The sequence below is a fragment of the Janthinobacterium sp. SUN100 genome, from assembly GCF_030397705.1.
Lineage (GTDB): Bacteria > Pseudomonadota > Gammaproteobacteria > Burkholderiales > Burkholderiaceae_D > Janthinobacterium > Janthinobacterium kumbetense.
In genome coordinates, this window is the sequence record NZ_JAPUBU010000001.1 from 2,461,802 (window position 1) to 2,518,723 (window position 56,922).

Here is a 56,922-nt window from a genome sequence, read left to right on the forward strand (position 1 = left end):
CAGCATGCCGGCGTAGGCTTTGGTCGGATTTTTCTTAGCGTCAAAATCGAGTAGTGCCATGATTCAGTCTCCCAGTTTCACATCAGGCACGGTCGGCCACGCGTTCGCCCATGATGCCGGACGGGCGCAGGGTCAGCACGATGATCAGCACGACGAAGGCAAAGATATCCTGGTAGTGGCTGCCCAGGAAGCCGCCCGTGATGTCGCCGATATAGCCGGCGCCCAGGCTCTCGATAATGCCCAGCAAGACACCGCCCAGCATGGCGCCGTAGATATTGCCGATGCCGCCCAGCACGGCCGCGCAGAAGGCTTTCAAGCCGGGGATGGCGCCCATGGAGAACTGGATGGACGCGTAATTGGCGCCCCACATCACGCCCGCCACGGCGGCCAGCGCGGCGCCGATGGCAAAGGTGGCAACGATGACCTTGTCGGAATCGACGCCCATGAGGCCCGACACGCGGGGATTTTCCGCCGTGGCGCGCATGGCGCGGCCCATTTTCGTTTTTTCCACCAGCAACACCAATCCGCCCATCGACAGCGCGGCCAGGGCCAGCAGCAGCACTTGCGTTTGCGAAATCACGGCGCCGCCTATGTTGATGGGGTCCGTCGACAGCAATTGCGGGAAAGGCAAGGGATTGCGCGTCCAGATCATCATGGCGAAGGTTTGCAGCAGGATGGAGACGCCGATGGCGGTAATCAGGGGGGCGAGGCGGGGGGCGTTGCGCAGGCGGCGGTAGGCGACCCGCTCGATGATGATGTTGACCAGAATACAGATGGGAATGGCGCCGAGGATGGCGGTGGCCAGTTTCAGATAGCCGGGCCAGTCCGGTACATAAATGCCCAGCAGCTTGAGAATGCTCAAGCCCACCATGGCGCCGATCATGAGCACGTCGCCGTGGGCGAAGTTGATCAGATTCAAGACGCCATACACCATTGTGTAACCGAGGGCGACTAAGGCATACATGCTGCCCAACACCAAGCCGTTGATGATCTGCTGGATGAATGTATCCATGATTGCCCTATCAAATATGCATTTTTCGGGAACAACTTCCGCCAGAACATGGGTCGCTGATACAAAAACGGCACCGGAGGAAGAATTCCTGCAGTGCCATCCCTGGACCGTTCTCACCAGCATGGTGCACGCACTCAAAAAGGGCGTGACCTTGCTTAGTCATAACGACAACATATTCAAGCTTGAGGCAATCATAACGATCTTTTGCAAAAACTAAACTTGGAATAAATCGATCATTTCCGAATTAAATTCGGTTTTGAGGCAACTATTTCACCGATACTCAATCGCCCTGCAGACTCAGGCGACGTCGCGCTTGAGGCCATCGAGGCCTTTCGGCATCGGGAAGGTGACGGCTTCCTGTACGCCGTCGAGCGGGCGCACACTCTTCACGCCGCACTCTTTCAAACGGTCGATGACGGCTTGCACCAGCACCTCGGGCGCCGAGGCGCCGGCCGTCACACCCACGCGCAGCTTGCCTTCCAGCCAGGCGGGATCGATTTGCGAAGCATTGTCGACCATGTAGGCTGGCGTGCCCATCTTCTCGGCCACTTCGCGCAAGCGGTTCGAATTCGAGCTGTTCGGGCTGCCCACGACGATCACCACTTCCACTTGCGGGGCCATGAATTTCACGGCTTCCTGGCGGTTGGTGGTGGCGTAGCAGATGTCGCCTTTTTTCGGCTCGGCGATATTCGGATATTTCGCTTTCAAGGCCGCAATAATGTCGCTAGTGTCGTCAACTGACAACGTTGTTTGCGAAACATAGGCCAGGCTTTCCGGATTGGCAACTTGCAATTTCGCCACATCCTCGAGCGTTTCCACCAGATGCATGCCCATATCGGCCTGGCCCATCGTGCCTTCCACCTCGGGATGGCCATCGTGGCCGATCATGATGATCTCGCGGCCTTCGCGGCGCATCTTGCTCACTTCCATGTGCACCTTGGTGACCAGCGGGCAAGTGGCGTCAAAAATGCTCAGGCCACGCGATTCCGCCTCGGCGCGCACGGCTTTCGACACGCCATGCGCGGAAAACACGAGCGTATTGCCTGCAGGCACGTCATCGAGGTCATCGATGAAGATGGCGCCCTTGTTGCGCAAGTCGGCCACCACATAGGCGTTGTGGACGATTTCATGGCGCACGTAGATCGGTGCGCCAAATTGCTGCAAGGCGCGCTCGACGATTTCGATCGCGCGGTCGACGCCAGCGCAAAAGCCGCGGGGCTGGGCCAGTAACAGTTCCTTATCCATCGCTACTCCTTACAGGACCGAGATGAGCTTGACTTCAAAACGCAGCGGCTGGCCAGCCAGCGGATGGTTGAAGTCGAACAGGGCCGAGTCCTCGCGCATTTCGCGCAGCACGCCGGCAAAGCGGCCGCCGCCCGGCGCGGCGAAATCGACCAGGTCGCCGATCTTGTAGTCGGCGCCCGGCACGGAGTTCTCGTCCAGCGTGGCGCGCGAGACGGACTGCACCAGCTCGGGATTGCGCTCGCCGAAGCCTTCGCCGGCCGCCAGCTCGAACGTCTGGTGCGTGCCTTCAGGCAAGCCCAGCAAGCGCTGCTCGAGGAACGGCGCCAGCTGGCCCTGTCCCAGCATCAAGGTCGCGGGATTGCCGCTGAAGGTCGTGACAATGTCAGTACCGTCAACAGTGGCAAGACGATAATGCAGGGTGAGGTAAGCCGCTTCGGTGACGACTGCTGGTTGCTCGTTGGACATAGTAGTTTTCAAGTAACTGGTGCAAAACGATATTGTAAGCCACCCTGAGCCAGCGCGCCCCATGCCATCTCGGCGCGGCCATGCTTTTGTCAAAAAACATGGCCGCGCAACACATCCGACGTCGATCCAGCGAATCAGACGTTGACGTACGTCAACCCGCCCGCCGTGCTGGCGTGATTGCCGAAGCCGGAGCTGTCTTCCAGGTTGCCGTCGAGCTTCCAGCGTCCCACGGGGCGGTGCACGATGCCATACTGGCCATAGTCATACACTTCCTTCGGCGTCAGCACGCGGTCGTACAGGATGACGTCCGACAACTGCCAGGCTGGCGCGCCCTGCTCCTGCGCATCCACGGTGCGGCCGATCACCAGGGGCGCGCCGATGGCCTGCACGAATGGCGTCACCATCTTGCTGCCCTGCGACATCAGGAAATCGTCGACGTACAGGCTGATAGAACCATCATGCTTGACGGTGCAGGTGCAGCGAAACCAGCGGTTGGCGCCATCCACGTTCACGCCGTGACCATTGTTATTGAAGCCCGCACCAGCACTGTTGCGCAGGAACAGGAACGTCTGGATATCCTGCGTCAGCAGCGTCCATCCTTTCAGGTTCGCCTGACGCGCGACAAAAGCCCCGCCCCGGCCCACCATCGTGGAAAATGCCTGCTGCCGGATGCAATACGACAGCGAAAAATCGGCGCTCTCGTAGCGCGCGGATGACGGCACGGTGAGCAGGAGGCCAGGCTGGAATTGCAAGGTTTTCTTGACGCCGAAGCAAGGCGTGGGCGGCGCCTGACGGACGGCGTCGTCGCCGCGCAAGGCGTCCCAGACGGCCTTGCGTCCGTTGCTGTAGGCGGGTGTTTCCACCAGGTTCAGACCGTCGTCTTGCATGGACTTGCCGCCGTTCCAGTCCCAATAGCATGCCAGTTGCACGCCCGTACGGCGTATGGCGCTCAGCAAGGCGTGCAGATTGTCTTGCCGTTCGGTATCTTGCAACGCCTGCTCCTGCTTTTCCGACAGGCAAAAGCTGCCAAGGTAATACGGCTTGCCCAAGGCCTTGGCCGCGCGCTGCATCACTTGCAGGTAAGCGAGCGAAGACGAGACGAAGTCGGCCGGCAAATCCGCGCTGTTGTCCAGGGCGCTGCTCACATATTCATTACCCAGAAACAGGTTTTCACAAAGGCAGTCGATCGGGTCCGGATTCATCAATGGCAGGGTTTCCGTGACGTATTGCTGCAAAGAGCCTTGCCGGGGCGAAGTATGGGCAATGCCCGCGTTACCGGAAGAAATCATGCGCGCCAGGCCATCGTTGTCACGCAGCAATTGCGCCGTTTCCTGGATGATTTCCCGGCAAACGCTCAAGCTCATATCCGTCACGCCCTTCAGTTCCTGCGCAGCCATCCAGGCGGCGATGCCGGCGTGGTTGCTGTAGTGCTGCGCAAAAGCCTGCGCAAAGGCACGCATGTAGCGGCGTGTTTTCGACTGCGGATTGGCCAGTGCGACGCGCGCGGCGGCGGCCTGCTCGTCTTTTGTAGCGCCCGCAGGGCCCGCCTCGCCCACCAATTGCGGCACGGCGTAGGGATTCCAGAATGGGCAGGCGATGATGCCGATGCCATTGGCCAGCGCGCAATCGAGCAGCGCCTGGATCGCGGCCCAGTATGCGGGCTTGATATTGAGTGCGGTCAGCGTGTTGTCGGTTGCGAAATCGGGCTTGCCAACGACCTCGCCCCAGTTCCAACCGCCCTCCTTGCCGTTGAAAGGCGCCAGCATCACCTGGAGGTACTTGAAGCCGTTGGCCGCAAGATACGGCAAATCGGTGCTGTAATCAGGATTCTTCACGTCCGGCGTCAGCGGTGCGGTAACGCTCCAGTTGCGGTGTTCCAGATACGCGTGCGCATTGAGGCCGATGCCGCTGACCTTGCCCGTGTTGACGCCAGCGGCGTTGAACTCTTGCATGACTCCATTGATAACTTTGATGTACGGCATGACGACTCCTGTCAAACAAGTGGAAGACATTGAGTTCAGGGCCCTGACTCCCCGCCGCTGCAACTTGCATGGAATGCAACGACAGGCAAATCATAGCGCTTGAAAATGGCCGGGCCGGGCATCTTGGTTTTTGTTTTTTTCATATGATTCGCCATGAAGACGAGCTAGCGCAGCATGGCCGCCCGGGGAAGGCGCGACAATCATCGGTAGGCGCCACGACCAGCCGGGCGCGAACGGGAGGCAAGATGGGCATCAAGGATTGGCCGGCCGGCGAACGGCCGCGCGAACGCCTGATCGAGGATGGTGCGCAATCGCTGTCGGACGCGGAATTGCTGGCCGTCTTCCTGCGCACGGGCGTGCGCGGCAAGAGCGCCGTGGAACTGGCGCGCGACACGGTCGAGCACTTCGGTTCGCTGCGGGGCTTGTTTGGCGCCAGCCTCGTGAGCTTTTCCGCCGTGCATGGCATGGGCAGCGCCAAGTTTGCCCAGCTGCAAGCGGTGCTGGAACTGGCGCGGCGCGCCATCATCGAAGACTTGCAGGCGGGCCAGACCCTCAATTCGCCGCACGCCGTCAAAGATTATTTGCGCCTGACCCTGGGCCACCTGGCGCATGAAGCATTCCACGTGTTGTTTTTGGACGTCAAGAACCGCCTGATCACGACCCAGGAAATGTTTCGCGGCACCCTCACCCACACCAGCGTATATCCGCGCGAAGTCGTCAAGCAGGCACTGCTGCACAACGCGGCCAGCGTGATGCTGGCGCACAACCACCCGTCCGGCGCGCCCGAGCCCAGCGAATCGGATCTATTGCTGACGCGCGCGCTGGTGCAAGCGTTGTCGCTGGTGGACGTGCGCATCCTCGACCATTTCGTCGTGGCCGGACGGCACGTGCATTCGTTCGCGGAACACGGCCAGATCTAGGCCGGGGCTGGCCAGGCGACAGTTAACCATGTGTAAACAAGGACATACGTGACTGCAGCGAGACGCTTATCTAACAGTAAACAGCGCTGTTTACCAGTGCCTTCCCCTATGAAGAAGGGGAAAAGTCAAATTGTTAAATTATTTCAATACAACATGACACAATTGTTTTTCGCAAGTCATTGATAAATCGGCTTATTTTGGATATACTCTCGTTTTTCCAATTTGGAATATCTTTAAGGAGTGCGCCATGGCACGTGTTTGCCAAGTCACTGGGAAGAAGCCGATGGTCGGCAACAATGTTTCCCATGCAAACAACAAAACCAAACGTCGTTTTTTGCCTAACTTGCAGAATCGTCGTATTTTTGTTGAATCTGAAAACCGCTGGGTCTCCCTGCGTTTGTCCAACGCCGGTCTGCGCGTCATCGATAAAGTCGGCATCGACGCCGTATTGGTCGATATGCGCGCTCGTGGCGAAAAAGTCTAATTAGCAGAATAAGGGAGCTATCATGGCAAAATCAGGCCGCGACAAAATCAAGTTAGAATCGACCGCCGGTACGGGTCACTTCTACACGACCACCAAAAACAAGCGTACGACGCCTGCGAAAATGGAGATCATGAAATTCGATCCTAAAGCACGCAAGCACGTAACGTACAAAGAAACCAAAATCAAGTAATTGATATTGTGTTCTGTAAAAAGAGCCGCTCCGATGAGCGGTTTTTTTTCGCCCTGATTTTCCTCCCGCCGCTCTCCCCTTGTGCCGGGACGAAAAAAAGGCCCTGGAAACCAGGGCCTTGATATGACGCAACAGCTTACTCAGGCATAGCTGCGCAGGCGCAAGGAAAAGTCTTGCAGCGACTTGATGCCCGACGCTTCGGCGCGCGTGCACCAGTCTTGCAGCTTTTGCAGCAATTGCTCACGCGTAAAGTGCGAACGCTCCCAGATGGCGCCCAGCTCCACGCGCATGTGGTGCATGGTTTCCAGCGCCTTGCTGTGCTGGAACAATTCCGACAGCTGTTCGTGGTGCGCATCGGCCAGCTTGCCCGGCTCGCGCTGCATCAGCTTGCGCGACGATTTCAGGAAGCGCTTTTCCAGTTCCGCCTTGTGCTTCAGGTGTTCCAGCTCTTCCTTCCAGGCATGCTTGATCGATTTCGCATACTTGGCCATCACGTCGTAACGGTTGGCGATGACCGATTGCAAGGTCTCGAAGTCCGCTTCCAGCTTGCCGTGCGAGAACTTCGGCTCCGGCGCCAGCTTTTTCACCTTGGCCAGGCCCAGCATTTCCAGCGCGCGGATATACGCCCAGCCGATATCGATTTCATACCATTTCGACGACAGCTTGGCCGAGGTCGCATAGGTATGGTGATTGTTGTGCAACTCTTCGCCGCCGATCAGGATGCCGAAGGGAATGATGTTGGTGGCCGCATCGGCGCAGTCGTAGTTGCGGTAGCCCCAGTAGTGGCCGATGCCGTTGATGATGCCGGCCGCCGTGATGGGTATCCACATCATTTGCACGGCCCACACGGAAATGCCGATCACGCCGAACAGGATGAAATTGATGACGAACAGCGACACCACGCCCAGCCAGCTGTACTTGGTGTACAGGTTGCGCTCGATCCAGTCCGTCGGCGTGCCGTGGCCATATTTCGCCATGGTTTCCATGTTCTTCGATTCAGCACGGTACAGCTCGGCGCCTTCCCAGAAGACTTTTTTGATGCCGCGCGTCACGGGGCTGTGCGGATCTTCTTCCGTATCGCACTTGGCGTGATGCTTGCGGTGGATGGCCGCCCATTCCTTGGTCACCTGGCCCGTCGTCAGCCACAGCCAGAAACGGAAGAAATGGCTGGGGATCGCATGCAATTCCAGCGCCCGGTGGGCCTGGTGGCGGTGCAGGTAAATCGTGACGCTGGCGATGGTGATATGCGTGACCACCATGGTGTACAGGAAAACTTGCCATGCGGACAGATCGGTAATGCCAGTTGCCATGAACTGCAAAACGTCGTGTAAAACGGAACTCAATGTCATTACTACTACTCCAAGTGGACAGGGCGTGCGCACGGTCGCTCCAGTGACTCTGGAGGTCCGGCAGAGTTAATTTTAGGCGTGATTGTACGCCCTAATGGGTGCGGTCAGGCAAAATCGGAGGCAGGCAGCGAGGTTAAGGCTGGGTGCCGGATGGGGCGGACTCACCCTCTGCCGCGCTGGCGAACGGGGCAGGAGGCGTACCAACAATACGCAATTCGCGTTGCGGAAACGGTACAGTGACCTTATGTTCCTGCAAGGTGCGCCAGATGGCGCGGTTCACATTCGACTTCACGCCGCCGGTGCCATTTTCCGGGTCCGCAATCCAGAAGCCGATCTGCACATCGAGGCCGTCGGCGCCGAAACGCACGAGGGTAGCCGATGGCGGATTGCTTTGCGACACACGCGGCACCTTGGCCGTCGCCGCTTCCAGCAAGGGGAAGATGACATCGAGATCCGTTTCATAGCCCACCGACACGGCCGTCGACAGCCAGACCATGCGGTTGCTCAGCGACATGTTCTGCACGCCGCCGGAAATCAGCATTTCATTCGGCACGATGGATTCAACGCCATCGCCACCCAATAACACAGTATAGCGCGTATTGATTTGCGTGACCTTGCCCGTGAATTGACCCACCGTAATCATGTCGCCGATGGTCAGGCTGCGGTCCAGCAGGATGATGAAACCGGACACGAAGTTCGCGGCGATCTTTTGCAAGCCGAAGCCCAGCGCCACGCCGAAGGCGCCGCCGAACACGGACAGCACCGTCAGGTCGATGCCCACCAGCGACAGGCTGACCAGCACGGAAACGAGGATCAGCACGGCGCGCCCCATACGCGACAGCACCACGCGCAAGGAAGTGTGCAAGCCCTGCATTTTCATCAGGCGCTCGTCGAGCGAGGTACCGGCCCACATGGCCAGCACCAGCAGCACGGCCACGGAAATAGCGGCTTGCAAGATGGCAGCCACGGACACCTTGTTGCGTCCCAGCGGCACGACGATGCTTTCCAGGAAGGTGTGCAATTCCGGCCACAGGCCCGTGATGTACAGGGCCATGCCGGCCCACACCACCACCGTGAAGATCTTTTCCAGCAGCAACATGGTCGGGCTGATGTCGCCGTGGCGGGCAAAAATGCGGCGCAGCACATAAAACCCGAAGCGCACCAGCGCCATCGAGGTGCACAGGGGAATGGCAATACTGAGCAGGTTCACGGACTGGAGCTTGGCCAGGAAATGCTGCGCAATGCCCAGCAGCATGGCCGCCAGCACGGGCGTCAGGATGCGGATGAAACTGTCCGTGCGCTGCAAGGTTTCCGGCGTAGCCGGCACGGTGGCCGCTTCCGCCCGCTGATGCAGGAATACGCGCAACTGCCGCACCAGCAGCCAGCTCAGCGCCAGGCAGGCGACGATGACCAGCGCCTGCCACAGGATGGCCGGTTGACGGAAATCATCGACAAAGTCAGTGATCAGATTCAGCAGTGGGGTTTCATTCATGGCGGATGCGGTCCGGAAGGTGAGACGGGTGGGACGGAGGTGATACGGAGGGGCTAGGCCCATGCCGCCAGGCGGGCCGGCGGCATTGAAAGCCGCCACTGCCAGGTGCAGCGGCGGCCCGTGACAGGCTTACTCGGCTTGTTCAGCGTCAGCGTCGTCGGCCGGTTTTTCATCGGCGTAGACTTTTTTCGGCATGACCTTGCGCTCGAACACGGCAGCAAAGAAGCCGTCGGTCTGGTGCAAGTGCGGCAACAATTTCAGGTAGTCGCCCATTTCCAGCTCGATCTTCTGTTCGGCCAGCACCTTGCTCATCGGTACCAGGGTGAAGTCCGGATGGGCGGCCAGGAATTGTTCGGCGATAAAGTCGTTTTCTTCGTTCAGGAAGCTGCAGGTGGCGTACACCAGGCGGCCGCCGCCCTTGACCAGGCGCGCCGCGCCGGCCAGGATGGCTGCCTGCTTGGCTTGCAATTCCACGATCGAGTTCGGCTGCTGGCGCCATTTCACGTCCGGATTGCGGCGCAGGGTGCCCAGGCCGCTGCATGGGGCGTCGACCAGCACGCGGTCGATCTTGCCGGCCAGGCGCTTGATCTTGGCATCGCGCTCATGCGCGATCTGCACCGGATGCACGTTCGACAGGCCGCTGCGGGCCATGCGCGGCTTCAGCTTGGCCAAACGCTTTTCCGACACGTCGAACGCGTACAAACGGCCCGTGTTGCGCATCAGCGCGCCCAATGCGAGGGTCTTGCCGCCCGCGCCGGCACAGAAATCGACGACCATCTCGCCGCGCTTGGCGCCGACGATCTGCGACAGGATCTGGCTGCCTTCATCTTGCACTTCGATGGCGCCGCTCTGGAACAATGGCAGATTTTGCAACGATGGCTTCTTGATCACGCGCAAGCCCAGCGGGGCATACGGCGTCGGCGTGCTGAGGATAGGCGCTTCGGCCAGGGCCAGCATCACGTCGTCGCGCGTGGCCTTGAGCGAGTTGACGCGCAAGTCCAGCGGCGCCGGCGCGTTCAGCGCATCGGCCAGCTTCATGGTTTCCGCTTCGCCGAACTGGGCGATCAGCTTGTCGAACAGCCAGGTCGGCATGTTGGCGCGCATGTTCGACGGCATCAGGCTGCGGTCGATCTGCGTGATGCGTTCCAGCCATTCCACTTCTTCTTCCGTCAAGCCGCCCAAGGAGTCGGCACCGACGGCTTCGGCCAGGCCGAGGATGGTCAAACGGCGCATGGTCGGGCCACTGCCCGCTTCGGCGAAGTCCGTGAAGAACGATTTGTTGCGCAGGACGGCATAAATGCCTTCGGCGATGGCGCCGCGTTCGCGCGAACCGAGGCGCGGATGGTCGCGGAAATAGCGCGACAGGGTGGTGTCGGCCGGGGCCGTGAAACGTAAAATTTCGCGCAATACTTCTTCAGCATTGGCAAGTATCGCTGGTGGCAATCTCATTGTTATTCTTCCTGTAATATTTTATTGAGGGTCCACGCGGACCTGGCCATGCTCGACTGACAGTTTATCGTCAATGAACAGGCGGATGGCGCGCGGGTAAAGCAGATGTTCCTGTACCAGCACGCGCGCCGATAAGCTGTCTTCTGTGTCGCCTGGCAAGACTGGCACCACCGCGCTCGCCACGGCCGGGCCATGGTCAAGCTCGGCAGTCACGAAATGCACGGTCGCGCCGTGTTCCGTCACGCCCGCCTCGAGCGCCTGGCGGTGCGTCGCCATGCCCGGGAACAGCGGCAGCAGCGACGGGTGGATATTGAGCATGCGCCCCGCGTAATGTTCGACGAAGGGCGGCGTCAGGATGCGCATGAAACCGGCCAGCACGACCAGGTCGGGGGCGAAGCCGTCGATCACGGCTTGCAGCGCCGCATCGAACTGTTCGCGGCTGGCATAATCCTTGTTGGCAACGACTGCCGTCGCTATCCCATGTTCCGCGGCAAACACCAGTCCCTGGGCATCGGCCCGGTTACTGATGACGGCGGCAATACGGGCTGGCCATTGCTCGGCTTGCGCCGCGCGGACGACCGCTTCCATGTTGCTGCCGCGTCCGGAAATGAGGATAACGATATTTTTCATAGCGCGCATTGTACCCGCTATGGCGATGCGAATCTAGAAAGGCCGGTATTATTGTTGCGGCGCAACATGAGCGCCGGCGCGCCGCAGCCGCCCGGCGATGCCGGTTTTCACCTGCGCCGGAGGCCCGCTTGAGGGCGCCGCGGCAAGAGTAAGTATTTACTCGAACGAATAGAAGACGCGGAACGGGACTTTCTTCTCGGCCCAGTAGTCGGCCGCGTCGCGGAACACGTCGAGCAGGATCTCGCGCGCTTCCTTGTCGAATTTTTGCGTATTTGGCAATTGCTCGAGCACCACCAGGAAACCCGTTTGCGTGCCCGCCTTGAACATGGTATCCGTCAGGCACAGGCGCAGGGCGTCGAAATTCTTCGCCAGGTTCTTCGGAAACAGGAATGCTTCTGCAATAATGCCGATGACTTGTTGTTTGGTCTGTCCAGCGTTGCAATGCGCATATAAAAAGTGCTGCCCGAGACGGATCGCCTCGTCTTGTAATTCGGTCACGCGAAAGGCACGGATGGACTGGACAAGGTTGGGCGGCACGGTTAGTAACAAACTCATTTTTCCCTCAAATCGACCTGTTATGTATGGATATCTTCTAGCTGCTCTTCTTATTGCATCCCCGCACGCGGGTCAATGCGCACGCGGTGATTCGATCTGTATCAACTTTTATGCGATTCAGTGCGATTTTATATAAGCCATACGCGTATTAGGGTAACGTGTTGTCCTGCATGAATCAACCCGAATATGATGTCAAACGCAAGATTTGTTACAAACCGCTGGTTTCAAGTCACTTCAACATCTTGTATCGATTGAAAGTGCATGTTACAGACTGTGGGGCAAGGGGCTTGGGCTGTTACATTTTGTTGCCACGCGAAACACTTGTCGCCGCCCGGCGGGATTACTATAGCCCCAAGTTGTAAAAAATACCCTGAAAGATTCTCTAGATAACGAGGTTACAAATGAACTTGCAAGCCAAATTGATGATGTCAGCCCTTTGTATCGGGGCATTGCCACTCGCCCAGGCCGCCGACTTTGAAGATTTCGGCAAGGTCGTGCGCGTCGTGCCGCAAGTGGAACAGATCAATCGTCCACGCCAGGAATGCCGTACGGAATACGTGCAAGTCCAGGCACCGCCGCAACAGCGCAGCGCTGGCGGCTCCATCGTCGGCGGTATCGCCGGCGCCCTGCTCGGCAGCCAGGTCGGCGGCGGCAATGGCCGCACGGCGGCGGCAGCCGCTGGCGCGATTGCCGGCGCCGTCGTCGGCGACCGTGTCGACAACCAGAACAATTACCAGGGCGGCATGCAGGAACAAGCCGTCAAGCAATGCCGTCAGGTCGACCACTGGGAATCGCGCAACAATGGCTACCAGGTCACCTACGACTACCGCGGCCGCAACTACACGAGCATCATGTCCTACGATCCGGGCGAACGCATCCGCTTGCGCGTCTCCATCGAGCCTGCTCAACAGTAACGCCTGACATAAGCTGCTGCGCGTCGGCATAGGTGGCCTGCGATGCTCACCGTACTGGAGTACGGTTGCGCTTCTCGGCCACCTCTGCCTTCCGCTCGCGACGCTTCTGTCAAGCGTTGTTACTCAGTACTAAAATGCCAGCCCCATGTCTTTCTCATGGGGCTGGCATTTTTTATGGCGCCCCGGCACGGGCTATAATGCGGCACACTTTCAGGCCGCCTTATGCTTATCAAACGAAAATCCATCGAACAAGTCGAATCCTCGCGCCCTGCGCGCAAGCCACGCTACGCCCCTGTCACCCTGTCGGAAATGGATGGCGTGCGCTATCTGCATTTCGGCACGGAATGGGTGCAGGGCGCCATGCGCATCCGCAAGCCGGACTGGCCGGAACTCGAATACGCGCAGCAGATGATGGCGTGGATGCTGTGGATCGAGCAGCCGCAGCGCCTCGCCCAGCTGGGCCTGGGCACGGCCGCGCTGACCAAGTTCTGCTACCGCCAGTTCCCCCAGGCACAGGTCGAGGCCATCGAACTGAACCCGTCCGTCATCACCATCTGCGCCTCGATGTTCAAGCTGCCGCCCAACGACGAGCGCCTGCACGTGCGCGAGATGGATGCGCTCGACTACGTCAACGATGAGGCCAACCACGGCACGCTGGACGCCCTGCAAGTGGACTTGTACGACGCCACGGCGCGCGGTCCCGTGCTCGACAGCGCCGAGTTCTATTCCGCCTGCTGCGCCTGCCTGGCGCCGCACGGCATCATGACGGTCAACCTGTTTGGCGACCATCCCAGCTATGCAAAGAACATCAAGGCGATGAAGTTTGCGTTCGAACAGGTGATCTGCCTGCCGGAAGTCCATGATGGGAACGTGGTGGCCATCGCTTTCAAGACGAAAGTGGCACTCGATGCCGAAGCGCAAGCCGCCCTGCTCGAGCGCGCCAAGCAGATCGTCGCCGAGACCAAGCTGCCCGCCAAGTCCTGGGTCAAGGGCATCGTCAGCACCCTGTAACCGCCGGCAAGTCCAGGCAAGGCCGGCAGCCCGGAAAGGCGCCGGCCATGCCCGCATCCCCTCCTTCTCCCGATACGCCGCTGCAACTGCCGCAACTGCTGGCCTGGCTGCAGGAAGACGGCTTGCTCGACGCGGCGCAAGCGGCCGCCATCGGCGCCCAGGCCGCCCTGCTGCCGGCGCCGGCCCTGCATCCGCTGTGCAGCATCGCCCACGGCGCGCTGACGCTCGACACCCTGTGCGCCTGGCTGGCGCAACGCGCAAGCCTGCCGTATGTGCGCATCGATCCCCTGCACATCGATTTCAGCCAGGTGGCCGACGTCATGACGGCCGGCTATGCGGCCCGCTTCAACATCCTGCCCGTGGAAAGCACGCCGGAGCGCATCGTCATCGCCACGGCCCAGCCGTACGCGCTCGCTTGGCAAGCCCAGCTGGGCAAGCTGGCGCCGCGCAAGCTGAGCCTGGTCATCGCCAATCCGCTGCACATCGCCGATGCCATCGCGCAATTTTTCAGCCTGGCCAGTTCCGTCAAGGTGGCCCGGCAAGCCTCCACGCAAGACCTGGCGCTGCGCCAGAATGTCGAACAACTGGTGGAACTGGGCCGCAACAAGGGTAACCTGGACGCCAACGACCAGCACGTGGTGCGCATCGTCGACTGGCTGTGGCAATACGCGTTTGCCCAGCGCGCCTCCGACATCCATCTGGAACCGAAGCGCGACGCGGGCCTCGTGCGCCTGCGCATCGACGGCCGCCTGCACCAGGCCTACCAGCTGCCGCCCGTGGTCTTGCTGGCCATGACGGCGCGCATCAAGTTGCTCGGGCGCATGGACGTGGTGGAAAAGCGCCGTCCCCAGGATGGCCGCATCAAGACGCGCAATGCGCAGGGGCAGGAAATCGAACTGCGTTTGTCGACCTTACCCACGGCCTTCGGCGAAAAGCTCGTCATGCGTATCTTCGACCCGGAAGTGGCCGTCAAGAGCCTCGCCGAGCTGGGCTTCCCACCCGCGGACGCCGAACGCTGGCGCCAGCTGACGACGCGCACGCACGGCATCGTGCTGGTGACGGGCCCGACCGGCTCCGGCAAAACCAGCACCCTGTACAGCACCCTGAAGGCGCTGGCCGGCAGCGAAGTCAATGTGTGCACGGTGGAAGACCCCATCGAAATGGTCGAACCGGCCTTCAACCAGATGCAGGTGCAAACCCAGGCCGGCATCGAACTGTCGTTTGCCGATGGCGTGCGGGCGCTGATGCGGCAGGATCCCGACATCATCATGGTGGGCGAAATCCGCGACCTGGCCACGGCCGAGATGGCCATCCAGGCCGCGCTGACGGGGCACCTGGTGCTGTCGACCCTGCACACCAATGATGCGCCCTCGGCCGTCATGCGCCTGCTGGAACTGGGCTTGCCCGCCTATCTGCTGGAAGCGTGCCTGGCCGGCGTGCTGGCGCAGCGCCTGTTGCGCTGCCTGTGCGCAGCCTGCAAGCAGCTGGACGCCGCCCCCGGCGCCGCTGCCTGGCAGCGCCTGACGGGCGGCCAGCTGGAACGGCCGGCCGCAGCGTACCGCCCCGTCGGCTGCGCCCTGTGCCGGCACAGCGGCTACCTGGGGCGGGCCGGCATCTATGAACTGCTGGGCGTGACGGAAACGTTCGGCCAGCTGGTCAAGGCGGGCGCCGACCTGCACGCGCTGCGCCGCCAGAGCCTGCTGGACGGCATGACGCCGCTGCGCATCGCCGGCGCGCGCAAGATCATCGATGGCACGACCAGTCTCGACGAAGTACTGAAGCTCACGGCGGCCCTGCCTTAGCAGGCCGGCACTTTCTCGCAGGAATGCTTTGCATTCTTTTTCAACTGATATATAATGCGGCCTCTTTCGGGTCGTTAGCTCAGCTGGTAGAGCAGCGGACTTTTAATCCGTTGGTCGCAGGTTCGAATCCCGCACGGCCTACCACGAATACAGCAGTACAGATCAGGGCTACCCGCTTCGCGCGTAGCCCTTTTTTGCATCCTTGTATGAGCAATACCCCCAATGGGGGAATACTCTCTATGGCCTGTTGCTTAAGTTGCCGAAAAGAGTAAGCGCATATGCACACAGATAGCGCTCAACAAAAGCTACACACAAACATCTAAGAACAAGACCAAGCCTTTCCTACGTTGCGGAAGGCTTGCGGCAATGGCCTAGGAAGGGCCTGGGCAGCATTCATGCGCGACACGTCCTTACCTCCTACCTCCTAAGCACATGCAACTCACCTATGGCCGCCACCTCGCGAGAACATATGGTCCACACCACCCAAGAAATGGAAGCTGGTCAAAAGATACGTCTGGAGAGGGCTGTAGGCAGATACAAGTTCATCGTCATGAGGTAAATGAGCGACTGCAAATATGGATCGCATATGCAGCAACATTCAGTGACCTTTTCAATTTGAAGAGTAATATCGAAAATCTCACTGAAAGAAGATCGATCTGATGTCTTGTGGAGCTGATTGCGCTCACCAAATCCAGCAAAGTACGCATGAGTCGCCACTCTTAATTTCCAAGCTAGATTGCGACAATGGTTTTCGATATCGAAAACAATTCTTTTGCTGCCTCCACATCCAATTTTTCGAAGAATTTTTTATCCTCAAGAAATTTTATCAGTTTCCCCATATCTTTTGAACGGAATCCGATTGGCAAATAACTTTCAAGATCTCCTTTCGACAATATAAATACACCTTCATCTTTTTTCAATGAAATAAATTCATCAAGAATGAGTTGTTGATCGGCAGACAAACCGTCTTGTATTTTTATCCGACGACTCTTTATATAACCCCATAGATCCTGCGCATCATCCCAATTCCCAGAAGACATTGCATCTTCAATTCTTAAAAAAAGTTGAGCGCCGTCCAGGCTTTTAATATTATCGACAACATCTCGCTTTATTTCTGCGACGTCGACTTTAAACATCTTCTTTACAACTTCGGTACCGATCTGCTCAACATAATCAAGGTCCGCTATCAAAGCATAAGGGACTTTACACGAATCTAAAAGAGTGCTGTACGATGAAAAGAACCCCTTCCCTCCAACAGAAATAATTTCACATATTATAGAACTAGTTTCGGAATTTTGAATTTTTTTCAACAATGCCTCAAACAACAACTTATCCGAAAGCCCTTCCACAAGTATAACCTTATCGGCAAAGAAAATGCTCTCGTTATTATGACTATTTACAATACCAAATAAATGCCGAGCATCTGGCAAATCGGCATCGTTAATTTTTACAATCTTACTTTGCTGGTTTTCACTGAAGACACGTGACACATATTGTATGGACGCAGGTGAAATAAAGACGGATGAGTGCGTTGCAAGAACGAATTGATTTCCAGTGGAAGACGAAAGCTGCTCGAACAGTGAAAGCAATACTCTTTGCCATCTTGGATGCAAATGAAGCTCCGGCTCATCAACTACGATCAGCGCATCGCGGACATTCAGCGCATAGATACAGAACAAATAATTCAGAAGTTCTTTTTCTCCAGATGATGCAGCATTCACAGAAAATGAAGCCCCTTGCTTAGTGAGTCTTATATCATATTCATTCCTCAGAGCATTTACACAATCAAGTCTCCACGTATAGCCCAACAATTTCAGCATTTCACTCAATGCTTGCATTTGCGGCTGACCGTAAAAATCCGCATCGGTTGTTCCTGACTGCTCCTCTAATAAAAGGCGGAATTTCTGCGCAATTCGCCCAATCGCCAATGTTAGTACATTTCCACCCACACGCGACGTTGCTAGATCACTATTTTGCTTATGATCAAAATAGTTGAATCCAGCAAGAGAAACACTTGACTGAAATCCAGATGCCGCCCTATTTACTGGGAGGTAGAGCAATGGGGTAGATAATGGCAACAACCCGCCATCCTCACGTACTTGCGCAATCCATTCAAAATTTCTCAAATATTGCACAAACGTTTTCTCAACGCCGACAAAGTCATCCTGAAAGGCTCCGTTGACAATCGTGTATGTGATTAATGATTTTTCCTTTAATCCATCAATATCCCAATCCCTGATCTGATCGGTCAATCCATTTAAATAACGATTCTTCATAGTGGCATTTAGTTCATCCACTCCATCCTTGATGGCCTTAATATTATCTATGTCCTGCTGAGTAACCTCAACGATGACGACGATCGACTGTTTAGCATCGTTCTCAGCACGCTCATGCTTTTCCAATGTCATCATATGAAGATTTTGATTTTGCGAAAACTGCAGACGGATCTCGGTACCGCCAGGAGATCTTGCCGACCAAGGTGGCATTATAAACCGCCGAATGACCGTTATTATAGTGTCTAATAGATTGGTTTTCCCTCCTCCGTTCGGACCAACGATAATTGAGATTTCGCCGTCGATATGAAATTCTGTCAGCTCCAGGAAACTACGGACATTTTCAAGAGAAATTTTTCGAATTTTCATTTTTTCAAAAAGGTAAATAAGATTTTTAACAATAACACGCTCGGTGTTTTGCCGAACATTTTTTCTCAAAATAGTCGCCAATTCATCGTCCATCCACTGACAGTATCTAGTGCTATACGCGATGTTTGCAGTGGCCGATTTGGAGCAAGGCGACGGCAACGACATGGCGCGCCTGGCGTCGGTCATCAAAGTGGCGCAACCGAACGCCATCGCCTGCGAATAAATCAGTCGAGTTCGTATTCCTGCAGATAACGGGCGAACAGTTCCCCATCGGCCAGCGGGCACGCAAACCCCGCGCCCCAGTCGGCCAGCAGCAACCGTTCCTTCAAGGGCAGCAGCAACAGCTCAGGCATGCCATCGCTGCACCACAGGTCGCACACGATGCCCTTGTCGTCCAGGCCGGCGAACAGGGTTTCCGTGTGCTCGCCGCCGAAGGCCAGCACGTTCTTGCATTCCACCCGGTAACTGCTGTAGCCCGTGTAGACGGCGTCGTAGGGCGGCAAGGCGTCCGCCAGCGCCAGGCGCAGCTGGTCCGCCGTGAGGCCCAGCGCGCGCAGCGGCGACGGCGGCGCCTCGGGCACATACATGTCCGTCCAGCCGGCGCCGCTGCGGTGCGCGTCGGCGAACGCCTGCTGCTCGCCCATCTGCGTCAGACAGTGCTGTAGATTATCCAGCGGCAACAATTCGATCATGCAAAAATCGTCTTCGTGGTAGTACGCTTCCCGCATGGCTCAATTCCCCAGCAAATCTTGCAGTTGCACATTGCGCCGCGACGTCAGCCGGCCGGCCCAGGTCTCGCTCGTCACGGCTGGATAGCGCACAGCGCCAAAATTCATCCAGGCATCGCGGTACGCCAGCCACAGGCGCTGGGTGGCGCGGATGCCATCCTTGCCCACAGCGCCCGCATGGGTTTCCGCCGGCTTTTTCATGAGCTTGCCGTAGATGGCGTTGAGTTCCTTGTCGAGCGCCGCCGCCTGTTCCTTGGACATGCTTTCTGGCAACTTGCCCGCTTCATACTCGCGCAGATCGTGCGCCAGTTGGTCGAGCTCGGCCGTGCGGGCGGCGATGCTCAGGGCGGCGCGCGCCGTGCCGCTCAAGTCCGTTTCATTCGCCGCGCGCGCATCGGCAAACTTGCTTGCCGCCGCCTGCAGCTTTTGCAGCGACGCTTGCGCCACGGCCGGCATGGCCGCACTGACCTTATCTGTCGCCTGCGCGCGCACGCGCTGCTTTTGCCGCGCATCGATGGCGCTGCACACGCCCATCATGTAGCCGCTGGTGATGTCGTCGCACAGGTCGATCATGCCGCGTCCGCTGGCATTGATCTGCTGCAAGTGTTCGATGCGCCCCCGCATCTCGGCCGGCGCCGCATCGATGCTGCACGCATACTTCAGCGCCAGCAGCGGGTCCTTCTGCACGCCCTGCCCATTCTGGTACAGCATCATCAGCACGGCGCTGTTCTGCGTGGCCATGGCGCAATGACGCGCGGGACGCCAGTCGGCCGGCTTGGGCGAGGACATACTCTTGGTATCGTAATACAGGTCTGTTGCCTGGCATTGCTGCAGCGATGCCGCGGCGGACGGCGCCGGCAAATCGGCGGGCGGCGGCGCCGCATCCTTGACCTTCAGGCAAGCCGCATACCAGGCCGTGCTTTCCGCGTGACCCACGCCCATGGCGCTGGTATTCGGGTACGGTGCGGCGGCGGCGGCAAAAACCGGGGCGGCCAGCAGGCAGTTCGCGCCCAGCAATAGCGTTTTCAATAAGGGTAGACTAATTTTCATGTTGAATCGGCGCCAGCGTGAGTAAAGCGGCAAGTTTAACTGATCGGATACGCCCCACCCGTCCGCCATGCGTGCGCCGGCCTGGTAAGTAACGGTACGCAGCCTTGGCAGTGCAGGAAACGATGGGCAATAATGTTGCCCGCTGTACTTTTTTCACTACTCCGGACCACGCCCATGACCTCACCCCGTCTTCGCCGTTCCCTCGGCTCGCTGCTGATCGCAGCGGCCTGCGCCTCGCTGGCAACGACCGTCCACGCCGCCGATACCAAGGCCACCACCCCAGTTGCCGCCACGCAGGCCAGGCACGCCATCACGCATGAAGACGTGTGGCTGATGAAACGGGTGGGCGCGCCCGTCGCCAGCCCCGATGGGCGATGGGCCGTGTTTTCCGTGGTCGACAGCGCCTACTCTAGCCAAGACCAATCGTCCGACCTGTGGATCAAGTCGCTGCTTGATGACAGCCCCGCGCGCCGCCTGACCTCTTCCAAGGGGGGCGAAAGCGCCGTGGCCTGGTCGCCGGACAGCCGCCAGCTGGTGTTTGTCGCCAAGCGCGACGGCGATGAAGCTGGCCAGATTTACCGCCTCGACGTGGCCGCCGGCGGCGAAGCGCAACGCCTGACCTCGCTCACCCTGGGCGCGCGCATGCCGAAATGGAGTCCGGACGGCAAGCAATTGCTGTTCATCAGCGACATCTATCCAGGCAACAAGACGGAAGCCGACGTCAAGCAAAGCGCGAAAGAGCGCAAGGAACGCAAATACAGCGCCCGTTCGTATGAAACGACGGCGCCCCGCTATTTCGACAAATGGCTGACCGACAAGCAAGTGCGGTTGTTCATCGTCGATGCGCAGCCTGATACGAAAGGTGAAAATACGCCGCGCGACATCCTGTCGGGCACGCAACTGGTCACTCTGCCGGGCTTTGGCGGCGGCCAGGGCGACGAGGGACAATCGCTGGACGCCGTCTGGACGCCGGACGGCAAAGCCGTCGTCTTCAACGCGGCCACCAACCGCGATGCGGCCCAGCGCGAAGCCGTCTACTCGCAACTGTATCTGCTGCCCGTGGCGGGCGGCGAAGCGCAGCGCTTGACGCAGGACAAACATAGCTACGGTTCCCTGAAATTTGCCGCCGACGGCAAGACCCTGTTCGCCCTCAGCGACGCGCAAACGCCCGGTAAAGTGTATGACGTGAAGCGCCTGGCCAGCTTCGCCTGGCCGATGAGCAACCCTGCACCGACCATCCTGACGGCCAAGCTGGACCGTTCGATTTCGCGCTTCGTGCTGCCCGATGGCGGCAAGCGCGTCCTCTTCAGCTATGAACATGCGGGCCTGGAAAAGCTGTACTCGATCGACGCCAGGGGCGGCGACGTGCGCGAAGAGCCATCCTTGCCTACGGGCACCATCAACTCGCTGAGCAGCGGCGGCAAGGCCTTGGTCGGCGTGTGGGAGTCCGCCATCAACCCGCCGGAAATCTATGCCTTCAACGGCAAGCAACCGAAACGCCTGACGGCTTTCAATACGGACAAGGCAGATAAGATCGACTGGCAGGCGCCCGAGCACTTCTGGTTCACGATGGCCGACGGCCGCCAGATCCACAATATGCTCATCAAGCCGGCCAATTTCGACCCGAACAAGAAATATCCGCTGTTTACCGTCATCCACGGCGGCGCGGCCAGCATGTGGCGCGACCAGTTCGTGCTGCGCTGGAACTATCATTTATTGGCCAAGCCCGGCTATGTCGTGCTGCTGACGGACTACAAGGGTTCCACCGGCTATGGCGAGGAATTCTCGCGCTCGATTCAATTCGACCCCTTGAAGGGCCCGGGCGACGAAGTCAACCAGGGTGTCGATGAAGCCATCAAGAAATATCCATTCATCGACGGCACGAAACTGGCCGCCGGCGGCGCCAGCTATGGCGGCCACCTGGCCAACTGGCTGCAAGCGACCACCACGCGCTACAAGGCCATCGTCTCGCACGCGGGCGAAATGGACCTGATCATGCAGTGGGGTACCAGCGACGGCGGTTTCGGCCGTGAAACGAATGCAGGCGGCCCCGTCTGGTCGAACCTGCCCGTGTGGCGCGACCAAAGCCCGGTCATGCAAGCGGGCAACCACGAAAAAGGCACGGGCTTTACCACGCCGATCCTGATCACCGTGGGCGAGCTCGACTATCGCGTGCCGGCCAACAATGCCTTGATGAACTTTGCCGTGCAACAACGCCTGAACGTGCCGGCGAAACTGCTGGTCTTCCCGGACGAAAACCACTGGATTTTGAAGGGCGAGAACAGCCGTTTCTTCTACAGCGAACTGGAAGGCTGGCTGGCCAAGTACCTCAAATAAGTCCTGAAACGTTCTTGAAAAATGAAAAAGCCAGGCTCCGCACACGCGGGCCTGGCTTTTTTCATGCGGGCTGGGCGGCGGCCACGGCCGCCTTCTGCCGCTGGATCGCCAGCACCATCAGCGCGGCCACGAGGCAGGCGGCGCCGGCCGCGAACAGGGCCGGGTTGTAGGTCAGCATCAGGGTGCGGATACGGCCCGCCCCATACGCGGCCACGGCGGCGCCCAGCTGGTGGCCGGCGAAGATCCAGCCGAACACCATGCCCGCCCGCTCCCGGCCAAACGTGGCCCCCACCAATTTGACGGTGGGCGGCACGGTGGCGATCCAGTCCAGGCCGTAGAACATGGCAAACAGCGACAGGCCGTACAAGGTAAATTCCGAATACGGCAACCAGAACAGGGACAAGCCCCGCAAGCCGTAGTACCAGAACAGCAATTTCCGGTTGTCATAGCGGTCCGACAGCCAGCCGGACAGGATGGTGCCGAACAGGTCGAAGGCGCCCATCATGGCCAGCACGGACGCGGCCGGCACGGCGGACAGCCCCGAGTCGCCGCACAGGGAAATGAAATGCGTCTGGATCAAGCCATTGGTGCTGAGGCCGCAGATGAAGAAGGTGCCGAACAGGATCCAGAAGGTGCGATTCGCGGCAACACTGCGCAAGATCAAAAAGGGCGTGGCAAACGTCATCTTCGCTGCTGGCGGTGGCGCCAGCGGCGTGGCCGGATCGGCGCCATACGGACGCAAGGCCACATCCTGCGGACGGTTGCGCATGCACAGGAAGGCCAGCACGGCGACGATGGCGCAGGCGGCAAACACGGGCATGACGGCCGTGCGCCAGCCGTAGTGCTCGATCAGCCAGGCGCCCACGGGCAGGAACAGCAGCTGGCCCGTAGCCGAGCTGGCCGTCAGAACGCCCACCACCAGGCCCCGGTGCGTCTCGAACCAGCGGTTCGCCACCACGGCGCTCAGGACCAGCGCCGTCATGCCCGAACCCAACCCCAGCAAGATGCCCCACAGGGCCACCAGATGCCAGAACTGCGTCATGCGCGTGGCCAGCAGCATGCCGGCGGCGATCAGGCCCAGGGCCACGCAGATGATATTGCGCAAGCCGAAACGCTCCATCAGGATGGCGGCAAACGGGCCCATCAAACCGAACAGCACGAAGCGCACGGCCAGGGCCGAGGAAATCTGCTCCGCATCCCAGCCGAATTCTCGGCTCAACGGTTGCATCAGCGCGCCCGGCAAGCCCAGCGCGGCCGACGAGGTTAATGCCGTGAGAAAAGTGATGGCGACGATGACCCAGGCAAAGTGGATGCCGCGCCGCTCCAGCCATTGCGAAAAAGGATAGGAAAGCATGCAATCCCCATGAGAAAAGAGTTAGCCCAGCACCGCCTGCTGGCGGGTTTCCTCCCATGTTATATTATGATCGTAATTTATACAATCAAAAAAACTGGAGCTGCACTGCTGCGTGCGGCTCCAGCCCTGGCCTTAACATCTGTACAAAATGCGCTTACTTCACTTTCAAGCCATTCTTCACATCCGTCACGCCTTCCACGCCACGGGCCAGGTCGGCCGCTTTTTTCACTTGCGCCTGCGAAGGCACGAAGCCGCTGAGCATGACGACGCCGTTCACCGTTTCCACGTGCACATCGAGCGCTTTCAAGTCATTGTCCTTGACGAGGTCAGCCTTGATCTTGGTGGTGATGACGGAGTCGGCCACGGCCGTCTTCGTGCTGCCGGCCGCGTTGCGCGTCACGCAGGCGGCCTTGGCCGTCGCATCCATGGCGTCGCAATTTTCCTTCGTCGTGGCGGGCGGATTTTGCGCCACATTGGTGCCGGCCCTGGCGCCCGTTTTCGCATCGGCCAGGGCCGCCGTTTTCGCCGCCTTGGCATCGTTCATGCACGTGGTTTTATCCGCGCCAGTGCGGTCGCCGCACTTGGCCCTGGCCAGGTCATACTCGGCATTGGCGACGTCCTTGCGGGCCTTGCCCAGCTCGCGCGGCGTGTTGCGGTACTGGGCCACGGCATCCGAATCGGCCTTGGCGCGCGCCACCCTGGCTTCTTCCACGCAGACTTTTTTCGCGTTGCCGCTATGGCTGTCGCAGGCGGCCTTGGCCTGCTTGTAATCACTGGATGCCTTGTCCGTCAAACTCTTGTATGAGGCATCCTGCGCATACGCGGGCGTGGCGGCAAGCAAGGCGCTGGCACTGGCGGCCAGCATGAGTGCGATCATTTTGTTCATGATGGTTCCTCTCTGGTTAATTGATGCCCAGATTAGACCCCTGCCGGACGCAAAGCTCCGTGCGACAGCACACGCTGACAGGCCATCCGCGGAAAAAATCATGTTTATTTGTCGCCGCTCAAGCCCTTCCGCCACAATACTTGCGCCTGTTCAAATGGTGAAGCGGAGTCATCAAATGCACCCGCGCCATCGGCCAGCGCCAGCCATGCCTGCGTGGCGTGCGAACCATCCACGGCCTCGCCAGCCGCGCGCACGCCGCGCATCCAGGCCAGCACCTGCTGGTACTGGCCGGGGTGGCGCCCATGCATCCAGGCCAGGGCCACCAGATCCGCATAGGCCTCTTCACGGCGCGTCTCGCGCAGCTCCTGCGCCAGCGGTGTGAACTTGCCCCGCTGCCTGCTGAGCGGCTCGACAAAGCCGCGCGGCAAGGCATGCCAGTCGCCCTGCGCATAGCGCTGGCAATGGCCGATTTCATGCGCCGTCATCGCTTCGATCATGAGGCCGTCGCGCGCGGGCGGCACGCCCTGCAGGACAGTATCGGCCATGGCATTGCCGCGCAAGGACAGCACCAGCTTGCAGCGCCCGGCTGCGTAGCCCAGCGCCAGCGGCACGGCGCCGGGGGCCTCCTGCGGCTGGACGATGATATCGATGGGCAAACCTTGCGCCCGCGCAAATGCGATCACGGCTTGGCCCGCCTGCAGCCAGCGCACTTCCAGATCCGTGAGACTGGCGGCAGCCACGGCGGGCAACGGAGACAGGGCGATGAGCAAGCTCATCAGCAAGAGCGGTTTGGGCATGGGGTCGACAGGACAAATGGGGCGGCAACCATTGCAGGGTAAGCGGCGCGGATATTTCCACAAGGAAAAACTGGCAACTTTTCACAAATAAAGACAAAAAAAAACCGGCGCAAAGGCGCCGGCTTTTTATACTGACAAGAATCAAGCTCGGGCTTATTTCTTCGCCGCCTTGTCCAGCGCGCGCGCCGTGACGAATTCCGGACGGATATCGTTGGGCACGGCCTTCATCTTGTCGAGCGCCACCTGCACTTCCGGGCGGATGACCACGTATTTGCTCATCATCGCTTGCGCGCGCGCATAGTCGCCCGTCGCCTCGATGGTCAGAAATTCGCGGTCCAGGTCGATCACGGCCTGCTTGATCTTGCCAAAATCGACGCCGAACTTGCCATCGCCCAGCGACACAAAACCGCCCTTGTCGAGGATGTAATTCATCTGGATGGCCATGCCGCGCGCATGCGAATCCGTCAAGCCGAAATGCAGGGTGCGGAAACCGGAGGCGAGGAAAGTGTTGTACAGCTTGCGCTCGGCCACGTCGCCCTGGCCCAGGGTATCGTTCAGCTGCCCCTTGTCCATCATGTAGCGCAGCGCGAACAGGCCCGTGATGTCGGCCTTGGCTTCTTCGATGGTGGAATACGCTTCTTTCAAGTCCTGGCGCGGCGTCGATGGCTTGCCGTCGACCACGGTGGCGTGCGGGCCCAGGCCGTGCATGATTTCATGCGCGAGGATGTGCGTGAAGAAAGAATTGAAATCCACGTCCTGCTGCGCTTCGGGCGTGAGCACCAGTTTCGAGATCGGCGTCAGGGTGGCCTTGAACTTGGCTTCCTGCACGTTTTTCAGCATGACGCGCTTGGAGCCGCGCGCGCTGATGATGCGCTCGTCGTTCGGCAAGTTGTAGGCGGCCGTCTGCACGGCCATGTTGCCGTCGCCCGCGCCATACACCTGGTTGACCACCACCATCGGCGCCAGCGCGCCCACTTTCGGGTTGCGGTACTGGGCGTCGAGCGGCAGGTTGTCTTCCAGCTCCTGCATGTGCTTGGCGAAGAAGTTCAGTTTTTGCGTTTCCGCCTGGTCACGGATGTTCACGTAGGCTTCGAAGGCAGCCTTGTAGCCGAACAGTTCGTCGTTATACGTTTCGTACGGGCCGATGGTGATGTCGACGGGCGAATCGAGGTCCATCCAGGCGAAGTCGGACGGCAGATAGTCGTTGTCGAGAAAAGCCTTGGCGCGCAGGGTCAGGAATTTCTTCAACGATGCATTGTCCGTGGCGGTGGCCGCCTCGTCGAGCAGCTTGGCCAGTTGCTTCAGTTCCACCTTGTACTCGTCCGAGTATTTGATCGTCTGGTATTTGCCGTCCTTGCCCGCGCGGATGGTCGTGAAAAACCATTGCGCCTGCTGCTTGTCGTCCACCGGCAAGCCGTTCATCCACGTTTCCAGGCTGGCCTTGGTAGCGCCCTGCGGATAGAAATTGCCCGCTTCCGGCTTGTGCGCGGGAATGGCGATGCCGGCATAGCTGGCCGGCATGAACGAGGCGTGGGCGTCGAGCACCGACCAGGGACCCTTGTTGATCCAGAAATAGTTCAGACGGGCTTGGCCCAGGGCCGACTTGTCCTTCTTCAAGGCCGCCCACAGCGCTTCATTGCCGGACCAGCGCTGGCGCAGCTGCAGCACGTCGACCAGCTTGGCCGCCTCGACCAGCTTGGCGATGGCCAGGCGGTCGCCCGCGGACAGGTGCGTGACATCGGCCGTCAGCGCGACGGGCGCATAGCGGGCACTCATGCTGGTCAGCTGTTGCGCGGTGGCCGGGGTGGCTGGTGCGGCGGCTGGCGTCGCGGCGCAGGCGCTGCCGACGGCAGCGGCCATCAGCAGGGGAATCAGGATGTTTTTCATGGGGCCTCGGTGTATGGTTCACAGCAAGCAAGCGCCCCGCACCATCACGGCGCGGCCGCTTTCTTGTTCAGCCTGCGATTGTCCCACCTGCCCCATGGCATGGCAAGCGGCTTACCAGACCTTGTACACCTGCCCCGTCTGCGCCCCTTCCACGCTGCGGCTGTAAGCCAGGGCCACGCGGCTGGCGGCGACCGGTTCGAAGCCGTAGAAGAAGGGGCCATACGACTCCAGCGACTCTTCCAGCACCGTGGGGCTGACGACATTGATGCGCACGCCGCGCTGCAACTCGATGGCGGCGCCCCGCACGAAACCTTCCACGGCCGCGTTGGTCATGGTGGCGGCCGTGCCGAAGCGGATGGGCTGGTCGGCCACGATACCGCTCGTGAGCGTGATCGAGCCGCCGTCGTTCAGGTATTCCTGCGCCACCAGCGCCACGTTGACCTGGCCCATCAGCTTGCTGTCCAGGCCCAGCTGGAATTGCTCGGGCGTAAATTCGGCCAAGGGGCCGAAATGCAGCTTGCCGGCCGTGACGACGACGGCGTCGACCTTGCCGATGCGCTTGAACAGGGCGCGCACTTGCGCGATGTCGCCCATGTCGGCCTGGTGCGTGCCGCTGCGGCTGCCCACCTCGATGATTTCATGGCGTTGCGCCAGTTGGGCGGCGACAGCCGTGCCGATGGTGCCGCTGGCGCCGATGATAACGATTTTCATGATGCTTCCTTGTCTGGTTGAACGATGGAGCCAGTATGCGCCGCTTACAAAAAGGAATAAATACGCTAGAATTTACAAGATTACTAATCCACAGTTTGCAATCAAGACGCCATGGATAAATTGCGCAGCATGGAAATTTTTGTCGCCGTCGTCGATGCGGGCAGTTTCACGGCCGCCGCCGAGGCATTCCAGATTTCGCCCGTGATGGTGGGCAAGCACATCAAATACCTGGAAGAGCGGCTGGGCGCGCGGCTGCTGGCGCGCACGACGCGGCGGCAAAGCCTGACGGAAATCGGCCAGCAATATGTGGAGCAGTGCCGCCAGATTTTGGCCAGCATCCATGCGGCCGAACGGGGTGCGGAAGCCATGCGCACGGCGCCGCGCGGCAAGCTGAAGATCACGGCGCCCGTATCGTTCGGCAGCGAGTGCATCGCGCCGCTGCTGGCCGACTACCTCGACGCGTATCCGGAAGTGAGCCTGGAATTGAACCTGAACGACAGGACGGTGGACCTGGTGGAAGAAGGATTCGACGCCGCCATCCGCATCGGCAAGCTGGAAGATTCCGCCATGGTGGCGCGCGCGCTGCGGCCGTATGCGATGGTGATCTGCGCCGCGCCCGCCTACCTGGCCAGACACGGCACGCCGCGCACACCGGCCGACCTGGCGCGCCACGAATGCCTGGACTTCATGCAGTGGACGCGCCATGTGCGCTGGCGCCTGGCCAGGAGCGGCGACGACGACGGCAGCCCCGTGCGCGAGAGCCGCTTCCGTTCGAACAATGGGCAGGCGCTGCGCGTAGCGGCCCTGCACGGCTTCGGCATCGTCATGCAGGCGGAAATCCTGATGGCCGGCGATATCGCCGCCGGCAAGCTGGTGCCGCTGCTGGCCGACTACGTGCCGGCGCCGCGCCCCATGCACCTCGTGTATGCGCGCGACCGCCAGCCCACGCCGAAGCTGACGACTTTCATCGATTTTCTGCTGGAACGCTACGGGCCGGCGGCGACACCGCCGCCGGCCACGCTCACGTAACCGGGAAGCCTAGTTGGCCTTTGCGGCGGGCGCCGACGCCAGCTTGGCCAGTTCGCCGTCCGGCTGCCAGCCGGCGCCCAGAGAGCGGGCCACGGCGACCGTCGCCAGCAGGCGCTGGGTCTTGATCTGCGCGGCGGCGCGGTCCGCCGCCAGCGAGCTGCGTTGCGCATCGGTCACGTCCAGGTAGGTCGAGATGCCGCGCTCGTAGCGCGTGCGCGCCACCAGGTAGGCGCGCGCCGCCGCTGCCTGCGACAGGGCCTGGGCGTCGCCCTGCAACTGGCGCTGCTCCACGTCGGACAGCGCATCTTCCACTTCGCGCAAGGCCGTCAGGAGCTTGGTTTCATGATTCGCCACGGCTTCCGCATAGCGCGCCTTGGACAAATCCAGGTTGGCCTGGTTGCGGCCACCGTCGAAGATGGGCAGGGACAGGGCCAGCGGACCAAAACTGAACTGGCGCGAACCGCCCTGCGCCAGGTCGCGCAGCTTTTCGGACGCATAACCGAAATTGCCCGTCAATTGCAGCGACGGGTAAAACGCGCCTTCGGCCACGCCCACCTGCGCATTCGCCGCGCGCAGGCCCGCCACGCTGGAGACCAGGTCCGGGCGGTGCGCCAGCAGGCTGGCAGGCAAGCCGACAGGGATACCTGGCGGCAGCGGCAAGGACGACGGTTCGGCGGCCACCGGCAGCTGCAGCGCCGATGGCGGCTTGCCCGTCAGGGTAGCCAGGCTGTTTTCCAGCTGGTTGCGCTGGCGTTTGACTTCATGCAGGTCGGCTTGCGCGTTCGACAGTTCCACTTTCGCGCGCGCCAGGTCCAGCTCATTCGTCAGGCCCGCGTTGAAGCGCGCCTCGACCAGCTGGGCCGATTCGCGGCGCGTGTCGAGCGCACCGTTCAAGATCGCCATTTCCGCGTCCAGCCCCCGCAGCTGCCAGTAATTGCTGGCCACTTGCGCCGACAGCATCAGCAGCACGCCGTCGCGGTCCGCCTGCGCCGCCAGCGCCTGCGAATCGGCCGCTTCGACCATGCGTTTGACGCGGCCCAGCAAGTCGACTTCATACGACAGCGTGCCGCCGACGGAAAAATTGTTGCCGCTGATGGAGCGGTTGCCCAGGGCCAGGCCCTGCGAGGTGTTGGCCGAAGTGCGCGAGTTCGAGATGCCCGTGCTGACGTTCACGCTCGGGCCCTGGTTGGCGCGCGCCGTGCCGCTTTGCGCCAGCGCCTGCAGCAGGCGTTCGCCGGCCGCTTTCACGCTCGGGTTGTCGCGCAGCGCGGCTTGTTCCAGCCGGTTCAGGGTGTCGTCGCCGAACACGCTCCACCATTCGGCCGGCAATTGCGCGGCGTCCGCGCTACCCGCGCCGTGGCGGAATGTGGCCGTGTCGATGCCGGCGAGATTGGCGGGCGCCTTGAAATCCTGGCCCACGGTGCCGCAGGCGGCAAGCAGCACGGCCAGCGAGGCGGCTGCGGCGATTTTGGTCATAACTGTGTTCATGATGTGTACCTTCTTGTTCTTGAGGTGCTGCACGTGCGGCCTGTGCGCGGTCAATGACCGCCGCCACCGCCACCGGGGGCTTTGAGTTTGTCGGCCAGCCACAGGGGCACGATACAGGCCAGCAGGATGGCGCCGACGAGGAAGAAGCCGTCGTTGTAAGCCATCACATACGCTTCGCGGCGCACGATGCTGTCGATCGCCTGCAAGGCCTGGTTGCCGGCCGTGACGGCGTCATAGCCCTTGGCCATGAACGAGGACGTCAACTGGTCGATGCGCAGCTGCGTGGCGCTGGAATACGCGTTGATCGCTTCACCCAGGCGCTGCGAGTGAAAGTGCTCGCGGGTGCTCAGGGCGGTGGCCAGCAGGGCGATGCCGATCGAGCCGCCCAGGTTGCGCGTCATATTGAACAGGCTCGAAGCGGACGCCATGTCCTTCGGCGCGATACCCTTCATGGCGAAGTTCGACAGGGTCAGCATGACGAAGGGCTGGCCCAGCGCGCGCACCACCTGCGACCACAGCAACTGGTCGTAGCCGGTGGAAGCGTCCATGTAGGCATTCATCATGCACGAACCGCCGAACAGCAGCAGGCCGAACGAGCACAGGATGCGGTTGTCCACCTTCGACGACAGTTTGGCGACAAACGGCATGATGAACAGCTGCGGCAAGCCCACCCACATGATGACTTCACCGATCTGCATCGGCGAATAGCCGGCGATCTGGCCCAGGAACAGGGGCAGCAAAAAGGCCGAGCCATACAGGCCCATGCCCGTCACGGCCGACAGCACGGTGGCAACGAGAAAATTGCGCTGGCCGTACAGGGCCAGGTTGACGAACGGTTCGGCGCGCGTGGCGCTGGTGACGACCCAGCCCAGGATGCCCGTCAGGGCCAGCGCGGCGAAGGCGATGATGAAACCCGAGTCGAACCAGTCCTTCGAATTACCCTCTTCCAGGAAGATGGTCAGGCAGCCCAGGCCCAGGGCCATGAAGAAGATGCCCAGCCAGTCGGCTTTCCAGAACAGCTTCAGTTGCATCGGCTCCTTGTCCAGGCCATAGATCATGCCGGCGATCAGCAGCACGCCCGGCACCCAGTTGATGTAGAAGATCGAAGGCCAGCCATACAGCTCGGAGAGATACCCGCCCAGGGTCGGGCCCATGGCCGGCGCCAGGGTGGCCGTCAGGCCGAAGATGGCCATGCCGACGGCGCGCTTCGACGCCGGCAGCTTGAGCATCACCAGGGTGAACGCCATCGGTATCAGCGCGCCGCCCGTAAACCCCTGCAGCATGCGGAAGACGATCATGCTTTCCAGGTTCCACGCCGCCCCGCACAGGGTGGAGAACAGCAGGAAGAAGGCGGTGGTGCCGATCATGTAGGTACGCAGTCCGAACACGCGCGCCAGCAGCGCGGTGAGGGGAATGACGATAATTTCGGCGACCAGGTAAGCCGTGGAAATCCACGAGCCCTCTTCCTGGGTGGCCGACAGCGAGCCAAGGATATCCTTGAGCGAGGAGTTCGTGATCTGGATGTCGAGCACCGCCATGAAGGCGCCCAGCATGCCGGCGGCGACCGCCAGCCAGGTGCGCGCGGAGACTTTCTCGTCGATCACGGGAAACGCTGGCGGCTTCGCCAGCGTGGTGGAGGAGCTGCTCATGGAAGCTTAGCGGGCGGTGGTCCGGGCGGCAGGAGCGGCGGCGTGGCGCGCATCCTTTTCCGACACGGGCTGGTTCACTTCCACTTCAGCGATCACCGACATGCCCGGCACCAGGCGGCCATTCATGGCCTTGATGTCTTCCGGCTGGAAGACGATCTTCACCGGCACGCGCTGGACGATCTTGGTGAAGTTACCGGTGGCGTTATCGGCCGGCAGCAGGGCGAACTGCGCGCCCGAGGCAGGGGCGAAACTGTCCACGGTACCCACCAGTTTCTTGCCCGGCATGGCGTCGATCGTCACGTGCACGCTCTGGCCGCGGTGCAGGTCGGCCAGTTGCGTTTCCTTGAAGTTGGCGGTGACCCAGACGTTGTCCTGCACGATGGCCGTCAATTGCTGGCCAGGCTGCACGCGCATGCCCGTTTCCACGTTGCGCTTGCCGATGCGGCCGGCGACGGGCGCCAGGATGCGGTTGTATTGCAGCTGCTGTTCCGCGTCCTTCAATTGCACGCGCAGCACGGCCACTTGTGCCTTGGCCACGTCGCGCGCGGCCTGGGCGGCGCCGATCTGCGCCTTGGCGGCCGAAGCGCTGTCGCGGCGGGCGGCCAGGTCGGCCACGGCGCTCGAGCGGGCCGCATTGGCCGCGTCGAGTTCCGCTTTCGAAACGGCTTTCATCTGGCTCGTGTACAGCTGGCCATAACGCTCCGCATCCTGTTTCGCGCGCAGCAATTGCGCGTCCGCTTGCGCCACTTGCGCCTGGGCGCCGCTGGCTTGCGCCTGCACCTGGGCGATCTGCGCATCCGCTTGCAGCACTTGCTGTTCGGCGCTGGCGATCTGCGCGGCGATCTGCTCGGTTTTCACGCGCTGGTCGAACGGGTCGAGTTCGGCGATCACGTCGCCCTCTTTCACGATTTGATTGTCGTCGATGAAGACCTTGGTGACGACGCCGGAAATACGCGCCGAAACGGGATGCACGTGGCCGGCCACATAGGCGTTTTCCGTTTCCACGAAGTAGTGGCTGCGGTACCACATGCGCGCGCCGGCGCCCAGGGCGACCAGGACGATCAGGCCGGCAATGATTTTCACGCGGTTATTCGGTGCTGCGGAGCTGGCGGAAGCGGCAGGCGCGGAAGGTGCGGCCGGGGCCGCGGGTGGGACGGCGCTCAGCACCTTGTGCTCTGCTTGGCCTGGCTGGTTGGACATACTCGCTCCGGAAATGAAATGATGTAGGTTCATTATTGGGCAAAGAAAAGCCAAAGTCAAGAAATGAAACGATTGCATTTCATTTTAATTTGCACTACAGTGTGAGCCATCACTTACCTTCCCACTTATAAAGAGACCCAGACCATGCCTGATCCCGGCCTCAGCGATACCTTGCCAACCGATAAAGAATCCGACGAAGCTGCCCAGGAGCTTTCCTGCTGCGGCAAGCCAGCCGGCCGCCCGCGCGCGGCCGACATGGAAGCGCGCATGGAAAACCTGCTGCACACGGCCGGTTGCCTGTTTCTGGAAAAGGGGTATGGAAAGGTCAGCCTGGAAATGATCGCCCGCGAAGCCCACGTGGCCGTGCGCACGATTTATGTGAAGTTTGGCGGCAAGTCGGGCTTGTTCAATGCCGTGGTGGAACTGCGCCGCGCCGCCTACTTCTCGACCATGCCGGCGCTGGAAACGGATATGCGGCCCCTGCCCACCATCCTGGGCGAGTTCGGCCTGCTGTTCGTGCAGCTCGTCACCATGCCGGCGGCGATCCGCCTGAATCGCATGGTGGTGGCCGAGGCGGCCACGCACCCGGAACTGGCGGAAACGTTTTACAAGGTGGGGCCTGGACAGACGCGCGAGATGCTGGTCAAGTTTTTCAGCCGGCCCGACATCGCGCCCCTGTTCCGCGCCGAGTTGACGCCGTCCATGCTGGCGCTGCACCTGCTCAATTGCCTGCTGGGCGACCAGATGTCGCGCCTGCTGTTTCCGCCGCAGGCGCAACCGGACGTGGCGCAATTGCGCGCCAAGGTGACGGTCAGTCTCGACCTGTTCCTGCGCGGCACCCTGCGCCAGCCGCTGGCGGGCTGACGCGGGACGGCTGGCCGGCCAGGTCAGCCGGGGCGGCTGCAGTCTTCCGTCACCGCCGCGTCGGCGTGTTCATCGTTCAAGCCCAGCGCGCGCAGGAAAGGCTGGGCCGCCGATGCGCCATCGAGGCTGAGTGAAGACTCACTTCCATCGTAGCGCTCGGGGCCATAGCGCATCAGGTCGAACGACGTTTCAAAGCGCTGCGCCAGGAAATACGTGCGGAAGTAATCGAAGGAAAACGCCACCTGGCCATCGGCCCGCAGCAGCAAGCCATGCGCATACAACGGCGCCAGCCAGTCCCCGGCCGCCATGTTCCAGCCCTTCACGCCACAATAGTCGCCGGCAAAGCGCTCCAGCTCCGCTGCGCTGAGGAAGACGGTCTTCGCTTCGAACATCACGAACGCCAGCTCCATCAGGAATTCGCGCGCATCGGCCGCCGCGCCGGCGTCCACGCGCCGCGGCGCGCCCGCCATGCCCAGCAATCCATCGAGATAGGCGCGCTCGCCCGCCAGCTGCGGCAGCAAGGTGGCAAACACATACTCGGCATCCACCTGCCCCGTTTCCTGCCCATTCGGCGTATACAGCACCGACAGGGCGAAGTTCTTGCTCACGTCATCGAACTCGCGCAGGGACACCGTCCACTGCGTGCCTGCCTTGCCGTCATCGGCCGCGGCCGCATCCGCACCGAACTCGAGTACGGCAAACGCCGCCATCTGGCCATGCGCACCGTACAGGCTGCCGGGATTGCTTTTGAACAAGATGCCCAGCGACTTCATCAGCGAACTGGCATCGCCCGTATGCTGGTGGCCATGGAACACGGCGTGGATATTCTTGTAGTGCGCGCGCTGCTCGGCACTGGCATGCTCATCGGCGGAGAAAAAGCTGAAGCCGGCATTGCCCAGCGCCGCCGCCGCGACACCCTGCGCGCGGCTGCCCGGCACCAGGTAGAACCGCGCGCCGGGCAAGCTGGCCGCCTGCAGCAAGGGGCGCAGGAAATATTCGTAGACATACACGGGCGTCGTGCCGGCACAGGCGTCTGGCGCCACCAGCTGGCCCGTGAAGAAAATCGCATCGATCCTCTTGCCCGCCGCCAAGATAGCGGCCACGTCCTGGTACAAGGCATGCAGCATCACGGCTTGCTCTTGCTCATCGGCCCGGCGCAAACGGACATCGGCAATATGGAGGGCGGTAAATTTTTTCATTGTTGCAAAACTTTCTTGGGGCCTATCCCAGTAGGGAGCGTCTTCTGCTGGCAGTTCATCAGGAGCGCGGACAAGGCGTGAGGAGCACGCGGGGCGAGCCACGCGACGACGGTCACCGCAGTCCCCGCTTCCGAGGGGCGCCAGCAGGGGATGCATTCATCCACCGGGGCAGGCTCTCATCGGTACAGCGGAACTTGACCGAACCCCACGCTGGCAACATTCCTGGAAAAATCACACGCTTCCATTGCAGCAAAAAGAAGAACATGGTGACAGACCTCCATTCTGCCACTTTTTCCATACGGCAATACTCACCAATTTTCACATGGGGCGTATCCGCCACGCCCCATCTGCGATTTACGCTGCCAGGATCAAGGGATATAAAAAAACCCGCAATCGCTTGCGGGTTTTTTTATACTGAAAATTAACTCTTTATCAGCGCTTGCGCGGCGGCGGCAAGTCCGTACACACGCCTTCGTACACTTCGGCGGTTTTTTTCAACCTGCAGATCGATTCACGCAGGGGCGGGTGCAGGTGGTAGCCCGCTCCAATAAAAAAACCCGCAATCGCTTGAGGGTTTTTGAGTGTAACAAGGTACGGCTACAGCATCAGCGCTTGCGCGGCGGCGGCAAGTCCGTGCACACGCCTTCGTACACTTCGGCGGCCATGCCGATCGATTCGCCCAGGGTCGGGTGCGGATGGATGGTCTTGCCGATGTCGGTACCGTCGCAGCCCATTTCGATGGCCAGCGCGATCTCGCCGATCATGTCGCCCGCATGTGTGCCGACGATGGTGCCGCCGATGATGCGGTGCGTTTCCGCGTCGAACAACAGCTTGGTGAAGCCTTCGGCGCGGCCGTTGGCCACGGCGCGGCCGGAAGCTGCCCACGGGAAGTGGCCCTTCTCGACCTTGATGCCCTTGGCTTTCGCTTCGTCTTCCGTGATGCCGGCCCATGCCACTTCCGGATCCGTGTAGGCGACCGATGGAATCACCTTGACGTCGAAGTGCGACTTCTGGCCGGAAGCCGCTTCCGCGGCCACATGGGCTTCATGCACGGCCTTGTGCGCCAGCATCGGCTGGCCCACCAGGTCGCCGATGGCGAAGATGTTCGGCACGTTGGTGCGCATCTGGCTGTCGACGTTGATGAAACCGCGGTCCGTCACTTGCACGCCAGCCTTGTCGGCTGCCAGCTTCTTGCCGTTCGGGCTGCGGCCCACGGCGACGAGCACCAGGTCGTAGATCTGCGGCGCCGGCGCCGTGGCACCCGCTTCAGCCGCTTCGAACGTGACCTTGATGCCTTCCGGCAACGCCTCGACGGCAACCGTCTTGGTCTTGGTCATGATGTTGTCGAAGCGCTTCTCGTTGAACTTCTGCCACACCTTGACGGCGTCGCGGTCCGCGCCCTGCATCAGGCCATCCATCATTTCGACCACGTCGATGCGCGCGCCGAAGGTGGAATAGACGGTCGCCATTTCCAGGCCGATGATGCCGCCGCCGATGACCAGCATGCGTTTCGGGATCTGGCGCAATTCCAGCGCACCCGTCGAATCGACGATGCGCGGGTCTTCCGGCACGAAGGGCAGCTTCACCACGGACGAACCGGCGGCGATGATGGCTTGCTTGAACTGCACGACTTTTTTCGAGCCGTCGGTAGCCGTCACCTCGATGTGGTTCGCGGAGAGGAACTGGCCCACGCCCGTGACGACTTGCGTCTTGCGCGCCTTGGCCATGCCGGCCAGACCGCCCGTCATGTTCGAGATTACGCCTTCCTTGTACTTGCGTACCTGATCGATATCAATGGTCGGCTTGGCAAACGTCACGCCCGTGTTCGACATGTGCGCCGTTTCATCGATGACGGAAGCGACGTGCAGCAGCGCCTTCGACGGGATGCAGCCCACATTCAGGCATACGCCGCCCAGGGTGGCGTAGCGCTCGACGATGACCGTCGACATGCCCAGGTCGGCCGCGCGGAACGCCGCCGAATAGCCGCCAGGACCGCCGCCCAGCACCATCATGTCGACATCGATGTCGACCTGGCCGCTGTAATTGCCGGCCGGGATGGCGGCAACGGCTGCCGGGGCAGCCGCCGGAGCAGCTGCTGCAGGCGCAGGAGCGGCTGCCGGTGCAGCTGCCGCCGCGCCTTCAGATGCTTCCACCACCAGCAGCGCGCTGCCTTCGGCGATCTTGTCGCCGACCTTGACTTTCAATTCCTTGACGACGCCTGCGTGGGTCGATGGAATCTCCATGCTGGCCTTGTCCGATTCAACCGTGATCAGGGACTGGTCCACCTTGATGGTGTCGCCGACCTTGACCATCAGTTCGATGACTTCGACTTCCTTGAAGTCGCCGATATTCGGTACTTTTACCTCTACTGTGCTCATCAATCGCTCCTTACAGCAGAATTTTGCGCATGTCGGCCAGGACTTCGCCGAGGTACACGGAGAATCGCGCGCCCATCGCGCCATCGACCACGCGGTGGTCGTAGGACAGCGAAGTGCCCATCATCAAACGCGGCTGGAAGGCCTTGCCATCCCATACCGGCTTGATCGAGGCTTTCGACAGACCCAGAATAGCCACTTCCGGCGCATTGACGATAGGCGTGAAGTGCGTGCCGCCGATGCCGCCCAGGGACGAAATCGTGAAGCTGGCGCCCTGCATGTCGGCCGGTTTCAGCTTGCCTTCGCGCGCCTGCAGCGACAGTTCCGTCATTTCGCGGGCGATTTGCGAGACCGACTTCTGGTCCGCGCCCTTGATCACGGGCACCACCAGGCCGTTCGGCGTGTCGGCAGCGAAGCCGATGTTGTAGTACTGCTTGAGGATCAGGTTCTCGCCCTTGGCATCCAGGGAAGCGTTAAACGCGGGGAATTTCTTCAGCGCGGCGACGGACGCCTTGATGACGAAGGCCAGCATGGTCAGCTTGGCCGCATCCTTGTTCTTCGCGTTGGCCGCGTTGGTGTCGACGCGGAACGCTTCCAGGTCCGTCACGTCCGCTTCGTCGAACTGCGTGACGTGCGGGATCATGACCCAGTTGCGGTGCAGGTTCGGACCCGAGATTTTCTTGATGCGCGACAGCGGCAGCAATTCGGTCGTGCCGAACTTGCTGAAGTCCAGCGATGGCCAAGGCAGCAGATCCAGGCCCGAACCGCCTTTGGCAGCGACCGGTGCGTTCGGCGCGGCGACAGCGCCCGACATCACGCCCTTGACGAAATTCTGCACGTCTTCCTGGGTGATCCGGCCCTTCGGACCGGAACCGCCCACGCGGGCCAGGTCCACGCCCAGTTCGCGCGCAAACTTGCGGATCGAAGGCGACGCGTGCGCCAGCTTGCCATTCACGGCAGGGGCGGCGGCAACTGGTGCCGGGGCAGCAGCGGCGACCGGCGCCGAAGCGACGGCGGCGGCAGGTGCGGCGGCAGCTTGCGCCGGCGCTGCGGCCGGGGCGGCAGCGGCAGGAGCGGCGCCACCGGTCGTTTCCACGACCAGCACCAGCGAACCCTTGGCCACCTTGTCGCCGACCTTGACTTTCAATTCCTTGACGATACCGGCGTGGCTCGATGGAATTTCCATGCTGGCCTTGTCCGATTCGACCGTCAGCAGCGACTGGTCGACCTTGATGCTGTCGCCCACCTTGACCATCAGTTCGATGACTTCGACTTCCTTGAAGTCGCCGATATCGGGCACGGTCACCTCGACCAGGGCCGGCGCGCCGGAAGCGGCAGGCGCTGGCGCGGGAGCGGCGGCTGGTGCAGCTTCAGCAGCCGGTGCAGGGGCGGCAGCGGCAGGCGCTGGCGCTGGCGCCGAGGCGTCGTCCGCCACTTCCAGCAGCAAGACCAGCGAACCTTCGGCGATCTTGTCGCCCACGTTGACTTTCAATTCCTTGACGACACCGGCGTGGCTCGATGGAATTTCCATGCTGGCCTTGTCCGATTCGACCGTGATCAGGGATTGGTCGACCTTGACCGTATCGCCTGGCTTGACCATCAGTTCAATGATCTCGACTTCCTTGAAATCGCCGATATCCGGGACTTTGACTTCCACAATGCTCATAGCTTGCTCCGTTATTTTATTTGTCAGATGGACCCGCACACACGCCAGGGCGGCACTTTCGCACCGCCCTGGCATCATCGGGTCCGCACAACGATTACTGGGTCACCGGATTCGGTTTGTTCGCGTCGATGCCGTACTTGGCGATCGCCTGCTCCACCACCGACACGTCGATCTTGCCTTCGTCAGCCAGCGATTTGAGCGCGGCCACGGTGACATAATAACGGTTCACTTCGAAGAACTCGCGCAGCTTGGCGCGGCTGTCCGAGCGGCCAAAGCCATCGGTGCCCAGCACTTTATAAGTGCGGCCCTTCGGCATGAAGGCGCGGATCTGTTCTGCAAACGCGCGCATGTAGTCGGTCGTGGCGACGATCGGGCCGTCCGTATCCTGCATCAGCGACGTCACGTAAGGCACGCGCTGCTCTTTCGACGGGTTGACCATGTTCCAGCGTTCCGCATCCTGGCCATCGCGGGCCACCAGGGTCAGCGACGGCGCCGACCACACGTCCGCAGCCACGCCCCAGTCGTTGGCAAGCAATTCGGCGGCGAAGATCGATTCGCGCAGGATGGTGCCGCAACCGATCAGCTGTACGCGCAGCTTGGCGTCAGCCGGGCCTTCCTGCAGCTTGTACATGCCTTTCAGGATACCTTCTTCCTGGCCTGGCTTGATGCCTGGCTGGGCGTAGTTCTCGTTCATGATCGTGATGTAGTAGAACACATCTTCCTGGTTGGCGATCATGCGGCGCAGGCCGTCCTGGATGATGACGGCGACTTCATGGCTGAAGGTCGGGTCGTACGGCATGCAGGTCGGGATGGTCGCGGCAAAGATATGGCTGTGGCCATCTTCGTGCTGCAAGCCTTCGCCGTTCAGGGTCGTGCGGCCGGCCGTGCCGCCCATCAGGAAGCCGCGGGCGCGCATGTCGGCCGAAGCCCATACCTGGTCGCCGATGCGCTGGAAGCCGAACATCGAGTAGAAGGTGTAGAACGGGATCATGATGCGGTCGTTGGTCGAATACGACGTCGCCGCAGCGATCCACGAGCTCATGCCGCCCGCTTCGTTGATGCCCTCTTGCAGGATCTGGCCAGCCTTGTCTTCGCGGTAGTACATGACCTGGTCCTTGTCGACCGGCTCGTACAACTGGCCTTTCGGGTTGTAGATGCCGATCTGGCGGAACAGGCCTTCCATGCCGAAGGTACGCGATTCATCGACCAGGATAGGCACGACGCGCTGGCCCAGGTTCGGGTCTTTCAGCAGGGTCGAGATGACGCGCACGAACGCTTGCGTGGTCGAGATTTCACGGCCTTCAGGCGTGGCTTCCAGCACGTTCTTGAACGCGTCCAGGCCAGGCACGGGCAGGGTTTCTTCCGATTTCTGGCGGCGCTGCGGCAGGTAGCCGCCCAGGGCCTTGCGGCGCTCGTGCAGGTAGACCATTTCCGGCGCATCGTCGGCAGGCTTGAAGAACGGGATGTCGGCCAGCTTGTCGTCCGGGATCGGCAGCGAGAAGCGGTCGCGCATTTCGCGGATGGCTTCGTCGTCCAGTTTTTTCGTCTGGTGCGCCGTGTTGCGCGCTTCGCCGGACTTGCCCATGCCGTAGCCCTTGATGGTTTTCACCAGCAGGACGGTCGGCTGGCCCTTGTGTTCCTGGGCGATCTTGAATGCCGCATAGATCTTGTGCGGATCGTGGCCGCCACGGGTCAGGCGCCAGATGTCGTCGTCCGTCATGTTGGCAACCATTTCCAGCAGCTTCGGATGCTTGCCGAAGAAGTGCTTGCGCACGTAGGCGCCGTCTTTCGCTTTGTAGTTCTGGTATTCGCCGTCGACGGTTTCCATCATCACGCGCTGCAGGATGCCTTCCTTGTCCTGTGCCAGCAGGGCGTCCCAGCCCGGGCCCCAGATGACCTTGACGACGTTCCAGCCGGCGCCGCGGAATTCGCCTTCCAGCTCCTGGATGATCTTGGTGTTGCCGCGCACAGGGCCGTCCAGGCGCTGCAGGTTGCAGTTGACCACGATGACCAGGTTGTCGAGCATGTCGCGTGCGGCCAGGCCGATCGCGCCCAAGGACTCCGGCTCGTCCATCTCGCCATCGCCGCAGAAGGCCCAGATCTTGCGGTTGTCGGTTTTCGCGATGCCGCGTGCGTGCAGGTACTTCAGGAAGCGCGCCTGGTAGATCGCCATGTGCGGGCCCAGGCCCATCGACACGGTCGGGAACTGCCAGAAGTCAGGCATCAGCTTCGGATGCGGGTACGAGGACAGGCCCTTGCCGTCGACTTCCTTGCGGAAGTTCAGCATTTGCTCTTCCGTCAAGCGGCCTTCGAGGAAGGCGCGCGCGTAGACGCCGGGCGAGGAGTGGCCCTGGATGTACAGCAGGTCGCCGCCGTGGTCGGCCGTCGGCGCGTGCCAGAAGTGGTTGAAACCGATGCCCAGCATGTTCGCCAGCGAAGCGAACGAGGACAAGTGGCCGCCCAGGTCGCCGTCGGCGCGGTTGGCTTTGACGACCATGGCCATGGCGTTCCAGCGCATCCACGAGCGCAGGCGCTCTTCGTATTCCAGGTTGCCGGGGCAGTGTGCTTCTTGCTTGGTGGGGATGGTATTGACGTAGGCGGTGGTGCTGGAGAACGGGATCTGCGCGCCGCGGCGGCGGGCCAGGTCAACCATGCGCTCCATCAGGTAATGCGCGCGTTCCGGACCTTCATTTTCCAGCACGGCTTCGAGCGCGTCCAGCCACTCCTTGGTTTCCTGCATATCCGGGTCGGTGCCGATCTGTGTCGTTACCTGGTTCAGTTGAGCTGACATCTGTTGAGTCTCCTTTGTGAACGCCCCACCCCGATTTTCCGGATCGCTGTCGGACGGTATTTCGCTGATTATTTACTATTAAGTCGGTTTAGTGTGGGGATTCTAACAGCGTATTTACTATTTTTCAAATTACGATATAGCATTTCGCATTGTGAAATCACCCTATGAAATTTATGCTGCACTGCCGCAAATTCTGCCCGGAAATTAGGGTGATCAGAGTAGCAAATAGCGCCGAAACCGGAAAACTTACATGCCCTGGCCGGCCCTGCTCTACGAGCACACCAGCAAACCGAATTAAAACCCCAGTCGTCCGCGCAGGCATACCGGGCCAAGCGGGCCTGAAAAATGTCGAGGGCAAGGCGCGGCGACGCAGACAGTACGCCAGTACGGCAAGGAGCTGCAACGCCGCCATCGGCATTTTCTCAGGCTCGCGTCTGTGGCCCGCTTTTATGCCGGGGCAGGCGGGCCTGAAAAATGTCGAGGGCAAGGCGCGGCGACACAGACAGTACGCCAGTACGGCAAGGAGCTGCAACGCCGCCATCGGCATTTTCTCAGGCTCGCGTCTCCGGCCCGCTTTTTAACGTCACGGCATTGGCGCCAAAACCGCCCCTTTGCGCCGCCCGGCTTTATAATCTGTCTTTTCCCTCCCACACAGCCTCCCTACCATGCCAGCACAACTGATCGACGGAATCGCCCTCTCCCAAAAACTGCGCAGCGAGATCGCCACGCGCGCCGCTGCCCTCACGGCCAAGGGCACCCAGCCCGGTCTGGCCGTGATTCTCGTCGGCGAAGACCCGGCCAGCCAGGTGTATGTCCGCAACAAGGTCAAGGCGTGCGGCGACGTGGGTTTCCACTCGGTGCTGGAAAAATATGAAGCGGACCTGTCCGAAGCGGACTTGCTGGCACGCATCGCCAGCCTGAATGCCGACCCGGCCATCCACGGCATCCTCGTGCAAATGCCCTTGCCCAAGCACATCAACCCGCACAAGGTCATCGAAGCGATCGCCACGACGAAAGACGTGGACGGCTATTCCGTCCTGAGCGCCGGCGAACTGATGACGGGCTTGCCCGGCTTCCGCCCGTGCACGCCGTATGGCTGCATGAAACTGATCGAAAGCACGGGTGTGGACTTGCGCGGCAAGCACGCCGTCGTCATCGGCCGCAGCAATACCGTCGGCAAGCCGATGGCCCTGCTGCTCTTGCAAGCGAACGCTACCGTCACCATCTGCCATAGTGCGACCCCGGACCTGGGCCTGTACACGCGCCAGGCGGACGTGGTCGTGGCCGCCGTCGGCCGCCGCAACACCCTGACGGCCGACATGGTCAAGCCGGGCGCCATCGTCATCGACGTAGGCATGAACCGCGACGATGACGGCAAGCTGTGCGGCGACGTGGATTTTGCCGGAGTGAAAAATATCGCTTCCCACATCACCCCGGTACCGGGTGGCGTGGGTCCGATGACGATTACCATGTTGCTGATGAACACGGTCGAAGCCGCCGAGCGCATTTAAGAGGAGCACCTGAGACAATGCTCATGGTGGCGTTGCCTGGCCTTGAACATTTTTCAGGCGCTCCATATATGAAGACAGAATGGACGAACCGACGATGAATACCAATCCCCTGCTTGATTTTTCCGGCCTGCCACGCTTCGACGCGATCACGCACGAGCATGTCACGCCTGCCATCGATACCCTGCTGGCCCAGGCGCGCGCCACGGTGGTGCAGCTGGAAGCGCCCATGGAAGAAGTGAGCTGGGAGAACTTCGTCACGCCACAGGACCAGATCGACGAAACCCTGGGCCGCGCCTGGAGCATCGTCAACCATCTCAACAGCGTGGTCGATACGCCGGAACTGCGCGCCGCCTACAATGCGAACCTGCCCAAGGTGACGGAATTCTGGACCGAACTGGAGCAGAACGACATCCTCTTCGGCAAATACAAGCAACTGCAAGCGAGCCCCGCTTTCGCCAGTATGTCGCCGGCGCGCCGGCGCATCGTCGACAATGCCGTGCGCGACTTCCGCCTGGGCGGCGCCGAGTTGCCCGAGGACAAGAAAGAGCGCTTCGGCGCCATCCAGGAAGAACACGCGGCCGTGTCGACGCGCTTTTCCGAAAACGTGCTCGACGCCACCAATGACTACAAGTTGCTGGTCGAGAACGAAGCTGACCTGGCCGGCTTGCCCGACGACGTGAAGGCTGCCGCGCGCGCCGCCGCCGACAAGGCGGGCAAGCAAGGCTATGAATTCTCGCTGCACTTCCCCTCGTATTACCCGATCCTGCAATTTGCCGACAACCGCGCGCTGCGCGAAACCATCTACCGCGCCAACGCCACCAAGGCATCGGACCAGGGCGACGTCTTCAGCAAGAAGGACGAGTGGGACAACACGCACAACATCGTGACCCTGTTGCGACTGCGCAACGAAGAGGCACAACTGCTCGGCTACGCCAATTTCGCCGAAGTGTCGCTGGTCTCCAAAATGGCCACTTCGCCCGCGCAAGTCATCGCTTTCCTGGAAGACCTGGCCCAACGCGCGCGCCCGTTCGCCGAGAAAGACTTGTTAGAACTGAAACAATTCGCGAAGGAAGAACTGGGGATTGCCGAACTGCAAGCATGGGACGTGCCGTACGCTTCCGAAAAGCTGCAGGAACGCCGCTACGCGTTCTCGGCCCAGGAAGTCAAACAGTATTTCCCTGAACACAAGGTGATCGACGGCCTGTTCCGCCAGATCCAGAACCTGTTCGCCGTCGAGATCAAGCTGGATACGGCGCCCGTCTGGCACAAGGATGTGCGTTTTTACCGCATCGAGCGCGACGGCAAGCTGATCGGCCAGTTCTACCTGGACCTGTATGCGCGCGCGGGCAAGAGCGGCGGCGCCTGGATGGACGACGCGCGCGGCCGCCGCGCCGACGCGCAACACGTGCAAACGCCGATCGCTTATCTCACCTGCAACTTCACGGAACCAGCCGTGGTCGACGGCAAGGTACAGCCAGCCCTGTTCACGCACGATGAAGTCATCACCCTGTTCCACGAATTCGGCCACGGCCTGCACCACATGTTGACGGTGGTCGACGAGCTGGGTGTGTCGGGCATTGCCGGCGTCGAATGGGATGCCGTGGAACTGCCATCGCAATTCATGGAAAATTTCTGCTGGGAATGGGAAGTGCTCGAGCACATGACGGCGCATGCCGTCACGGGCGCGCCGCTACCGCGCGCGCTGTACGACAAGATGCTGGCGGCCAAGAATTTCCAGTCCGGCCTGCAAACCCTGCGCCAGGTGGAATTTTCCTTGCTCGACATGCATTTGCACTATGACTACGATGCCAGCACGGGCCAGAGCGTGCAGCAGCTGATCGACGGCGTGCGCGCCAAGTTTTCGCTGCTGATTCCGCCGCCGTTCAACCGCTTCCAGAATTCCTTTGGGCACATCTTCGCCGGCGGCTACGCGGCTGGCTACTACAGCTACAAGTGGGCCGAGGTGCTGTCCGCCGACGCGTATGCCGCGTTTGAAGAAGCCAAGGTGCTGGGGCCTGCCGCCACCACGGCAGCGGGCAAGCGTTACCTGCAGGAAATTCTGTCCGTCGGCGGCTCGCGCCCCGCGCTGGAATCGTTCACGGCCTTCCGCGGCCGCGAACCATCGATCGACGCCCTGCTGCGCCACAGCGGCATGGCCGCTTGATCGCCATGAGCCGCGTCGATTTTCACAGCAACGTGCCGGACAAGCTGGCCTACGCCTGCCGCCTGGCGCGCAAGGCCTATATGGCCGGCAACAAGGTCGTCGTGCTGGCGCAAGATGGTGCCCAGCTCGACGCTTTGAACAGCGCCATGTGGACCATTTCCGCCACGGATTTCCTGCCCCACGTGCTGGCCGGCGATCCGCTGGCGGCGCAGACACCCATCATCCTGACCGATGATGCAGCGGCGGACTTGCCGCACCACGACATCCTCGTCAACCTGTCGCAGTTGCCGCCCGCTAATTACGCGCAATTCCAGCGCGTCTTCGAGATCGTTTCCATGGATGAGCAAGATGCGCAGGCGGGCCGCCAGCGCTTCCTGCACTACCGCCAGCAAAACGTGCAACCGACCCACTTCGTGGCAGGCAAGTCATGAGTGATCAACCATTCGACCAGGGCATCCCCCTGCTGACGGAAGTACTGCTGGGGCCGGAAGTACCGGAACCTGTCGCTCCAGCTGCGGCTGCGCCTGCCGTCGAGGAAGCGCCGGTGTTGCCCCCGAGCATAGTGCAACCCGACTGGGACGCCATCGAACAGCGCCTGACGCAGCGCATCCTGCACCAGGTGCAAGGCAAGATCGACCACCTGCTGGAAGAGCGCATTGCCCACGTCCTGCAGACGGCCCTGCAAAACGCCCTGATCGGCATGCGCGGCGCCCTGCGCGAGGACTTGCAGCAGTCGCTGGAACAAATCGTGGCGCATGCGGTCAGCCACGAGCTGGGTCACCTGCACCCTCCCGCGCACTAAGACACCTGCAAAAACCTACTGCGCGTCGGTATAGGCGGCCTGCGATGCTCACCGTACCCTAGTACGGTTGCGCTTCTCAGCCACCTCTTCCTTCCGCTCGCTACGGTTTTATCAGGTGCTGTCAGTTTACTAGGCATATTTGGCCTGATTTCTCTACACCTGTATCCCTCCCAACGCCATTCTTTGGTGCGCTCGCGCCTGCGAAATCGGTGCATCGCGCCTCACTTTGGTGATTGTTGCGACAAAATGCAAAAAGCCCAAAAAGCGGCTTTGCGCCGCCTGTTTTTTGTTGTACCTTCTTCAAATGCACCGCCCCTCGAAGCGGTTTTCACGAGACGCCGCCGTATCTTTATCCATTGGAGAATGTTTATGCTGCTCAAGACCAAAGTCCTTCCTCTCGCCCTCGCCCTCGCCTTTGCCGGCCATGCGGGCGCGCAGGAAATCATCAAGATCGGCCACGTCGCCCCGGTCTCTGGCGCCAGCTCCCACCTGGGCAAGGATAACGAGAACGCGGCCAAGATGGCCATAGAGGATTTGAACGCCAAAGGCTTCAAGATCGACGGCAAAGCCGTCAAATTCGTGCTGGTGCCCGAAGATGACGCAGCCGATCCCAAGCAGGGCACGGCCGTGGCGCAAAAGCTGGTCGACGCCAAGGTCAACGGCGTCGTCGGCCACCTGAATTCGGGCACGACGATTCCCGCCTCGCGCATTTACTTCAATGCGGGCATTCCGCAAATTTCCCCTGCCGCCACCAACCCCACGTATACCCAGCAAAAATTCAACACGGCCTTCCGCGTGGTGGCCAATGACAACAAGCTGGGCGGCACCCTGGGCGCGTATGCCGTGGGCAAGCTGCAGGCGAAGAAAATCGCCGTCATCGATGACCGCACGGCCTACGGCCAGGGCGTGGCGGAACAGTTCGTCAAAGGCGCCAAGAAGGCAGCGCCAGGCGTGCAAATCGTCGGCAAGGAATTTACCAATGCCAACGCGACCGATTTCAATGCCATTTTGACCAGCATCAAGTCGAAAAATCCCGACCTGATCTTCTTTGGCGGCATGGATTCCGTGGGCGGCCCCATGCTGCGCCAGATGAAGGCGCTGGGCATCAAGGCCAAGTTCATGGGCGGCGACGGCCTGTGCACGGAACCGCTGGGCAAGCTGGCGGGCGACGCCGTGGGGGAAGACATGGTCACCTGCGCGGAAGCGGGCGGCGTGACGGGCGCGCAGCAAAAAGGCATGGACGATTTCCGCGCCCGCTACAAGCAGAAATACAACATGGAAGTGCAGCTGTACGCGCCCTACGTCTACGATGCCGTGATGACCATGGCCACCGCCATGGCCGACGCCAAGTCGTCGAAACCGTCCGTCTACCTGCCATTCCTGGCCAAGGTGCACTACCAGGGCGTGACGGGGCCGATCTCGTTCGATGCCAACGGCGACATCAAGGATGGCGCGCTGACCTTGTTCACCTATCGAGATGGCAAGAAGACCAAGATGGAAGTGGTCAAATAATAGAACCTACTGCGCGGCGCGATTTGCGGCCTGCGATGCTCACTGTGCATTTGCACAGCTCCGCTTCTCAGCCACAACTCACATCCGCTCGCTACGGTTCTTGCTGTCCGGCCACATAAGCCAATAATCCTTCGGCCAGCGCGTCGAAGGTGGCGCGGCAGCGCAGGCTGCCGCGCAAGTCTTCATGCATGGTGACCCACGTTTCCATCGGCAGCGCAAACGCCTGCGGCAACACGCGCCGCAGGGCCGGATCGCGCGCCGCCAGCCCCGCCTGGCACACGCCGATGCCCGCGCCCGCGCGGATCAGGGCCAGCTGCGCCAGGTCGCTGTCGCTGCGCCAGGCAAAGTTGTCCCGCGAAAATCCCTGGAAGGCGGCGCCCGCGTTGCGCACGAAGGGGCTCACTTCGTCGTAGCCGATGACGGCATGGCGCGCCAGGTCGGCCAATGCCAGTGGGGTGCCGTGCCGCTCCAGGTAATCCGCGTGCGCATGCAGGCCCAATTCAATGTCCCCCACCTTGCGCGCCACCAGCTGCTCCTGGCGGGGGCGCAGCATGCGCACGGCGATGTCCGCTTCCCGGCGCAGCAAATCCTGCACTTTATTGCTCAATACCAATTCAATGGTCAAGTCCGGATGGCGCGCGCGCAGGCGGGCCAGGATAGTCGGCAGCACTTCCACGCCCACCACTTCGCTGGCCGCGATGCGCACGACGCCGGCCACGCCCTGCCCCTGGCTGCTGGCGGCACGCTCCATCAGGGCGGCAGTGTGCTCCATGGTTTCCGCATGGGGCCGCAACGCCAGCGCCACTTCCGTGGGGAGCAAGCCCAGCTGGGAGCGCGTAAACAGGGTCGCGCCCAGCGCCTGTTCCAGCGCGGCGATATGCCGGCCGACGGTGGGTTGCGTGATGCCCAGCGCGCGGGCCGCGCCGGACAGGGAACCGTGCTTCAGCACGGCCAGCAGCGAACGATAGTATTCCCAGGCGATGGCGGTAGTCATACATAAATGTATAGCCTGTGATCGATACTCGTCAATTCCCAATTAACCTTGCGCGGCAGATACTGGCTCCATCAACCACACGGAGGTCAGGATGGAAAACACGAAAAACACGGCATTGGTACTGGGCGCCACGGGCGGCATCGGCGGCGAGATGGTGCGCCAGCTCCTGGCGGCGGGCTGGCAGGTGCGCGCCCTGACGCGGGGAGAAACGCCGTCGCCACGGGGCGATCACGTCGAATGGCTGCGCGGCGATGCGCTGTCGCGCGCAGACGTGCTGGCGGCCGCGAAAGGCTGCGCCGTCATCGTGCACGCCGTCAATCCGCCCGGCTACCGCCACTGGGGCCAGCTGGTGCTGCCCATGCTCGACAACACCATCGCCGCGGCGATTGCCGAAAACGCCACCATCGTGCTGCCTGGCACCGTGTACAACTTCGGCCCCAACGCCTTTCCTGTCTTGACAGAGGACGCGCCGCAGCGCCCGCTCACGCGCAAGGGCGCCATCCGCGTGGAACTGGAAGCGCGCCTGGAACGGGCCGCCACGCAGGGCGCCAGGGTGCTGATCGTGCGCGCGGGCGACTTCTTCGGCCCCCGCGCCGGCAATAACTGGTTTTCGCAGGGGCTGGTGAAACCGGGCCAGAGCGTACGCAGCATCCTGTATCCGGGCGCGCCCGGCGTGGGCCACCAGTGGTCCTACCTGCCCGACGTGGCGCGCACGATGGTGCGATTGCTGGCCATGCGCGCCACCTTGCCCGCCTTTGCGCGCTTTCACATGGCGGGCCACTGGGACCACGACGGCCTGCAAATGACTGGCGCGATTGCCCGCGCGGTGGAGCAGGCGACGGGCGCGCCACCTGTCATCCGGCGTTTTCCGTGGTGGCTGGTGGCGCTGGCGTCGCCGTTCGTGGCGACCCTGCGCGAAATGCGCGAGATGCGCTATCTGTGGCAAACGCCCCTATCCATGGACAATGCGCGGCTGCTGGCCGTGCTGGGCCAGGAAGCGCATACGCCGCTCGACGAGGCGGTGCGGGCGACACTGGAAGGCATGGGCAATCTGAAGGCGGCAGACAAAAAAAATGCGCCGGGATTGCCGGCGCGCTGACTGCAGGTACTGCGGCACAGATTATTTCTGTGCCAGTACCCATTTGACCAGGGTGTGGGCTTCAGCATCGCTCACTTGCGGGTTCGCTGGCATCGGGATCGCGCCCCAGGTGCCGGAACCGCCCTTCATGACTTTCGCCACGAGCTTGGCTTCCGCGTCTTTCTGGCCAGCGTACTTGGCTGCCACGTCCTTGAACGCAGGGCCCACCAGTTTCGTGCTCACCGCGTGGCAAGCCATGCAGTTTTTTGCTTTCGCCAGGTCCGGATTGGCCAACGCTGCTTGCGATGCCAGAGCCGATACGGTCAATACACTCACCAACATAAAACGTTTCATTGTCTTTTCTCCAAAGTTACTTCCTGCGGCATTTTACTGTGTTTCCGCAGATGCACCACGAGCCCAGATCAAGCGTTTCAATGTAGTAACGCAATGTAGACGAGAGGCAGTCATATTCTGCCCCATCTGCGCGCCCATGACCATGTTGTTTGTAAGGCGATGTAACGACAGCCGGCCCCGCGCAGCAGATCGGGGCCGGCTGTCTTACCTGCGCAACAAATCAGCGCTTCTTCAGCTGCGACAGGTCGCGCACGGCGCCCCGGTCGGCCGACGTCGTCAGGGCCGCATACGCCTGCAGCGCCTGCGATACGTAGCGGTCGCGGTTGACGGGCAGCCAGGCCGCATCGCCCTTCGCTTCCATGGCGGCGCGGCGCGCGGCCAGTTCGGCATCCGTCACGCGCAGGTTGATCGTGCGCTCGGGGATGTCGATGTCGATGAAGTCGCCCTCTTCCACCAGGCCGATGGCGCCGCCTTCGGCCGCTTCCGGCGACGCATGGCCGATCACCAGGCCCGAGGAACCGCCCGAGAAGCGCCCGTCCGTGAACAGCGCGCACGCCTTGCCCAGGCCCTTGGATTTGATGTAGGACGTCGGGTACAGCATTTCCTGCATGCCGGGGCCGCCTTTCGGGCCTTCATAGCGGATGATGACGACGTCGCCTTCATGCACGGTGTCTTCCAGGATGGCAGCGACGGCCGCGTCCTGGCTTTCGAACACGCGCGCCTTGCCCGAGAATTTCAGGATGCTTTCATCGACGCCCGCCGTCTTGACGATGCAGCCCTTTTCGGCCAAGTTGCCGTACAAGACGGCCAGGCCGCCATCCTGCGAGTAGGCGTGGGCCTTGTCGCGGATGCAGCCCGTGCTGCGGTCCGTGTCGACGGCGGCGAAGCGCTCCGACTGCGAGAACGCCGTCTGCGTCGGCACGCCGCCCGGCGCGGCGCGGAACAGTTCATGCACGGCCGGATTGTCCGTGCACATGATGTCGTTTTGCGCGATGGCGTCAGCCAGGGTGGGCGCGTGGATCGTCGGCAGGGTCGTGTTGAGCAGGCCGGCGCGCGCCAGTTCGCCCAAGATGCCCACGATGCCGCCCGCGCGGTGCACGTCTTCGATATGGTATTTGTCCGTCATCGGCGCCACCTTGCACAGGCACGGCACCTTGCGCGAGATGCGGTCGATATCGGCCATCGTGAATGCCACTTCCGCCTCGTGCGCGGCGGCCAGCAAGTGCAGCACGGTATTCGTCGAGCCGCCCATGGAGACGTCGAGCGCCATGGCGTTTTCAAACGCGGCCTTGGTGGCGATCGAGCGTGGCAGCACGCTGTAATCGTCCTGCTCGTAATGGCGCTTGGCCAGTTCGACGATCAGGCGGCCCGCGCGCAGGAACAGCTGCTGGCGGTCCGAGTGCGTGGCCAGGATGGTGCCGTTGCCGGGCAGGGCCAGGCCCAGCGCCTCGGTCAGGCAATTCATCGAGTTGGCCGTAAACATGCCGGAGCAGGAACCGCAGGTCGGACAGGCCGAGCGTTCAATTTCCGCCACATCGGCGTCGGACACCGTGCTGTCGCCCGCCTTGATCATGGCGTCGACCAGGTCCAGCTTGATGATCTTCTGCGTGCCGTTGACGACCTTGACGACCTTGCCCGCTTCCATCGGCCCGCCGGAAATGAACACGACGGGGATATTGATGCGCATGGCGGCCATCAGCATGCCCGGCGTGATCTTGTCGCAGTTCGAGATGCACACCATGGCGTCGGCGCAGTGGGCGTTGACCATGTATTCGACGGAGTCGGCGATCAGGTCGCGCGACGGCAGCGAATACAGCATGCCGCCGTGGCCCATGGCGATGCCGTCATCGACGGCGATGGTGTTGAATTCCTTGGCCACGCCGCCGGCCGCTTCGATTTCGCGCGCCACCATCTGGCCCAGGTCTTTCAAATGCACATGGCCGGGCACGAACTGGGTGAACGAGTTGACGACGGCGATGATCGGCTTGTCGAAGTCGCCATCCTTCATGCCGGTGGCGCGCCACAGGGCGCGGGCGCCAGCCATGTTGCGGCCGTGGGTGGTGGTGCGGGAGCGGTATTGCGGCATGATGGACCTTCCAAAAGTGTTGGTGCCTGACTGTGCGGGCTTACAGAAAAATTTGCAGTAAAACCCTGCATGCAGTGGGGGTACGCCAGATTGCCTTGCGCGCGTCCCACTGTCAAATATATGATGCACGTGTCTGTGAGTCGTTTTATGTATCACAGCATCCGATCAGCATGGAAATGCATATGAATCTTGAATTACGACAACTTCGCTATTTCGTCACGGTAGCCGAGGAATTGCACTTCGGCCGCGCCGCCGCGCGCCTGCACATGACGCAGCCGCCCCTGTCGCAAACCATCATGGCCCTGGAAGACTTGCTGGGCGCGCCCCTGTTCGTGCGCACCCGGCGCGAGGTGCAGCTGACGCCGGCCGGCAACGCCCTGCTGCCCGAGGCGCGCCGGCTGCTGGCCCAGGCGCAGGACTTGCCGGCGCTGGTGCGGCGGGCCGCGCAGGGCGAGGCGGGGCGTCTGAGCCTGGCGTTTGTTTCCTCGGCCGATTACAGCGTGCTGCCGCCGCTGCTGCGCGCGTATCAGACGGCTTATCCGCAGGTGCAGATCGCGCTGCAGGAAGCCACGTCCGACCTGCAGCTGGACGAATTGCTGGCCGGGCGCACGGATGCGGGCTTGCTGATCCCGCCCCTGCCCGAGAAGGCGAAGGGGGAACTCGATTACCTGCCCGTGCTGGCCGAACCGCTGGTGCTGGCCGCGCCGTCCGGCCTCGACATCTTGAACACGCCGGGCCCCGTACGCCTGCGCGACGTGCCGGCCCTGCCCCTGATCATCTTCCCGCGCGCGATCTCGCCCGCCCTGCATGACGCCATCCTCGGCGTGTTCCGCGCGGCCGGCATCACGCCTCAGATCGGCCAGGAAGCGATCCAGATGCAAACCATCGTCAGCCTCGTCTCGGCTGGCATGGGCATCGCGCTTGTGCCACAATCGGTATCGAATCTGATGCGCCCGGGCGTAGAATACAGGCCGCTGCAGGACGCCACGCCGCTGGTGGAAACAGGCCTGGCCTGGCGCCGCGACAACCCTTCCGCCGTGCTGCAAGGTTTCCTGGCGCTGCTGCGCAAGCAGATCGGCGGTACTGCCAGTTAAATTAAGTGGCCGCTAAGGCAAAAAACCGCAAGCGCCCCCATACTACGCAACCTTAGCTTTAAACAAAGAAAGAAACCCCATGCTGATACACCCGATGCCCGACCCGATAGCCATCCAGATCGGCCCGCTCGCCGTGCACTGGTACGGCCTGATGTATGTGCTGGCCTTCGCCCTGTTCATTATCCTGGGCCGCGTGCGCATCAAGCAGCCGCATATCGCCGTGCTGGGCTGGAAGAAGGAAGACCTCGACGACATGCTGTTCTACGGCATGCTGGGCGTGGTGATCGGCGGTCGCCTGGGCGAAGTGCTGTTCTACCGCCCCGAATACTTCATGCACAATCCGCTCGAGATCTTCATGGTGTGGCATGGCGGCATGTCCTTCCACGGCGGCTTCCTCGGCGTCATCCTGGCCATGTACCTGTGGAGCCGCAAGGCGGGCCGCAACCTGTTCGACGTGCTCGACTTCATCGCGCCGCTGGTGCCGCTCGGCTACGCGGCCGGCCGCCTGGGCAACTTCATCAATGCCGAACTGCCGGGCCGCATCGCCCCGGACACCCTGCCATGGGCCATGCAATGGCCGGGCATCCCGTATCCCGTGCACCCGTCGCCGATCTACCAGATGCTGGTCGACGGCATCCTGGTGTTCATCATCCTGTGGCTGTATGCGCGCAAGCAGCGTCCGCGCATGGCCGTGGGCGCCATGTTCACCCTGCTGTACGGCTGCGCGCGCTTCTTCACGGAATACTTCCGCACGCCGGACTGGGAAGTCGTGTGGCTGGGCGTGCCGATCACGTCGGGCCAGATGCTGTCCTTGCCGATGATCGTCGGCGCCATCGCGCTGCTCGTGTGGGCGTATAAAAGCCAGGTGATGGGCACGCCGCCCACCAAGGCCCGCCCCGCCAACACGTAAAACCGCTGTTCCCCCGATGGCGCGCCAGGCAGGCGCGCCATCCCCCTCCTCCGGCAACCTTTCCCTCAAAGCAGCACAATTTCCTTGCGGAATGAATCTTCGCTTGCGATAGCGCAATGATCGCTTTACCCTGCAACAAGAGCAGGGCATGCAATCATGCTGTGTTGGCAATTCGAGCGGGGAGTCCCATCCATGCAGTATGCGAGGAAGACCACGACATTCTGGCTGGCGCTGGCGGGCGGCTACGTGCTGGCGCAGCTGGCCTTGACGGCCTGGGCCGGGACGCGCGGTCCCGCCGTGAGCTACCTGTTCGGCGTGACGGCGCCACTGCTGGCGCTGGCCGCCTGCTGCCGCAACGCCAGCCTGAGCGCACCCGGCGTCGTGCGCACGGGCTGGGGCCTGTTTGCGGCCGCCATGCTGTTCTGGAGCGTGGGCATGGCCCTTTCTGCCTGGCAAGACCTGAGCGGCCATGTGGCGTCCGACACGACGTATTTCTCCGATTTTGCCTATTTCATGTATGGCGCGCCCTTGCTGCTGGCCATTTCCTCCGTCAGCGACCGGCACCCTTCGCGCACCCTGCAATGGCTGGACGCCGTGCAAGTGCTGCTGGCGGCCTACCTGACCTACACGGCCATCTTTTCCGTCTCGCCCTTCGACCAGCGCTCGATCGCGCCGATACCTGCCAGCCTGCTGGTGACGACGTACAACGTGGAAAACCTCGTCCTGGCCTGTTGCGCCTCGCTGCGCCTGCTGGCGCACCGCCGCGATGGCGCACAAGGGCGCTTCTACCTTCTGCTCAGTGTGTTCCTGTGGTGCTACGCCGCCTGCGCGGGCGCCTATAATTACCTGACCCTGCACGCGCTGGCCGAATCCGGTCCCAGCGAGATACTGCCCAGCATGCCTTTCCTGCTGCTGGCGGTGCTGGCCATGCGCGTGCAGCCGGGCGAGGAAGAGGCGCGGCCGCCGCGGCCATTGACCTTGCTGATTGACAACTTCAGCCCCATCTTCTTCACGGCAGCCCTGCTGGGATTGGGATTCGTCGTGCTGCGCGAGAATTTTTACCTGGCGGCCAGCGCCCTGTTTGTCGCGCTGACGGTCCACGCGCTGCGCTCGGCCACCCTGCAAAGCCGCTACATGCAAAGCGAACTGGCCTTGCGCGCGGCGCATGACAAGCTGGAAAAGCTGTCGCTGACGGATGGCTTGACGGGCATCGCCAACCGGCGCTGCTTCGACCAGACCTTGCAGCTGGAGTGGCAGCGGGCCGCGCGCAACCAGCAAGCGCTGGCGCTGCTGATCATCGATATCGATTTCTTCAAAAGCCTCAACGATACCTTCGGCCACCCGTATGGCGACGCCTGCCTGGTGCAAATCGCGGCGGCCCTGCATTCCGCGCTGCCGCGCGCCAGCGACCTGGCGGCCCGCTTCGGCGGCGAGGAGTTTGCCGCCATCCTGCCCGCCACCGATGGCCCGGGCGCCCTGGCGGTGGCGCAGAAGATGCAGGAAGCGATCGCCGCGGCCGCCATCGCCCACGCGCCGTCGCGCGGCGGCCTGGTCACGGCCAGCATCGGCCTGGCCTTGAGTGACGCAGGACAAACGCCGGAAGCATTGCTGGCCGCCGCCGACCAGGCCCTGTACCGGGCCAAGCAGAATGGCCGCAACCGGGTCGAAGTCTAGGCCTAAACTAGGCCTTCAACTTGCCGGTAATGACTTTCCATTGCGCCGGCGTCACGGGCGTGATCGACAGCCGGCTGCCCTTCTTCAGCAGCAGCATGTCTTCCAGCTCCGGCATCTGGCGCATCTCGGACAGGGGCAGCAGCGCCGTCTTCTTCAGGCCGCGCACGTCGACGCTGATCCAGCGCGGCTGTTCAGGCGTCGCCTTGGCATCGAAATACTTGCCGCCCGCTTCAAACTGGCTGTGATCGGGATACGCGCCGCTGGCCACTTCGGCCACGCCCGCCACGCCCGGCTGCGGGCAGCTGGAATGGTAGAACAGCACGCCATCGCCCGGCTGCATGCCATCGCGCATGAAGTTGCGCGCCTGGTAGTTGCGCACGCCAAACCACGGCATGGTGTGCTGCGGCGCGGCCATCAGGTCGTCGATGCTCACTTCATCGGGTTCGGATTTCATCAGCCAGTATTGTTTCATGTTCACTCCCTATCAAAAGCAACAGGCGTAAAAAAACGGCTGAGCATGATGCTGCAACCGTTTTCTTGGTACTGCAAATTGGGCCCCGCCTGTGCCGCTATGCCGGCATCCCGAACCA

General features: G+C 61.6%; 47 protein-coding genes, 1 tRNA gene and 1 other RNA gene (2 of these 49 only partly in view). 19 read left to right on the top strand and 30 right to left on the bottom strand.

Annotated features, from left to right (window positions below):
- The 5 genes from O0881_RS10905 to O0881_RS10925 form a co-directional block, all read right to left on the bottom strand.
- On the bottom strand, positions 1-60 hold the start of the coding sequence (locus tag O0881_RS10905) for an ABC transporter ATP-binding protein (RefSeq protein ID WP_251350675.1). It extends 1,158 nt beyond the left edge of the window; 60 of the gene's 1,218 nt are visible here — the first part of the coding sequence; the start codon lies at positions 58-60; the stop codon falls past the left edge of the window.
- A 22-nt stretch (positions 61-82) separates the two neighbouring features.
- Positions 83-1,012 (bottom strand): branched-chain amino acid ABC transporter permease, encoded by a 930-nt coding sequence (locus tag O0881_RS10910; protein ID WP_289911256.1) that lies wholly within the window; start codon positions 1,010-1,012, stop codon positions 83-85.
- Between the two features lie 297 nt (positions 1,013-1,309).
- Positions 1,310-2,257, bottom strand: a complete 948-nt coding sequence (ispH, locus tag O0881_RS10915; RefSeq protein WP_099666793.1) for a 4-hydroxy-3-methylbut-2-enyl diphosphate reductase — start codon at positions 2,255-2,257, stop codon at positions 1,310-1,312.
- Between the two features lie 9 nt (positions 2,258-2,266).
- Positions 2,267-2,722, bottom strand: coding sequence for an FKBP-type peptidyl-prolyl cis-trans isomerase (locus O0881_RS10920; RefSeq protein ID WP_070224501.1), 456 nt, complete (start codon positions 2,720-2,722; stop codon positions 2,267-2,269).
- 134 nt (positions 2,723-2,856) lie between these two features.
- On the bottom strand, positions 2,857-4,704 hold the full coding sequence (locus O0881_RS10925; protein WP_289911257.1) for a LamG-like jellyroll fold domain-containing protein: 1,848 nt from the start codon (positions 4,702-4,704) through the stop codon (positions 2,857-2,859).
- Positions 4,705-4,949: 245 nt separating this feature from the next.
- Here O0881_RS10925 and radC point away from each other — a divergent pair, with 245 nt between their 5' ends.
- From radC to rpmG, 3 genes are all read left to right on the top strand, one after another.
- Entirely contained in the window at positions 4,950-5,624 is a 675-nt protein-coding gene (gene radC, locus O0881_RS10930) for a DNA repair protein RadC (protein ID WP_099666791.1), read from the top strand.
- 247 nt (positions 5,625-5,871) lie between these two features.
- The gene (rpmB, locus tag O0881_RS10935; protein WP_010400928.1) at positions 5,872-6,108 is read left to right on the top strand and encodes a 50S ribosomal protein L28; all 237 of its coding nucleotides are present in this window, start codon (positions 5,872-5,874) and stop codon (positions 6,106-6,108) included.
- Between the two features lie 22 nt (positions 6,109-6,130).
- Positions 6,131-6,298 (top strand): 50S ribosomal protein L33, encoded by a 168-nt coding sequence (gene rpmG / locus O0881_RS10940; protein ID WP_010400929.1) that lies wholly within the window; start codon positions 6,131-6,133, stop codon positions 6,296-6,298.
- A gap of 140 nt (positions 6,299-6,438) precedes the next feature.
- Here the strand turns inward: rpmG and O0881_RS10945 are convergent, their stop codons facing one another.
- The 5 genes from O0881_RS10945 to O0881_RS10965 form a co-directional block, all read right to left on the bottom strand.
- Positions 6,439-7,647, bottom strand: coding sequence for a fatty acid desaturase (locus O0881_RS10945; protein ID WP_034785142.1), 1,209 nt, complete (start codon positions 7,645-7,647; stop codon positions 6,439-6,441).
- A 133-nt stretch (positions 7,648-7,780) separates the two neighbouring features.
- Positions 7,781-9,139 (bottom strand): mechanosensitive ion channel domain-containing protein, encoded by a 1,359-nt coding sequence (locus tag O0881_RS10950; RefSeq protein ID WP_289911258.1) that lies wholly within the window; start codon positions 9,137-9,139, stop codon positions 7,781-7,783.
- A gap of 129 nt (positions 9,140-9,268) precedes the next feature.
- The gene (locus tag O0881_RS10955) at positions 9,269-10,588 is read right to left on the bottom strand and encodes an RsmB/NOP family class I SAM-dependent RNA methyltransferase (RefSeq protein WP_099666789.1); all 1,320 of its coding nucleotides are present in this window, start codon (positions 10,586-10,588) and stop codon (positions 9,269-9,271) included.
- Positions 10,589-10,609: 21 nt separating this feature from the next.
- Positions 10,610-11,218: a phosphoribosylglycinamide formyltransferase gene (gene purN, locus O0881_RS10960; RefSeq protein ID WP_099666788.1), complete on the bottom strand. Its 609-nt coding sequence runs from the start codon at positions 11,216-11,218 to the stop codon at positions 10,610-10,612.
- Between the two features lie 156 nt (positions 11,219-11,374).
- A complete protein-coding gene (locus O0881_RS10965; RefSeq protein WP_034747450.1) occupies positions 11,375-11,773 on the bottom strand; it encodes a barstar family protein in 399 nt (132 codons plus the stop codon).
- Between the two features lie 401 nt (positions 11,774-12,174).
- On the opposite strand from O0881_RS10965, the gene O0881_RS10970 reads away from it, so the two are divergent.
- The 4 genes from O0881_RS10970 to O0881_RS10985 all read left to right on the top strand — a co-directional run bounded on the left by O0881_RS10970 (position 12,175) and on the right by O0881_RS10985 (position 15,644).
- Positions 12,175-12,687, top strand: a complete 513-nt coding sequence (locus O0881_RS10970) for a glycine zipper 2TM domain-containing protein (RefSeq protein WP_034785134.1) — start codon at positions 12,175-12,177, stop codon at positions 12,685-12,687.
- A gap of 222 nt (positions 12,688-12,909) precedes the next feature.
- Positions 12,910-13,698: a spermidine synthase gene (locus O0881_RS10975; protein WP_289903846.1), complete on the top strand. Its 789-nt coding sequence runs from the start codon at positions 12,910-12,912 to the stop codon at positions 13,696-13,698.
- 47 nt (positions 13,699-13,745) lie between these two features.
- Positions 13,746-15,500: a GspE/PulE family protein gene (locus tag O0881_RS10980; RefSeq protein ID WP_289911260.1), complete on the top strand. Its 1,755-nt coding sequence runs from the start codon at positions 13,746-13,748 to the stop codon at positions 15,498-15,500.
- Between the two features lie 68 nt (positions 15,501-15,568).
- Positions 15,569-15,644: transfer RNA gene (locus O0881_RS10985), tRNA-Lys, on the top strand.
- 587 nt (positions 15,645-16,231) lie between these two features.
- Here O0881_RS10985 and O0881_RS10990 read toward each other — a convergent pair.
- The 3 genes from O0881_RS10990 to O0881_RS11000 form a co-directional block, all read right to left on the bottom strand.
- A complete protein-coding gene (locus O0881_RS10990; protein ID WP_289911261.1) occupies positions 16,232-18,235 on the bottom strand; it encodes an AAA family ATPase in 2,004 nt (667 codons plus the stop codon).
- Positions 18,236-18,366: 131 nt separating this feature from the next.
- Entirely contained in the window at positions 18,367-18,834 is a 468-nt protein-coding gene (locus tag O0881_RS10995) for a hypothetical protein (RefSeq protein ID WP_289911262.1), read from the bottom strand.
- Positions 18,835-18,873: 39 nt separating this feature from the next.
- Positions 18,874-19,920 carry a lysozyme inhibitor LprI family protein gene (locus O0881_RS11000; protein WP_289911263.1) on the bottom strand — a complete coding sequence of 349 codons (1,047 nt, stop codon included), beginning with the start codon at positions 19,918-19,920 and terminating at the stop codon, positions 18,874-18,876.
- Between the two features lie 174 nt (positions 19,921-20,094).
- Between O0881_RS11000 and O0881_RS11005 the strand changes: the two genes are divergently transcribed.
- Complete coding sequence (locus O0881_RS11005) at positions 20,095-22,257, top strand: S9 family peptidase (RefSeq protein WP_289911264.1); 2,163 nt, start codon at positions 20,095-20,097, stop codon at positions 22,255-22,257.
- Positions 22,258-22,318: 61 nt separating this feature from the next.
- Here the strand turns inward: O0881_RS11005 and O0881_RS11010 are convergent, their stop codons facing one another.
- The 5 genes from O0881_RS11010 to O0881_RS11030 all read right to left on the bottom strand — a co-directional run bounded on the left by O0881_RS11010 (position 22,319) and on the right by O0881_RS11030 (position 27,892).
- Positions 22,319-23,611, bottom strand: coding sequence for an MFS transporter (locus O0881_RS11010; RefSeq protein WP_289911265.1), 1,293 nt, complete (start codon positions 23,609-23,611; stop codon positions 22,319-22,321).
- A gap of 154 nt (positions 23,612-23,765) precedes the next feature.
- Positions 23,766-24,497 (bottom strand): BON domain-containing protein, encoded by a 732-nt coding sequence (locus O0881_RS11015; protein WP_289903839.1) that lies wholly within the window; start codon positions 24,495-24,497, stop codon positions 23,766-23,768.
- Positions 24,498-24,601: 104 nt separating this feature from the next.
- A complete protein-coding gene (locus O0881_RS11020) occupies positions 24,602-25,294 on the bottom strand; it encodes a hypothetical protein (RefSeq protein ID WP_289911266.1) in 693 nt (230 codons plus the stop codon).
- A gap of 153 nt (positions 25,295-25,447) precedes the next feature.
- Positions 25,448-27,181, bottom strand: a complete 1,734-nt coding sequence (locus O0881_RS11025; protein WP_289911267.1) for a hypothetical protein — start codon at positions 27,179-27,181, stop codon at positions 25,448-25,450.
- Positions 27,182-27,292: 111 nt separating this feature from the next.
- A complete protein-coding gene (locus O0881_RS11030; RefSeq protein ID WP_099666779.1) occupies positions 27,293-27,892 on the bottom strand; it encodes a short chain dehydrogenase in 600 nt (199 codons plus the stop codon).
- A 111-nt stretch (positions 27,893-28,003) separates the two neighbouring features.
- Here O0881_RS11030 and O0881_RS11035 point away from each other — a divergent pair, with 111 nt between their 5' ends.
- Positions 28,004-28,921, top strand: coding sequence for a LysR family transcriptional regulator (locus tag O0881_RS11035; RefSeq protein ID WP_251350662.1), 918 nt, complete (start codon positions 28,004-28,006; stop codon positions 28,919-28,921).
- A gap of 9 nt (positions 28,922-28,930) precedes the next feature.
- On the opposite strand, the gene O0881_RS11040 is transcribed toward O0881_RS11035, so the two are convergent.
- The 3 genes from O0881_RS11040 to O0881_RS11050 are packed head-to-tail and all read right to left on the bottom strand — an operon-like array spanning position 28,931 to position 33,258.
- The gene (locus O0881_RS11040; RefSeq protein ID WP_289911268.1) at positions 28,931-30,409 is read right to left on the bottom strand and encodes an efflux transporter outer membrane subunit; all 1,479 of its coding nucleotides are present in this window, start codon (positions 30,407-30,409) and stop codon (positions 28,931-28,933) included.
- Between the two features lie 50 nt (positions 30,410-30,459).
- Entirely contained in the window at positions 30,460-32,058 is a 1,599-nt protein-coding gene (locus tag O0881_RS11045; protein WP_289911269.1) for a DHA2 family efflux MFS transporter permease subunit, read from the bottom strand.
- Positions 32,059-32,064: 6 nt separating this feature from the next.
- On the bottom strand, positions 32,065-33,258 hold the full coding sequence (locus O0881_RS11050) for an HlyD family secretion protein (RefSeq protein ID WP_289911270.1): 1,194 nt from the start codon (positions 33,256-33,258) through the stop codon (positions 32,065-32,067).
- 144 nt (positions 33,259-33,402) lie between these two features.
- On the opposite strand from O0881_RS11050, the gene O0881_RS11055 reads away from it, so the two are divergent.
- Positions 33,403-34,122, top strand: a complete 720-nt coding sequence (locus O0881_RS11055) for a TetR/AcrR family transcriptional regulator (RefSeq protein WP_289911271.1) — start codon at positions 33,403-33,405, stop codon at positions 34,120-34,122.
- A 23-nt stretch (positions 34,123-34,145) separates the two neighbouring features.
- Here O0881_RS11055 and O0881_RS11060 read toward each other — a convergent pair whose 3' ends face one another.
- The 4 genes from O0881_RS11060 to aceE form a co-directional block, all read right to left on the bottom strand.
- Positions 34,146-35,321 (bottom strand): hypothetical protein, encoded by a 1,176-nt coding sequence (locus tag O0881_RS11060; protein WP_289911272.1) that lies wholly within the window; start codon positions 35,319-35,321, stop codon positions 34,146-34,148.
- A 605-nt stretch (positions 35,322-35,926) separates the two neighbouring features.
- On the bottom strand, positions 35,927-37,699 hold the full coding sequence (gene lpdA, locus O0881_RS11065) for a dihydrolipoyl dehydrogenase (protein ID WP_289911273.1): 1,773 nt from the start codon (positions 37,697-37,699) through the stop codon (positions 35,927-35,929).
- Between the two features lie 10 nt (positions 37,700-37,709).
- A complete protein-coding gene (gene aceF, locus O0881_RS11070; RefSeq protein ID WP_289911274.1) occupies positions 37,710-39,362 on the bottom strand; it encodes a dihydrolipoyllysine-residue acetyltransferase in 1,653 nt (550 codons plus the stop codon).
- Between the two features lie 94 nt (positions 39,363-39,456).
- Positions 39,457-42,153, bottom strand: coding sequence for a pyruvate dehydrogenase (acetyl-transferring), homodimeric type (gene aceE / locus O0881_RS11075; RefSeq protein ID WP_251350656.1), 2,697 nt, complete (start codon positions 42,151-42,153; stop codon positions 39,457-39,459).
- A 665-nt stretch (positions 42,154-42,818) separates the two neighbouring features.
- Between aceE and folD the strand changes: the two genes are divergently transcribed.
- The 5 genes from folD to O0881_RS11100 all read left to right on the top strand — a co-directional run bounded on the left by folD (position 42,819) and on the right by O0881_RS11100 (position 48,142).
- On the top strand, positions 42,819-43,664 hold the full coding sequence (gene folD / locus O0881_RS11080; RefSeq protein ID WP_289911275.1) for a bifunctional methylenetetrahydrofolate dehydrogenase/methenyltetrahydrofolate cyclohydrolase FolD: 846 nt from the start codon (positions 42,819-42,821) through the stop codon (positions 43,662-43,664).
- Positions 43,665-43,758: 94 nt separating this feature from the next.
- Positions 43,759-45,828, top strand: coding sequence for a M3 family metallopeptidase (locus O0881_RS11085; protein ID WP_289911484.1), 2,070 nt, complete (start codon positions 43,759-43,761; stop codon positions 45,826-45,828).
- A gap of 5 nt (positions 45,829-45,833) precedes the next feature.
- Positions 45,834-46,259, top strand: coding sequence for a DNA polymerase III subunit chi (locus tag O0881_RS11090; protein ID WP_289911276.1), 426 nt, complete (start codon positions 45,834-45,836; stop codon positions 46,257-46,259).
- Positions 46,256-46,630, top strand: coding sequence for a hypothetical protein (locus tag O0881_RS11095; RefSeq protein ID WP_289911277.1), 375 nt, complete (start codon positions 46,256-46,258; stop codon positions 46,628-46,630). Before O0881_RS11090 ends, O0881_RS11095 begins: the two co-directional genes overlap by 4 nt.
- Before the next feature lie 369 nt (positions 46,631-46,999).
- Entirely contained in the window at positions 47,000-48,142 is a 1,143-nt protein-coding gene (locus O0881_RS11100; RefSeq protein ID WP_070301412.1) for a branched-chain amino acid ABC transporter substrate-binding protein, read from the top strand.
- A gap of 91 nt (positions 48,143-48,233) precedes the next feature.
- Here O0881_RS11100 and O0881_RS11105 read toward each other — a convergent pair whose 3' ends face one another.
- Complete coding sequence (locus tag O0881_RS11105; RefSeq protein WP_289911278.1) at positions 48,234-49,136, bottom strand: LysR family transcriptional regulator; 903 nt, start codon at positions 49,134-49,136, stop codon at positions 48,234-48,236.
- A gap of 91 nt (positions 49,137-49,227) precedes the next feature.
- On the opposite strand from O0881_RS11105, the gene O0881_RS11110 reads away from it, so the two are divergent.
- A complete protein-coding gene (locus O0881_RS11110) occupies positions 49,228-50,235 on the top strand; it encodes an NAD-dependent epimerase/dehydratase family protein (RefSeq protein WP_289911279.1) in 1,008 nt (335 codons plus the stop codon).
- Between the two features lie 21 nt (positions 50,236-50,256).
- Here O0881_RS11110 and O0881_RS11115 read toward each other — a convergent pair whose 3' ends face one another.
- A complete protein-coding gene (locus O0881_RS11115; protein WP_099666767.1) occupies positions 50,257-50,568 on the bottom strand; it encodes a c-type cytochrome in 312 nt (103 codons plus the stop codon).
- A 220-nt stretch (positions 50,569-50,788) separates the two neighbouring features.
- Positions 50,789-52,654, bottom strand: a complete 1,866-nt coding sequence (gene ilvD, locus O0881_RS11120) for a dihydroxy-acid dehydratase (RefSeq protein WP_289898712.1) — start codon at positions 52,652-52,654, stop codon at positions 50,789-50,791.
- A gap of 182 nt (positions 52,655-52,836) precedes the next feature.
- On the opposite strand from ilvD, the gene O0881_RS11125 reads away from it, so the two are divergent.
- The 3 genes from O0881_RS11125 to O0881_RS11135 all read left to right on the top strand — a co-directional run bounded on the left by O0881_RS11125 (position 52,837) and on the right by O0881_RS11135 (position 56,332).
- Positions 52,837-53,748, top strand: a complete 912-nt coding sequence (locus O0881_RS11125; protein ID WP_289911280.1) for a LysR family transcriptional regulator — start codon at positions 52,837-52,839, stop codon at positions 53,746-53,748.
- 79 nt (positions 53,749-53,827) lie between these two features.
- Positions 53,828-54,658: a prolipoprotein diacylglyceryl transferase gene (gene lgt, locus O0881_RS11130; protein ID WP_152283306.1), complete on the top strand. Its 831-nt coding sequence runs from the start codon at positions 53,828-53,830 to the stop codon at positions 54,656-54,658.
- A 156-nt stretch (positions 54,659-54,814) separates the two neighbouring features.
- Positions 54,815-56,332: a diguanylate cyclase gene (locus O0881_RS11135; RefSeq protein ID WP_289911281.1), complete on the top strand. Its 1,518-nt coding sequence runs from the start codon at positions 54,815-54,817 to the stop codon at positions 56,330-56,332.
- Positions 56,333-56,339: 7 nt separating this feature from the next.
- On the opposite strand, the gene O0881_RS11140 is transcribed toward O0881_RS11135, so the two are convergent.
- Both O0881_RS11140 and ssrS read right to left on the bottom strand, forming a co-directional pair.
- Positions 56,340-56,804, bottom strand: coding sequence for an EVE domain-containing protein (locus O0881_RS11140; RefSeq protein ID WP_099666763.1), 465 nt, complete (start codon positions 56,802-56,804; stop codon positions 56,340-56,342).
- Positions 56,805-56,882: 78 nt separating this feature from the next.
- A non-coding RNA gene (gene ssrS / locus O0881_RS11145) (6S RNA) lies at positions 56,883-56,922 on the bottom strand (it continues 138 nt past the right edge of the window).

Excerpts from the sequence above, each read along its gene's own strand:
- rpmB (WP_010400928.1), top strand. The coding sequence starts at position 5,872 with ATGGCACGTGTTTGCCAAGTCACTGGGAAGAAGCCGATGGTCGGCAAC.
- folD (WP_289911275.1), top strand. The coding sequence starts at position 42,819 with ATGCCAGCACAACTGATCGACGGAATCGCCCTCTCCCAAAAACTGCGC.
- O0881_RS11030 (WP_099666779.1), bottom strand. The coding sequence starts at position 27,892 with ATGAAAATCGTTATCATCGGCGCCAGCGGCACCATCGGCACGGCTGTC.
- O0881_RS11045 (WP_289911269.1), bottom strand. The coding sequence starts at position 32,058 with ATGAGCAGCTCCTCCACCACGCTGGCGAAGCCGCCAGCGTTTCCCGTG.
- O0881_RS11035 (WP_251350662.1), top strand. The coding sequence starts at position 28,004 with ATGGATAAATTGCGCAGCATGGAAATTTTTGTCGCCGTCGTCGATGCG.
- O0881_RS11050 (WP_289911270.1), bottom strand. The coding sequence starts at position 33,258 with ATGTCCAACCAGCCAGGCCAAGCAGAGCACAAGGTGCTGAGCGCCGTC.
- O0881_RS11000 (WP_289911263.1), bottom strand. The coding sequence starts at position 19,920 with ATGAAAATTAGTCTACCCTTATTGAAAACGCTATTGCTGGGCGCGAAC.
- rpmG (WP_010400929.1), top strand. The coding sequence starts at position 6,131 with ATGGCAAAATCAGGCCGCGACAAAATCAAGTTAGAATCGACCGCCGGT.
- O0881_RS11085 (WP_289911484.1), top strand. The coding sequence starts at position 43,759 with ATGAATACCAATCCCCTGCTTGATTTTTCCGGCCTGCCACGCTTCGAC.
- O0881_RS10925 (WP_289911257.1), bottom strand. The coding sequence starts at position 4,704 with ATGCCGTACATCAAAGTTATCAATGGAGTCATGCAAGAGTTCAACGCC.
- O0881_RS10990 (WP_289911261.1), bottom strand. The coding sequence starts at position 18,235 with ATGGACGATGAATTGGCGACTATTTTGAGAAAAAATGTTCGGCAAAAC.
- lpdA (WP_289911273.1), bottom strand. The coding sequence starts at position 37,699 with ATGAGCACAGTAGAGGTAAAAGTACCGAATATCGGCGACTTCAAGGAA.
- O0881_RS10995 (WP_289911262.1), bottom strand. The coding sequence starts at position 18,834 with ATGATCGAATTGTTGCCGCTGGATAATCTACAGCACTGTCTGACGCAG.
- O0881_RS11010 (WP_289911265.1), bottom strand. The coding sequence starts at position 23,611 with ATGCTTTCCTATCCTTTTTCGCAATGGCTGGAGCGGCGCGGCATCCAC.
- aceE (WP_251350656.1), bottom strand. The coding sequence starts at position 42,153 with ATGTCAGCTCAACTGAACCAGGTAACGACACAGATCGGCACCGACCCG.
- O0881_RS11110 (WP_289911279.1), top strand. The coding sequence starts at position 49,228 with ATGGAAAACACGAAAAACACGGCATTGGTACTGGGCGCCACGGGCGGC.
- O0881_RS10970 (WP_034785134.1), top strand. The coding sequence starts at position 12,175 with ATGAACTTGCAAGCCAAATTGATGATGTCAGCCCTTTGTATCGGGGCA.
- O0881_RS11135 (WP_289911281.1), top strand. The coding sequence starts at position 54,815 with ATGCTGTGTTGGCAATTCGAGCGGGGAGTCCCATCCATGCAGTATGCG.
- O0881_RS10975 (WP_289903846.1), top strand. The coding sequence starts at position 12,910 with ATGCTTATCAAACGAAAATCCATCGAACAAGTCGAATCCTCGCGCCCT.
- O0881_RS11025 (WP_289911267.1), bottom strand. The coding sequence starts at position 27,181 with ATGAAAAACATCCTGATTCCCCTGCTGATGGCCGCTGCCGTCGGCAGC.
- radC (WP_099666791.1), top strand. The coding sequence starts at position 4,950 with ATGGGCATCAAGGATTGGCCGGCCGGCGAACGGCCGCGCGAACGCCTG.
- O0881_RS11125 (WP_289911280.1), top strand. The coding sequence starts at position 52,837 with ATGAATCTTGAATTACGACAACTTCGCTATTTCGTCACGGTAGCCGAG.
- O0881_RS11040 (WP_289911268.1), bottom strand. The coding sequence starts at position 30,409 with ATGAACACAGTTATGACCAAAATCGCCGCAGCCGCCTCGCTGGCCGTG.
- O0881_RS11060 (WP_289911272.1), bottom strand. The coding sequence starts at position 35,321 with ATGAAAAAATTTACCGCCCTCCATATTGCCGATGTCCGTTTGCGCCGG.
- O0881_RS10950 (WP_289911258.1), bottom strand. The coding sequence starts at position 9,139 with ATGAATGAAACCCCACTGCTGAATCTGATCACTGACTTTGTCGATGAT.
- O0881_RS10910 (WP_289911256.1), bottom strand. The coding sequence starts at position 1,012 with ATGGATACATTCATCCAGCAGATCATCAACGGCTTGGTGTTGGGCAGC.
- purN (WP_099666788.1), bottom strand. The coding sequence starts at position 11,218 with ATGAAAAATATCGTTATCCTCATTTCCGGACGCGGCAGCAACATGGAA.
- aceF (WP_289911274.1), bottom strand. The coding sequence starts at position 39,362 with ATGAGCATTGTGGAAGTCAAAGTCCCGGATATCGGCGATTTCAAGGAA.
- O0881_RS10980 (WP_289911260.1), top strand. The coding sequence starts at position 13,746 with ATGCCCGCATCCCCTCCTTCTCCCGATACGCCGCTGCAACTGCCGCAA.
- O0881_RS11020 (WP_289911266.1), bottom strand. The coding sequence starts at position 25,294 with ATGCCCAAACCGCTCTTGCTGATGAGCTTGCTCATCGCCCTGTCTCCG.
- O0881_RS11095 (WP_289911277.1), top strand. The coding sequence starts at position 46,256 with ATGAGTGATCAACCATTCGACCAGGGCATCCCCCTGCTGACGGAAGTA.
- O0881_RS10955 (WP_099666789.1), bottom strand. The coding sequence starts at position 10,588 with ATGAGATTGCCACCAGCGATACTTGCCAATGCTGAAGAAGTATTGCGC.
- O0881_RS11055 (WP_289911271.1), top strand. The coding sequence starts at position 33,403 with ATGCCTGATCCCGGCCTCAGCGATACCTTGCCAACCGATAAAGAATCC.
- ispH (WP_099666793.1), bottom strand. The coding sequence starts at position 2,257 with ATGGATAAGGAACTGTTACTGGCCCAGCCCCGCGGCTTTTGCGCTGGC.
- O0881_RS10945 (WP_034785142.1), bottom strand. The coding sequence starts at position 7,647 with ATGACATTGAGTTCCGTTTTACACGACGTTTTGCAGTTCATGGCAACT.
- ilvD (WP_289898712.1), bottom strand. The coding sequence starts at position 52,654 with ATGCCGCAATACCGCTCCCGCACCACCACCCACGGCCGCAACATGGCT.
- O0881_RS11115 (WP_099666767.1), bottom strand. The coding sequence starts at position 50,568 with ATGAAACGTTTTATGTTGGTGAGTGTATTGACCGTATCGGCTCTGGCA.
- lgt (WP_152283306.1), top strand. The coding sequence starts at position 53,828 with ATGCTGATACACCCGATGCCCGACCCGATAGCCATCCAGATCGGCCCG.
- O0881_RS11005 (WP_289911264.1), top strand. The coding sequence starts at position 20,095 with ATGACCTCACCCCGTCTTCGCCGTTCCCTCGGCTCGCTGCTGATCGCA.
- O0881_RS11100 (WP_070301412.1), top strand. The coding sequence starts at position 47,000 with ATGCTGCTCAAGACCAAAGTCCTTCCTCTCGCCCTCGCCCTCGCCTTT.
- O0881_RS11090 (WP_289911276.1), top strand. The coding sequence starts at position 45,834 with ATGAGCCGCGTCGATTTTCACAGCAACGTGCCGGACAAGCTGGCCTAC.
- O0881_RS11015 (WP_289903839.1), bottom strand. The coding sequence starts at position 24,497 with ATGAACAAAATGATCGCACTCATGCTGGCCGCCAGTGCCAGCGCCTTG.
- O0881_RS10920 (WP_070224501.1), bottom strand. The coding sequence starts at position 2,722 with ATGTCCAACGAGCAACCAGCAGTCGTCACCGAAGCGGCTTACCTCACC.
- O0881_RS11105 (WP_289911278.1), bottom strand. The coding sequence starts at position 49,136 with ATGACTACCGCCATCGCCTGGGAATACTATCGTTCGCTGCTGGCCGTG.
- O0881_RS11140 (WP_099666763.1), bottom strand. The coding sequence starts at position 56,804 with ATGAAACAATACTGGCTGATGAAATCCGAACCCGATGAAGTGAGCATC.
- O0881_RS10965 (WP_034747450.1), bottom strand. The coding sequence starts at position 11,773 with ATGAGTTTGTTACTAACCGTGCCGCCCAACCTTGTCCAGTCCATCCGT.